Annotated in this window: 61 protein-coding genes and 1 pseudogene (1 of these 62 cut by a window edge); 27 read left to right on the forward strand and 35 right to left on the reverse strand. The window is 59.4% G+C overall.

Going from position 1 to position 54,821, the window contains the following annotated elements; all coding sequences use genetic code 11:
• The coding region (locus FHK92_RS27940; protein ID WP_375154631.1) for an OprD family outer membrane porin at positions 1-489 on the reverse strand (489 nt) is incomplete at its 3' end.
• Positions 490-1,024: 535 nt separating this feature from the next.
• Between FHK92_RS27940 and FHK92_RS24120 the strand changes: the two genes are divergently transcribed.
• Both FHK92_RS24120 and FHK92_RS24125 read left to right on the forward strand, forming a co-directional pair.
• A complete protein-coding gene (locus FHK92_RS24120) occupies positions 1,025-1,645 on the forward strand; it encodes a TetR/AcrR family transcriptional regulator (protein ID WP_181290326.1) in 621 nt (206 codons plus the stop codon).
• Between the two features lie 55 nt (positions 1,646-1,700).
• Positions 1,701-2,102, forward strand: a complete 402-nt coding sequence (locus FHK92_RS24125; RefSeq protein ID WP_181290327.1) for an ester cyclase — start codon at positions 1,701-1,703, stop codon at positions 2,100-2,102.
• Positions 2,103-2,348: 246 nt separating this feature from the next.
• Here the strand turns inward: FHK92_RS24125 and FHK92_RS24130 are convergent, their stop codons facing one another.
• From FHK92_RS24130 to FHK92_RS24150, 5 genes are all read right to left on the reverse strand, one after another.
• On the reverse strand, positions 2,349-3,302 hold the full coding sequence (locus tag FHK92_RS24130) for an alpha/beta fold hydrolase (protein ID WP_181290328.1): 954 nt from the start codon (positions 3,300-3,302) through the stop codon (positions 2,349-2,351).
• A 242-nt stretch (positions 3,303-3,544) separates the two neighbouring features.
• On the reverse strand, positions 3,545-3,706 hold the full coding sequence (locus tag FHK92_RS24135; protein WP_181290329.1) for a hypothetical protein: 162 nt from the start codon (positions 3,704-3,706) through the stop codon (positions 3,545-3,547).
• A gap of 129 nt (positions 3,707-3,835) precedes the next feature.
• Positions 3,836-4,636 carry a DUF6630 family protein gene (locus FHK92_RS24140; protein WP_181290330.1) on the reverse strand — a complete coding sequence of 267 codons (801 nt, stop codon included), beginning with the start codon at positions 4,634-4,636 and terminating at the stop codon, positions 3,836-3,838.
• A gap of 4 nt (positions 4,637-4,640) precedes the next feature.
• Positions 4,641-4,802: a DUF2986 domain-containing protein gene (locus FHK92_RS24145; RefSeq protein ID WP_181290331.1), complete on the reverse strand. Its 162-nt coding sequence runs from the start codon at positions 4,800-4,802 to the stop codon at positions 4,641-4,643.
• Positions 4,803-4,865: 63 nt separating this feature from the next.
• Entirely contained in the window at positions 4,866-5,321 is a 456-nt protein-coding gene (locus tag FHK92_RS24150) for a thiol-disulfide oxidoreductase DCC family protein (RefSeq protein WP_181290332.1), read from the reverse strand.
• A 543-nt stretch (positions 5,322-5,864) separates the two neighbouring features.
• Between FHK92_RS24150 and FHK92_RS24155 the strand changes: the two genes are divergently transcribed.
• Both FHK92_RS24155 and FHK92_RS24160 read left to right on the forward strand, forming a co-directional pair.
• Complete coding sequence (locus tag FHK92_RS24155) at positions 5,865-6,539, forward strand: isochorismatase family cysteine hydrolase (RefSeq protein WP_181290333.1); 675 nt, start codon at positions 5,865-5,867, stop codon at positions 6,537-6,539.
• A 15-nt stretch (positions 6,540-6,554) separates the two neighbouring features.
• Entirely contained in the window at positions 6,555-7,916 is a 1,362-nt protein-coding gene (locus FHK92_RS24160) for a purine-cytosine permease family protein (RefSeq protein ID WP_181290334.1), read from the forward strand.
• Positions 7,917-7,968: 52 nt separating this feature from the next.
• On the opposite strand, the gene FHK92_RS24165 is transcribed toward FHK92_RS24160, so the two are convergent.
• On the reverse strand, positions 7,969-9,735 hold the full coding sequence (locus FHK92_RS24165; protein WP_181290335.1) for a S8/S53 family peptidase: 1,767 nt from the start codon (positions 9,733-9,735) through the stop codon (positions 7,969-7,971).
• Between the two features lie 145 nt (positions 9,736-9,880).
• Between FHK92_RS24165 and FHK92_RS24170 the strand changes: the two genes are divergently transcribed.
• Positions 9,881-10,633, forward strand: coding sequence for a gamma-glutamyl-gamma-aminobutyrate hydrolase family protein (locus FHK92_RS24170; protein WP_181290336.1), 753 nt, complete (start codon positions 9,881-9,883; stop codon positions 10,631-10,633).
• A gap of 77 nt (positions 10,634-10,710) precedes the next feature.
• Positions 10,711-11,202 carry an HIT family protein gene (locus FHK92_RS24175; protein ID WP_181290337.1) on the forward strand — a complete coding sequence of 164 codons (492 nt, stop codon included), beginning with the start codon at positions 10,711-10,713 and terminating at the stop codon, positions 11,200-11,202.
• Between the two features lie 49 nt (positions 11,203-11,251).
• Here FHK92_RS24175 and FHK92_RS24180 read toward each other — a convergent pair whose 3' ends face one another.
• Positions 11,252-12,316: a hypothetical protein gene (locus tag FHK92_RS24180; protein WP_258232736.1), complete on the reverse strand. Its 1,065-nt coding sequence runs from the start codon at positions 12,314-12,316 to the stop codon at positions 11,252-11,254.
• Positions 12,317-12,384: 68 nt separating this feature from the next.
• Here FHK92_RS24180 and FHK92_RS24185 point away from each other — a divergent pair, with 68 nt between their 5' ends.
• The 4 genes from FHK92_RS24185 to FHK92_RS24200 are packed head-to-tail and all read left to right on the forward strand — an operon-like array spanning position 12,385 to position 14,420.
• The gene (locus tag FHK92_RS24185; protein WP_181290338.1) at positions 12,385-13,608 is read left to right on the forward strand and encodes an S-type pyocin domain-containing protein; all 1,224 of its coding nucleotides are present in this window, start codon (positions 12,385-12,387) and stop codon (positions 13,606-13,608) included.
• A 7-nt stretch (positions 13,609-13,615) separates the two neighbouring features.
• Complete coding sequence (locus FHK92_RS24190) at positions 13,616-13,870, forward strand: colicin E3-like toxin immunity protein (RefSeq protein WP_181290339.1); 255 nt, start codon at positions 13,616-13,618, stop codon at positions 13,868-13,870.
• A 21-nt stretch (positions 13,871-13,891) separates the two neighbouring features.
• Entirely contained in the window at positions 13,892-14,143 is a 252-nt protein-coding gene (locus tag FHK92_RS24195) for a pyocin S6 family toxin immunity protein (RefSeq protein WP_181290340.1), read from the forward strand.
• On the forward strand, positions 14,136-14,420 hold the full coding sequence (locus FHK92_RS24200; protein ID WP_375154628.1) for a colicin E3-like toxin immunity protein: 285 nt from the start codon (positions 14,136-14,138) through the stop codon (positions 14,418-14,420). The genes FHK92_RS24195 and FHK92_RS24200 overlap by 8 nt, the downstream gene beginning before the upstream one ends.
• A gap of 131 nt (positions 14,421-14,551) precedes the next feature.
• Here FHK92_RS24200 and FHK92_RS24205 read toward each other — a convergent pair whose 3' ends face one another.
• Positions 14,552-16,729, reverse strand: coding sequence for a TonB-dependent siderophore receptor (locus FHK92_RS24205; protein WP_181290341.1), 2,178 nt, complete (start codon positions 16,727-16,729; stop codon positions 14,552-14,554).
• Positions 16,730-16,915: 186 nt separating this feature from the next.
• On the opposite strand from FHK92_RS24205, the gene gcvA reads away from it, so the two are divergent.
• The 3 genes from gcvA (at position 16,916) to FHK92_RS24220 (ending at position 19,497) form a co-directional block, all read left to right on the forward strand.
• Positions 16,916-17,821 carry a transcriptional regulator GcvA gene (gene gcvA, locus FHK92_RS24210; protein ID WP_181290342.1) on the forward strand — a complete coding sequence of 302 codons (906 nt, stop codon included), beginning with the start codon at positions 16,916-16,918 and terminating at the stop codon, positions 17,819-17,821.
• Between the two features lie 76 nt (positions 17,822-17,897).
• Positions 17,898-18,725: a DMT family transporter gene (locus FHK92_RS24215; RefSeq protein WP_181290343.1), complete on the forward strand. Its 828-nt coding sequence runs from the start codon at positions 17,898-17,900 to the stop codon at positions 18,723-18,725.
• A 10-nt stretch (positions 18,726-18,735) separates the two neighbouring features.
• The gene (locus FHK92_RS24220; RefSeq protein ID WP_181290344.1) at positions 18,736-19,497 is read left to right on the forward strand and encodes an SDR family oxidoreductase; all 762 of its coding nucleotides are present in this window, start codon (positions 18,736-18,738) and stop codon (positions 19,495-19,497) included.
• A gap of 57 nt (positions 19,498-19,554) precedes the next feature.
• Here FHK92_RS24220 and FHK92_RS24225 read toward each other — a convergent pair whose 3' ends face one another.
• Together FHK92_RS24225 and FHK92_RS24230 are read right to left on the reverse strand one after the other, a co-directional pair.
• Positions 19,555-20,727: a zinc-dependent alcohol dehydrogenase gene (locus FHK92_RS24225; RefSeq protein WP_181290345.1), complete on the reverse strand. Its 1,173-nt coding sequence runs from the start codon at positions 20,725-20,727 to the stop codon at positions 19,555-19,557.
• A gap of 200 nt (positions 20,728-20,927) precedes the next feature.
• Positions 20,928-21,833 carry a LysR family transcriptional regulator gene (locus FHK92_RS24230; protein WP_181290346.1) on the reverse strand — a complete coding sequence of 302 codons (906 nt, stop codon included), beginning with the start codon at positions 21,831-21,833 and terminating at the stop codon, positions 20,928-20,930.
• An 87-nt stretch (positions 21,834-21,920) separates the two neighbouring features.
• Here FHK92_RS24230 and FHK92_RS24235 point away from each other — a divergent pair, with 87 nt between their 5' ends.
• The 4 genes from FHK92_RS24235 (at position 21,921) to FHK92_RS24250 (ending at position 25,697) form a co-directional block, all read left to right on the forward strand.
• A complete protein-coding gene (locus FHK92_RS24235; RefSeq protein ID WP_181290347.1) occupies positions 21,921-23,051 on the forward strand; it encodes an alanine racemase in 1,131 nt (376 codons plus the stop codon).
• A gap of 47 nt (positions 23,052-23,098) precedes the next feature.
• Positions 23,099-23,470 (forward strand): RidA family protein, encoded by a 372-nt coding sequence (locus FHK92_RS24240; protein ID WP_181290348.1) that lies wholly within the window; start codon positions 23,099-23,101, stop codon positions 23,468-23,470.
• Between the two features lie 24 nt (positions 23,471-23,494).
• Positions 23,495-24,157 (forward strand): HAD family hydrolase, encoded by a 663-nt coding sequence (locus FHK92_RS24245; RefSeq protein WP_181290349.1) that lies wholly within the window; start codon positions 23,495-23,497, stop codon positions 24,155-24,157.
• Positions 24,158-24,383: 226 nt separating this feature from the next.
• Positions 24,384-25,697 (forward strand): dicarboxylate/amino acid:cation symporter, encoded by a 1,314-nt coding sequence (locus FHK92_RS24250; protein WP_181290350.1) that lies wholly within the window; start codon positions 24,384-24,386, stop codon positions 25,695-25,697.
• 159 nt (positions 25,698-25,856) lie between these two features.
• Here FHK92_RS24250 and FHK92_RS24255 read toward each other — a convergent pair whose 3' ends face one another.
• Positions 25,857-26,315 (reverse strand): winged helix-turn-helix transcriptional regulator, encoded by a 459-nt coding sequence (locus FHK92_RS24255; RefSeq protein ID WP_181290351.1) that lies wholly within the window; start codon positions 26,313-26,315, stop codon positions 25,857-25,859.
• 96 nt (positions 26,316-26,411) lie between these two features.
• Between FHK92_RS24255 and FHK92_RS24260 the strand changes: the two genes are divergently transcribed.
• Positions 26,412-27,341, forward strand: a complete 930-nt coding sequence (locus FHK92_RS24260; RefSeq protein ID WP_181290352.1) for an aromatic alcohol reductase — start codon at positions 26,412-26,414, stop codon at positions 27,339-27,341.
• 341 nt (positions 27,342-27,682) lie between these two features.
• Positions 27,683-28,204 carry a GNAT family N-acetyltransferase gene (locus tag FHK92_RS24265; protein ID WP_181290353.1) on the forward strand — a complete coding sequence of 174 codons (522 nt, stop codon included), beginning with the start codon at positions 27,683-27,685 and terminating at the stop codon, positions 28,202-28,204.
• A 5-nt stretch (positions 28,205-28,209) separates the two neighbouring features.
• On the opposite strand, the pseudogene FHK92_RS24270 reads toward FHK92_RS24265, so the two are convergent.
• Positions 28,210-28,407, reverse strand: a pseudogene (locus tag FHK92_RS24270) (transposase domain-containing protein); the annotation flags it as partial.
• Positions 28,408-28,657: 250 nt separating this feature from the next.
• On the opposite strand from FHK92_RS24270, the gene FHK92_RS24275 reads away from it, so the two are divergent.
• The gene (locus FHK92_RS24275) at positions 28,658-29,458 is read left to right on the forward strand and encodes a GNAT family N-acetyltransferase (RefSeq protein ID WP_181290354.1); all 801 of its coding nucleotides are present in this window, start codon (positions 28,658-28,660) and stop codon (positions 29,456-29,458) included.
• A gap of 47 nt (positions 29,459-29,505) precedes the next feature.
• On the opposite strand, the gene FHK92_RS24280 is transcribed toward FHK92_RS24275, so the two are convergent.
• Entirely contained in the window at positions 29,506-29,952 is a 447-nt protein-coding gene (locus tag FHK92_RS24280) for a GNAT family N-acetyltransferase (protein ID WP_181290355.1), read from the reverse strand.
• Between the two features lie 288 nt (positions 29,953-30,240).
• On the opposite strand from FHK92_RS24280, the gene FHK92_RS24285 reads away from it, so the two are divergent.
• Positions 30,241-30,825 carry a DUF805 domain-containing protein gene (locus tag FHK92_RS24285; protein WP_181290356.1) on the forward strand — a complete coding sequence of 195 codons (585 nt, stop codon included), beginning with the start codon at positions 30,241-30,243 and terminating at the stop codon, positions 30,823-30,825.
• Positions 30,826-31,108: 283 nt separating this feature from the next.
• Here the strand turns inward: FHK92_RS24285 and FHK92_RS24290 are convergent, their stop codons facing one another.
• From FHK92_RS24290 to FHK92_RS24310, 5 genes are all read right to left on the reverse strand, one after another.
• Positions 31,109-31,381, reverse strand: a complete 273-nt coding sequence (locus tag FHK92_RS24290; RefSeq protein WP_181290357.1) for a hypothetical protein — start codon at positions 31,379-31,381, stop codon at positions 31,109-31,111.
• A 147-nt stretch (positions 31,382-31,528) separates the two neighbouring features.
• Positions 31,529-32,269, reverse strand: coding sequence for an HvfC family RiPP maturation protein (locus FHK92_RS24295; protein ID WP_181290358.1), 741 nt, complete (start codon positions 32,267-32,269; stop codon positions 31,529-31,531).
• A complete protein-coding gene (locus tag FHK92_RS24300) occupies positions 32,262-33,113 on the reverse strand; it encodes an HvfB family MNIO-type RiPP peptide maturase (protein WP_181290359.1) in 852 nt (283 codons plus the stop codon). The genes FHK92_RS24295 and FHK92_RS24300 overlap by 8 nt, the downstream gene beginning before the upstream one ends.
• A 66-nt stretch (positions 33,114-33,179) precedes the next feature.
• Entirely contained in the window at positions 33,180-33,644 is a 465-nt protein-coding gene (locus FHK92_RS24305) for an HvfA family oxazolone/thioamide-modified RiPP metallophore (protein WP_181290360.1), read from the reverse strand.
• 226 nt (positions 33,645-33,870) lie between these two features.
• Entirely contained in the window at positions 33,871-34,479 is a 609-nt protein-coding gene (locus FHK92_RS24310) for a DUF1349 domain-containing protein (protein ID WP_181290361.1), read from the reverse strand.
• Positions 34,480-34,853: 374 nt separating this feature from the next.
• Between FHK92_RS24310 and FHK92_RS24315 the strand changes: the two genes are divergently transcribed.
• Together FHK92_RS24315 and FHK92_RS24320 are read left to right on the forward strand one after the other, a co-directional pair.
• Complete coding sequence (locus FHK92_RS24315) at positions 34,854-35,363, forward strand: antitoxin Xre/MbcA/ParS toxin-binding domain-containing protein (protein WP_181290362.1); 510 nt, start codon at positions 34,854-34,856, stop codon at positions 35,361-35,363.
• The gene (locus tag FHK92_RS24320) at positions 35,360-35,848 is read left to right on the forward strand and encodes an RES family NAD+ phosphorylase (protein WP_181290363.1); all 489 of its coding nucleotides are present in this window, start codon (positions 35,360-35,362) and stop codon (positions 35,846-35,848) included. Before FHK92_RS24315 ends, FHK92_RS24320 begins: the two co-directional genes overlap by 4 nt.
• A gap of 36 nt (positions 35,849-35,884) precedes the next feature.
• Here FHK92_RS24320 and FHK92_RS24325 read toward each other — a convergent pair whose 3' ends face one another.
• The 10 genes from FHK92_RS24325 to FHK92_RS24370 all read right to left on the reverse strand — a co-directional run bounded on the left by FHK92_RS24325 (position 35,885) and on the right by FHK92_RS24370 (position 45,561).
• A complete protein-coding gene (locus tag FHK92_RS24325; protein WP_181290364.1) occupies positions 35,885-36,424 on the reverse strand; it encodes a hypothetical protein in 540 nt (179 codons plus the stop codon).
• A gap of 429 nt (positions 36,425-36,853) precedes the next feature.
• Positions 36,854-37,933, reverse strand: a complete 1,080-nt coding sequence (locus FHK92_RS24330) for a protein-glutamate methylesterase/protein-glutamine glutaminase (protein ID WP_181290365.1) — start codon at positions 37,931-37,933, stop codon at positions 36,854-36,856.
• A 2-nt stretch (positions 37,934-37,935) separates the two neighbouring features.
• On the reverse strand, positions 37,936-38,433 hold the full coding sequence (cheD, locus tag FHK92_RS24335; protein ID WP_181290366.1) for a chemoreceptor glutamine deamidase CheD: 498 nt from the start codon (positions 38,431-38,433) through the stop codon (positions 37,936-37,938).
• Complete coding sequence (locus tag FHK92_RS24340; RefSeq protein ID WP_181290367.1) at positions 38,430-39,266, reverse strand: CheR family methyltransferase; 837 nt, start codon at positions 39,264-39,266, stop codon at positions 38,430-38,432. The genes cheD and FHK92_RS24340 overlap by 4 nt, the downstream gene beginning before the upstream one ends.
• Positions 39,263-39,799 (reverse strand): chemotaxis protein CheW, encoded by a 537-nt coding sequence (locus FHK92_RS24345; protein WP_181290368.1) that lies wholly within the window; start codon positions 39,797-39,799, stop codon positions 39,263-39,265. Before FHK92_RS24345 ends, FHK92_RS24340 begins: the two co-directional genes overlap by 4 nt.
• Before the next feature lie 39 nt (positions 39,800-39,838).
• On the reverse strand, positions 39,839-41,497 hold the full coding sequence (locus FHK92_RS24350; RefSeq protein WP_181290369.1) for a methyl-accepting chemotaxis protein: 1,659 nt from the start codon (positions 41,495-41,497) through the stop codon (positions 39,839-39,841).
• Between the two features lie 32 nt (positions 41,498-41,529).
• Complete coding sequence (locus FHK92_RS24355) at positions 41,530-43,629, reverse strand: chemotaxis protein CheA (RefSeq protein WP_181290370.1); 2,100 nt, start codon at positions 43,627-43,629, stop codon at positions 41,530-41,532.
• A gap of 39 nt (positions 43,630-43,668) precedes the next feature.
• Positions 43,669-43,953, reverse strand: a complete 285-nt coding sequence (locus FHK92_RS24360; RefSeq protein ID WP_181290371.1) for an STAS domain-containing protein — start codon at positions 43,951-43,953, stop codon at positions 43,669-43,671.
• Positions 43,954-43,968: 15 nt separating this feature from the next.
• Positions 43,969-44,337: a response regulator gene (locus FHK92_RS24365; protein ID WP_003203044.1), complete on the reverse strand. Its 369-nt coding sequence runs from the start codon at positions 44,335-44,337 to the stop codon at positions 43,969-43,971.
• Between the two features lie 9 nt (positions 44,338-44,346).
• Positions 44,347-45,561 (reverse strand): methyl-accepting chemotaxis protein, encoded by a 1,215-nt coding sequence (locus FHK92_RS24370; protein ID WP_181290372.1) that lies wholly within the window; start codon positions 45,559-45,561, stop codon positions 44,347-44,349.
• 406 nt (positions 45,562-45,967) lie between these two features.
• On the opposite strand from FHK92_RS24370, the gene FHK92_RS24375 reads away from it, so the two are divergent.
• Entirely contained in the window at positions 45,968-47,314 is a 1,347-nt protein-coding gene (locus FHK92_RS24375) for an MATE family efflux transporter (protein WP_181290373.1), read from the forward strand.
• Between the two features lie 148 nt (positions 47,315-47,462).
• On the forward strand, positions 47,463-48,125 hold the full coding sequence (locus FHK92_RS24380; protein WP_181290374.1) for an HAD family hydrolase: 663 nt from the start codon (positions 47,463-47,465) through the stop codon (positions 48,123-48,125).
• A gap of 120 nt (positions 48,126-48,245) precedes the next feature.
• Here FHK92_RS24380 and ppnN read toward each other — a convergent pair whose 3' ends face one another.
• Positions 48,246-49,619 (reverse strand): nucleotide 5'-monophosphate nucleosidase PpnN, encoded by a 1,374-nt coding sequence (gene ppnN / locus FHK92_RS24385; protein ID WP_030142239.1) that lies wholly within the window; start codon positions 49,617-49,619, stop codon positions 48,246-48,248.
• Between the two features lie 217 nt (positions 49,620-49,836).
• On the opposite strand from ppnN, the gene FHK92_RS24390 reads away from it, so the two are divergent.
• Positions 49,837-50,373: a DUF3087 family protein gene (locus FHK92_RS24390; RefSeq protein WP_181290375.1), complete on the forward strand. Its 537-nt coding sequence runs from the start codon at positions 49,837-49,839 to the stop codon at positions 50,371-50,373.
• Positions 50,374-50,461: 88 nt separating this feature from the next.
• Entirely contained in the window at positions 50,462-51,214 is a 753-nt protein-coding gene (locus FHK92_RS24395) for an OBAP family protein (protein ID WP_181290376.1), read from the forward strand.
• A gap of 189 nt (positions 51,215-51,403) precedes the next feature.
• On the opposite strand, the gene FHK92_RS24400 is transcribed toward FHK92_RS24395, so the two are convergent.
• The 5 genes from FHK92_RS24400 to modC all read right to left on the reverse strand — a co-directional run.
• Positions 51,404-51,628 (reverse strand): hypothetical protein, encoded by a 225-nt coding sequence (locus tag FHK92_RS24400; protein WP_181290377.1) that lies wholly within the window; start codon positions 51,626-51,628, stop codon positions 51,404-51,406.
• A 62-nt stretch (positions 51,629-51,690) separates the two neighbouring features.
• Positions 51,691-51,870, reverse strand: a complete 180-nt coding sequence (locus FHK92_RS24405) for a con-10 family general stress protein (protein WP_003182983.1) — start codon at positions 51,868-51,870, stop codon at positions 51,691-51,693.
• A gap of 229 nt (positions 51,871-52,099) precedes the next feature.
• The gene (locus FHK92_RS24410; RefSeq protein WP_030142235.1) at positions 52,100-52,663 is read right to left on the reverse strand and encodes an ATP-dependent Clp protease proteolytic subunit; all 564 of its coding nucleotides are present in this window, start codon (positions 52,661-52,663) and stop codon (positions 52,100-52,102) included.
• A 135-nt stretch (positions 52,664-52,798) separates the two neighbouring features.
• Entirely contained in the window at positions 52,799-53,836 is a 1,038-nt protein-coding gene (locus FHK92_RS24415) for a DNA topoisomerase IB (RefSeq protein WP_181290378.1), read from the reverse strand.
• A 211-nt stretch (positions 53,837-54,047) separates the two neighbouring features.
• On the reverse strand, positions 54,048-54,821 hold the 3' portion of the coding sequence (modC, locus tag FHK92_RS24420) for a molybdenum ABC transporter ATP-binding protein (RefSeq protein ID WP_181290379.1). The gene runs 306 nt beyond the window's last position; only the last 774 of its 1,080 coding nucleotides appear in the window; its start codon lies off the right edge, out of view; the stop codon is at positions 54,048-54,050.

Here is a 54,821-nt window from a genome sequence, read left to right on the forward strand (position 1 = left end):
GCGCGGGCTGTTGGCGCGGAACTGGCCGCCATACAGCGTCAGGCCGTTGATCTCGGTGGAGGTTACCTGGCCACCACGGAAGGTTTGCGGCAGGGAACGGCCGTCGTCGGAGCGGAGGATCGGCAGCACCGGCATCCATTCGCCGACTTTCAGTTCAGTCTTGGAAACCTTGGCTTTCAAGGCCACACCTAAACGACCGAAGTCGTCGGCCGGGCGGCCGTCGTCGTGCACCGGCAGCAATTGGGTGCCCGCCGTGCCGCGACCGCCGTCGAGCTTGATCGAGTAGGTCCCCAGCACGTCCACGCCGAAACCGACCACGCCCTGGGTGAAACCGGACTTGGCATCGAGGATGAAACTCTGGGTCCATTCTTCGGCTTTGCCTTGGGTGGCTCTGTCGTTGACGAAGTTGCGGTTGAAGTAGGCGTTGCGCAGGTTCAGCGTGGCCTTGGCATCATCGACAAAACCTTCGGCACTGGCCGTCAACGGCATGAATGCCGCCAGGCTGGTGCAGCCGAGCAGGGTCAATACAGGTGTGGAACGGAGAAGGGTACGGCGGCTGGAACGGGTATTGGACGGAAAACGGGCACGTGTGCTCACTCTGGCGCTCCTACTTTTTGTTGTTTTTATTTGTCATACGTCGTCGTACAACATGGCGCAGATTATTTGGTGGTCGCTGTCCGTTGTCAACTGGCCATTATCGGAAATATCCAAGCCGGGGGTGCTTCAAAATGAGGTGTATCAATGGTTGACGGTGGACGGAATCCAGATTGAGGCCCGTTGCGCCGCGAAATTCGCATGTTGGCAAGGGCAAGGGTTCGGTCCAGGTTGTGCGATGACTGGTCTAAGACATTAGTCGAATGGATGGGGTGGAAAGTCCGAGCCGTCATTCTGTGGCGAGGGGATAAATCCCCTCGCCACGACCGTGCCTGCTTCTTAGGTTGCAGGAATAAGGGGCAGGGCTCGTTGGTGTTATCGACAGTAGGTGAATGCTAGTCTTGGCCAACGCTGTCGTCAGGGAGCCCTCATGGGCAATCACAAGATCGAGATTCGTCGCAGTAACGTCGAAAAAATTCTGTTGGCCGCCGAGAAGGTCTTCGCCGAAAAGGGCTTCGGCAGTACCACCATGGCCGACATCGCCGCTGAAGCACAACTGCCGCGTTCCAATCTGCACTATTACTTCAGTACCAAAAATGAGTTGTACAGCGCCGTGTTGTTCGACCTGTTGGACGTCTGGAAGCAGGACGCCTTGTGCTTCGAGATGTTCGACGACCCACGCGTCGTGCTCAGCAGTTATATCCGCGCCAAGATGAACCACTCCCGCAGCCGGCCCCATGGCTCGAAGATCTGGGCCAACGAAGTGATCCACGGTGCGCCGACCCTGGGGCAAGCGCTGGATGCGAGCCTCTACGACTGGGCCAAGATGAAGGAAGCGAAGATCCGCCAGTGGGTGGAAGACAAACGCATCCTGCCGGTGGAGCCGTCCAGCCTGCTCTACATGATCTGGGCTTCGACACAGCACTACGCCGACTTCGACCATCAGATCAACATCCTCAACGATCACCAGCCGCTGTCCGACATGCAATTCGAACGGGCGGTGCAGACGGTCACCAGCGTGATCTTGCGGGGGATAGGGTTGCAGCCTTGAGGTCTTTGCCGTTGACTGTGATGCAGGGTCAACCTCAACCACGGAGGCTCTCGAAATGGACCTGGCCGAGCAATACCGCAACTACATCGCCTGCCTGAACGCACGTTGCTGGCAGGACCTGGGCAACTTCGTCGACGACAACGTGCAGTACAACGGCAAATCGGTGGGGCTGGCAGGCTACCGGGCGATGCTGGAAAACGATGTGAGCACCATCGCCGACTTGCGTTTCAATATCGACCTGCTGGTCGTCGAACCGCCGAATGTGGCGAGTCGGTTGCTGTTCGATTGCTCGCCGCGTGGACGATTCCTGGAACTGGAAACCCACGGCCGGCGGATTCGATTTTCCGAGAACGTGTTTTATACCTTCGAAGGCGGAAAAATCGTTCGGGTGTGGTCGGTGATCGACAAGGCTGCGGTGGAGGCTGCGCTGCAACGCGAAGGCCCTTGCGAGGAGTAACGCGGTTCACTTGGGGTCGCCTAAACACCTGTGGCGAGGGAGCTTGCTCCCGCTCGGCTGCGAAGCGGCCGTAAAACCGATGAATGCGGTGTATCTGAAGCTCCGCATCCGGCAGTTTTGGGGGCGCTTCGCGACCCAGCGGGAGCAAGCTCCCTCGCCACGGGGTATCGTTTTTCCTAAGTGAACAGCATTTATTCCGAAGAAGGGCCTTGAGCTTCTACAGCGATAACGTCCGCTATCGAGCTCTTATTCCTTGAGGAACGTCAGCAGGTCCTGGTTAAGGCGATCCTTGTGCGTCTCGGTCAGGCCGTGCGGCGCGCCAGGGTAGACGATCAGTCGAGCACCCTTGATCAGGGCTGCCGAGGCCCGGCCCGCGGCGTCAATGGGCACGATCTGGTCGTCGTCGCCGTGAATCACCAGCGTCGGCACGTCGAACTTCTTCAAGTCGCCGCGGAAGTCTGTCGCCGAGAACGCCGCGATCGAGTCATAGGTGTTCTTGGCGCCGCCTTGCATGCCTTGCGCCCAGAACGACTGGATCGAACCTTGGGACGGCTTGGCGCCCTTGCGGTTGTAGCCGTAGAACGGGCCGGAGGCGATGTCCAGGTACAGTTGCGAACGGTTCTCCTGGGAGGCTTTGCGCAATCCGTCGAACACCGCGATCGGCAAGCCGCCAGGGTTGGTGTCGGTCTTGAGCATCAGTGGCGGGACCGAGGACACCAGCACGGCTTTCTTGACGCGGCTGGTGCCGTGGCGACCGATATAGCGAGCCACTTCGCCGCCTCCGGTCGAGAAGCCGACCAAGGTCACGTCCTTCAGGTCCAGCGCCTCGATCACCGCTGCCAGGTCGTCGGCGTAGTGATCCATGTCGTTGCCTTCCCACGGCTGGCTGGAACGGCCATGACCGCGACGGTCGTGGGCGATGACGCGATAGCCCTTGGAGGCGAGGAACATCATTTGCCCTTCCCAGCTATCGGAGTCCAGCGGCCAGCCGTGGCTGAAGGTGACGACCTGGCCGTTGCGCGGGCCCCAATCCTTGTAATAGAGCTGCACGCCATCCTTCGTGGTGATGTAGCTGGCGGACTGCACAACGCTGCCGACCGCGGAGGCGCTGGCGCCGGCCTGGACGGGGGTGGCCGCTTCTGCGCCGAGGGTGGCCAAGGCCAGGGTGGCGATAGCGAGGGTGCGGTTGAATGTGTTCATCGTTTCTCTCTCCATAAGGGACGGTTTGATCTGCCGGGATCGTCGTCGATCGCGTTGGTGGGCAGATTAGAGAGGGCGAAGCGCAACGAGAACGGCGCTGGCATCGATAGCAACTATAGGGATATCAGATACCTGCGTTTTTGATCGTGGCGAGGGAGCTTGCCCGGTCGGCCCTGTAGGCGCTGGCGAAGCCTCGGGCCGCGTTCGGACGATCTTTTGATGTTGATCTTTCGCTTGAGCAATCAACCAAACGAAGGCATCGGCCCCAGCGAGTGGAGAATCCAAGTGACTGCGGCGATGGCGATGAGCACCGCCGCCAGCAAGCCGATAAACAGCCATTTGACGACTTTCAGCCACTTCGATGGCCCGGCGCTCGGGGCGAAGGTTTCGATCGCGTGACTCATGGCCTCGGCGCAAAATGTGCACTCGCCGTTGTCAGCCAGAATAAGGGTTCCGCAGTGATCACAATTCTTCATGTTATGCCTAGGCCGGAAGACGCTTGTTCGACGGCGAACCGTCGCCGCACCTGATGCTCAGTATTTATAGACGATGCCCAGCCTGCCCATGATTTCCATGGCATTGACCAGGCCCAAGCCGTTCATGGGCAGACAGGCAAACGCCTGGTACTCATCGAAGTGGGTGCCGATGGCCAGCAACTTCAAATCGTGGGCTTCCAATCGTGCGTTGAAATACTGCAGCAACGCCCGTTCCCAATCGTTGGCGCGGTTGACCGCAGCGACGGTTTTGCTGTCAGGGGTGGGGATTTCGATGCCCAGTTCCCGGAGCGGGGCGAGGGCGTTGATGGCGTGGACGCCTGACAGCGACCACTCCTTCCACTCGAACTCAGCCAAGCGATGGGCCTCGGCCAGTGCCGATCGCAGTTGCGTCCACGCCCAGTCCCACTGGCCATTGGCGGCGGGCATGTTGTCGATCAGCGCTTGGGCATGCGTCTCGTCGAACAGGCAATCGAACAGGTCCGCCAGCGTGTCGGCCGGATCCGGTCCAGGCCCTTGCTCCAGGGAGCCCAAGTCATGGCTCAAACGCTGCCAAAGACTGGCCAGTTCCGTCCAGTCGTCTTCATCCATGTCGGCATCGATCACCTGCGCCTTATGGCCGCGGTGGTAATTGTCCAGCCGCGTCTTGTGAACCAGGACAGCTCCCTCGACGACGCTGACTCCATAGCTGCTGTGGTCCAGGTAGTTGGTCTGGAAAACGATGCGGTCAGCAAAGATGTCATGCACGAGGCTTTCCTCGGCATCGAAATAAGCCGCGCCCTCGAGCGTGCCGTGAGCAGTGGTGATGCGTTGCAGCGACAGGGGATCGATGGGGATCAAGGAATCAACTCTCGGAGGAAGCGACCACGTCAGGGTTGGCTTCAGCCGCCAGTTTCAAACGGTCGGCTTTGCTGATGTACCTGTCCTTGCTCTTGGGCGCCAGTTTGGCGCTGGCCTTCTTTGCGTTGGCCTTGAGCAGCTGGTTTATCTTTTTACGGCGATTCATGTTTTTACCCGAATGAAGAGTGACGGCTGTCTGTTTTGAAAGGCACCGTGATCAATCTGTATTCTAAACATTATGGCTCTTCAGGAAACGCTGTTCATGATCCGCATTCGGCAGCAGGCACGTGTCGTATTTGCCGAAAAGCCGATAACGATTCAGCGCGATGCGGTCGTAGGCCCAGTCCCGCAGCGGACGAGGGACGAGGCGCAGCCAAGTCAACGGCTGCCAGCGAGCGGGCAACTGTGACACGACCTCGAAGAAGGCATCCGAGCGTTCCCAATAATGCCGGTCGCGAATCACCGCCATTGTGTCGAATTGATCCACCGGCAAACCCGCCCACGCCAGCAGGGCCTGGCCTTCAGGCGACTGCACCGCCGCCAGTCGAACCCGTCGCTGCCGATCATGGCGTATCAGGAACTTCGCCCAGCCATTGCAGAGCTTGCAGACGCCGTCGAACAAAACCACCGTTTCGCCTGGCTTGAGCAGCGGCGCGGGGGAAGGTCGGGTTTTTGAGGCTGGCATGCGGGTGGTCCTGGGATTTGGATAGGTTGGGATCATACCGACTGGAACCAGGTACTGCTGTGTTACGTTCTGTATCATTGTCTGATGGTATTCGGCATACCTGAATGTCGCGCCGTTTCCCCGCATCGCTCTAAGCTGCCGCTTCCAATCCATTCAATCCATTTGGCCGATTTATTGCAGTCTTCAAAATAGCGATTCCCTTGAGACTCACCCCAATGATCCGGCCCTCGTCACGATTTGATAACGCCCCTGGTCGCCACCTGTTCAGTGCAGGTGGTTCGGCTCGCGCGTTGCCGAGTGGCGCCATGAAGGTCTTTCTTCGTCGGTCCGTTTCACCATCTCCCGTTGTCCTCCAACGACTCCCGGCCTGCGTTGCCGCCAAGCAGAACGGTTTCTGGCAGATAGTCAGCTAACCCTTTTCCGAGCGTTTGACGCGTCCTGCGCCATGCCTGCTCCAGCAGGCGTGCCGCCTGTCTTTATCCGCTGAGCCGTTGGCAAGCCGTTGTTGCGCTTGCCGGGGAAGCTGCACCCGGAAGAACGTTGATGAACACTGAAACTGCAATTTTGCTGGTCGATCTGCAAAAAGAAGATCAATTTGCGCTCGCGCGATTCGAGCAAGTGATCAAGAACGCCGCATCGGTCATCGATGCCGCTCGTAGCCTGAACATTCCGTTGTTCTACACGCGACATATCAATGATGCCCATGGCTGCGACTTGATGTTGGGTGAGCCGGTCGATGGATTGGGCCGGCCTACCACTTATCTGGCCGGGACCGCTGCTGTCGAGATTCTCGATGAGCTTGCGCCCCGGGCCGGCGATGTCGTGATCGACAAGCATCGCTACAGCGCTTTCCACGGCACTCGGCTGGCCCAGATGCTGGGCCGCAGGGGCATCAAGCGTTTGGTGGTGATGGGCGTGCTGACCGATGTGTGCGTCATGACCAGCGTGTTCGATGCGTATCAGCGCGATTTTCAAGTCACCGTCGTGGCCGACGCCTGCACCGCGACCACCACGGCCGCGCACTACTCGGCATTGATGATTCTTTCCAACTGGATCTACGGGCTGGAGATTTTCTCTGCGCAGCAGTTGCTGCGACGTTGGTGGAACCAGCCAGCGGTCTCGCTCCACACCGCGACGCCCGACCATCTCGCCTTCCTGCCAGAAGCGTTCGTAGAGGCCATCGAGCATCTCGAAAGCCGTCTCGTCAACGAACGCTAATCGGAGAGAACAATCATGAAAGTTGAAAACAGAAGCATTGATTTCATCCCCGAAGACGAACGTTATGGCGAGCCTCGCTCATTGTTCTTCGTCTGGTTTGGCGCCAACGCCAACATCACCACGGTGGCCGCCGGCGTATTGCCGATCAGCCTGGGCCTCAACCTGTTCTGGAGCGTGCTCTCAATCCTTGTCGGCTCCATGATCGGCGCGATCTTCATGGCTTCGCATTCCGCCCAAGGGCCGCGACTGGGCATCCCGCAGATGATTCAGAGTCGGGCGCAATTCGGGGTGTTTGGCGCCATTGTCCCGCTGCTGTTCGTGATGCTGATCTACCTGGGCTTTTTCGTCAGCAACACGCTGTTGGCGGCCCAGGCCGTCGCGACGGCAAGCCCATTCAGCAACGAAGTGAACATCGTCCTGCTCGGCGTGGTGTGCTTCCTGGTGGCCTTGGTCGGCTACCGGTTCATCCATCGCTTCCAGAAGATCCTTTCGCTGGTGTCCATCGCGGTCTTCGGTTTCGCCACTGTTCTGTCCCTTGCGTTGCCCATCGAACCCGGACAGTGGACACCGCAAGGGTTCAGCCTGGTGAGTTTCCTGGCCTCAGTGAGCATTTCGGTGACTTGGCAATTGTCCTACGCGCCGTACGTTGCCGATTACTCGCGTTATCTACCGACCCGCACGTCCACTCGCCAGGTGTTCTGGTACAGCTACTTGGGGACGGTTATCGGCGGCAGTTGGATGATGGTGCTGGGCGCGATGCTGGCCAAGGGCGTGGCCGGGTTCTCGGATAACGTTGGCTTGAACCTGGTCGGGCTCGTGGGCGGAGGGACGCTGTTGATGTTCGGTTTCGTGCTGTACGGGCAGGTTGCGATCAACGTGTTCAACCTGTACGGCGCGTTCATGTCCACCGTGACGGTGGTCGAGCCCTATGCGCAACTCAAGGTCACGCCGCTTGTACGCGCGGGGTTCATGTTGATCATCTGCGCCGCCGCGACCGGTTTGTGCACCCTGGCCCAGAATGACTTTTTGCAGTTCTTCCTGAACTTCATCTTCTTCATGAGCTACTTCCTGATTCCCTGGACGGCTATCAACCTGGTGGACTACTACGCCTTGCGAAAAGGTGTCTATCGGATCGCGGATATCTTCGACGCGGACGGTATTTATGGTCGAGTGAACTGGATCGCGGTCAGTGTATTCCTGATCACCATCGTGCTTGAAATCCCGTTCATGAGTACTTCGTTGTACACCGGTCCCGTTGCCAGTGCCTTGCAAGGAATCGATCTTGCCTGGGTCGTCGGCTTGCTGATTCCAGCCGGTGCCTATTACGGGTTGATGAGCCGCTATAGAGGTTCCATGACGGCGGCCGTCGAGAGTTGACGGCGAGCGATGATGCCTTGGGTTTTCAACGCAGTGATTGCCCAAGGCAGCATCAACGCACGCGACTGCGGCTCTGCACCGACAAATCCAAGGCTTTCTGCATGTCCAACCGTGCCGAGCGGCCCACGTCCTTGTCGTTGAGCTGGTAGTTGCGCTCCGATGGCAGGATGGGCGCGGTGAGGTCTTCGCCGTCCATGCGTTCGAAATCGTGATTGTCGCCGATGGTCATGGCGCTGCGCCGCAGGAGCATGCGCAGCTGCTCGGGTTGAAGTTGCGGATTGATCGACAGCATCGCCGCCAGCAGGCCCGTGACCATCGGCGTGGCGTAGGACGTGCCGCAATGCACCGCACCGTCCTCGTCGGTGTTGACCGTCGAGGCGTGGGTGCACGCGGCGGCGGTGATGTCGACGCGCATGTCGATGTTCGAGGAGCTGCGCTTGACCGCGTAGCCGGGGTCGTCGACGGCGATCCCGGCGCGTTCGTTGCGCTGGTGCCCGCCGACCACCAGCAGTTGCTCGGTGATGAACGAGGAGGGCAGGCGGTATTCATCGGTGCCCGAAAAGGACGAGCCGTTGCCGGCGGAGTTCACCACGATCACGTCGGGATGTTCCTTGCGCAGCCACAGGAAAAATTCCTCTAGCAATTCTTCGTAGCCGCCCATGGCGATGCCCGAGCGCAGCAGCGAATCCACCTCATCGCCTTTCACATCCTTCGCCCCCACGCGGTGAATGCCCCAGCTCCAGTTGAGCACGCGCACGCCGTCCTCGACGAGGTTCACCGAAGCGGCGATGTTGGCGGTGATCCCGGCATCGGAGTTGCGTTCGACGATCACCTCGAAGCCACCGCTGGCCTTCTCCAGCCCCCGGAGAAAACCGCTGTTGCCGCCATCGTTCCAGCGCGCCGCGAGGATCCCGGCCACTGTCGTGCCGTGGTTGTCCGGCTTGTCCGCATCGCGGGCGTACACGCAGGTGCGCGGCACCGAGCAGGGACCCAGGTAATCGGCGAAATCCGCCGTGTCGAAATCCACATCGCGCTCGATCAGGCCGATGCGTACCGGTTGCGGTCGGATCGGCACCTGCTGTCCGGGGATGCGCCGCTGGTAGTAATGCACCGCGTCGAGAAAGCGATTCGCCGCCCACTCATCGGAGTCCTGGGCCGGTTTTTTCGGCTCGTCAGGCTGGACTGGCGCTTGCTCGGCTTCTTCGGCCCCGGATTCCTCGATCACCACCGCATCGACGCTGGTCTCGCTGCCCAAGCGCAGCACCAACGCGTCGCGCTGGACCAGATCCTTGGCCGGCAGGCGCAGTTGGTAGACGTTCAGCGGCGCAATGCTGCCGACCACCTTCGCGCCATACTTGCCGGCAAGCCGCTCGGCCTCCTGGCGGCCGTCGTGACTTTCCTCGATCAGCACGCTGACCAGATCCACATAGGTGGTCAGGCCGTCCATGTTCTTTGCCACCTCATTCGGCCCGGCGGCGAGCACGTGGCTGTTGCCCATGGTCAGCCAAACGGCATTGCTCATGCGGGGGCCGTCGGCCAGCCAGAGCGGACCGCTGTGGTAATCGGCGCTGTCCAGGCGCAGGCGCAGCTTCTGTCCCTCACGCTGAATGCTGTCCGCAGGAATCGTCTTTTCACCGAGTTTCAGTTGCGGCGTTGCGTCACCCAGCCCACGCGCGGTCAGGCACCATTCCTGCTGCCGACTTTCCAGCAGGTCGCCGCAGCGCTTCAGGCCTTCCAGGCGCAACGCTTCTTGCGCCGAGGCGGTTGTGCTGGCTGCGCAGCTCAAGAATGTGGCGAGGGCGACGGATCGTAAGCGCATGGGTGGGGTTCTTTGCCGGGGTTTGCTGTTCCGACCGCTGCGTCGATGGCTTCGTTCAGGCGTGCCTGTCGAGGGTCATCGAAATGGAACAACCGAACCCGCGCCGCAATCCCATTCATAAGCTTTTGAGGAACAGGGGAGTCCCATGTCTCGTCCACCCATGATCGGAATCATCGCCTGCTCAGGCAAGATCGGCCCGCACACCGTCCAGCTCAGCAACGACAAGTATGCCCAGGCCGTCGCCACCGCGGCTGAAGCGCTGCCGGTCATCCTGCCGGTGTTCCCGAGCCTGATCGATCCTGCCCACGTCATTGCCGGCCTGGACGGGCTGCTGTTCACTGGATCACCGTCCAATATCGATCCGCATCACTACGGCGGCCCACCCAGCCCGCCGGGCACCGAGCACGACCCGGCCCGGGACAACCTGGCGCTGCCGCTCTGGCGCGCCGCCGTCGAAGCGGGCCTGCCGGTGCTCGGTATCTGCCGTGGCTTCCAGGAAATGAACGTCGCCTTCGGCGGCTCGCTCCATCAACAACTCGACGGCCCAGGCGCCGAACACGAGCCGCCGAGCAACGAGCCCGTCCAGGAACAATACGCCCGCAACCATGCCCTGACGGTGCGCCCGGGCGGGGTGTTGGCGCGGCTGGGGCTCAAGGTCGTCATCGAAGTCAACTCCGTCCACGGCCAGGGCATCGCGCGGGTGGGGCAGGGCTTGCGCGTCGAGGCCGTGGCGGAGGATGGATTGGTGGAGGGCCTTTCGGTGGAAGGTAGCCGGGCCTTTGCGTTGGGGGTGCAATGGCATCCGGAGTGGGAAGTGATGGAGAACGCGGATTATCGGGCGATTTTTCGGGCGTTTGGGCAGGCGTGTCGGGAGCGGGCGGGTTACGCCGGATTGTGACAATAGCCCGCAACTGTAATCCTGGCGGAGACGGAGGTTGTCTTGATGCTTCGCATCCGTCTTCACTAGGAACCCTCATGAACATATCGCCTCGCTTCGTCGTGCATGAATCCGAGCATTGGATCATCAATCACCGCATGGACAGTGCGCTGCCCGGATACCTGATGCTCAGCGCAAAAATGATGACGAACTCCCTCGCATCGTTACCTGCCGAGGCGCTGGCTGAGTTGGGTGTGCTGCAGGCGCGAATCCAGCAAACCATTGAAACGCGCCTGCAACCCAAGCGACTCTACATCGGCCGTTTCGGCCATGACGCGGGTCACTCCATCCACTTCCACTTCATCCCGATCTATCACTGGGTTGAAGCGCTGTTCTGGCGCGACGACAGGTACAGGTTGCTGCAAACCTTCGGCACGATCGAAAGCGATTCGCCGCAGACCGATGGCGCAGAGCTGACGCTTTTTGTATGGCGGGAGTTTTGTGAGCGCCCTGATCCGCCGACGGTACAGGGGCCATCTGTTGATTGGGTGATTGCGGTGTTGCGGGACGAGTGGGGTTGCACGCTGTAGGCTTGGCTCGGGTTTCATGACTCAGATGCTGAGCACAGAATCGCCACTCTCAAGGATCGGATTTCAACCGTCCTTCGATCGCCACGCGCAAACACCCCCAGGCGATGACACCAATCACCAGCAACTCGACGACACCGATAAGCATGTGGAATGAAAAGCTCATCGGCTGCTCCGCCCAATAAAAGGTGGTCGGGCGGGAAATGCCAATGCGCAGCCGTCCGGTAAACAGCGAGGGCACCAACGTGAGGATGCGGGTCAGTTCGAACACAGCCAGGAACGCGCCAATCAGGGCGAGCAGGGCGCGTGCGGGATTGCCTAGCTGCTCAGTCGTCTCAGCCGAAGGCGTCGGCGCCGTTGCTTTGCGCTGCCTGGCAATCTTCGCCGGGGTCGGAGCAGGCCGGTAGGCGGCCTTCGCAACGGGTGCTGGACCGACCGTTACCTCGGTGGGCATTGGTATTTGCAGGTAGTCGCTTATCTCACGCAGCCACAGGTCGGTGCGTTTACTTCCCGGTACGACCGGAACGTTGCTGCTCGTCAGGCGATGGGTGGTGCCGTCGCGCATCACCAGCCACAGTTGGGTGCTGGCTGGCTTCGCCTCCGGGTGGCGGCGAAGTTCGAAGTGTTTGACGGCGTCGATCCTGAACACCGAATGCACCCGCTCACGGCGTCCGAAAAAGTTCTGGGTGCGGCGCTTGCCTTCACCGTCGAGGCGCGACAACAGCAAGGTCTCTCGGGTGCCGGTGTAAACCAGCAGCGCCAGACCCAGGGCAGGCATCAGCAGCAGCCCGAGCACCATCAGGAGTAAGGTCAGTGGGTCCATGCCCGCTGGCGACGAGTCTGCATCGGCAATCGCTAGCACGGCGGCCACGGGAAAGATCAACGCCATCGCACTGGTCAGCAGCACGACTACGCTCTGCACTCGGTTGATCGAGTGGATGTGCAAGTCACCCCGTGCGGTGCGCTCGAATCGATATCCAATCAAATGCAGACTCCTGATAAAGCGGCGATGGAGGTTTAACGGTGTGGACCAACCGCTGATTAGAGCCAATCGGCTGGATGATTCTTTCGGCCCTACATCGCTCGATGAAAGCGGAGCGATCATTTCAAGAAACATCCTACATCGCCACTCAAATCCCCTGCGTTAGCGTCCGTCCTGGATTTTCAGGATGAGATTCGCGACTCGTGACCACACGCCCAAAAGACCTGCCCAAGGTTCGTAACCCACGTTCCGGCGAAGGGCACAACATCTCCTATCGAGACATGACCTCCAGCGAGCTGGCGGACTACGAAGCCCTCCAGCGCGGCCATGAAGCCATGCTCGCCCGACAGGCTGCCTATGAACACGAACGTTGGGCCACGGGGGAGAAAAAGCCTCTAGTCATTACCGGCTCCGTGTTCGCCAAAAGCTGCACATTACCCAACGGAATCATCGATTACAGCAACCCCAACGGCTTCGTACCGCCGGACATGCTCAAGCAGTACGGCGACGTAACGTGGCTGGGAGGCCGAAGCTCCGACGCGTCGGGCAGCGTTCCCCTCAAGCAAATCGGCTCAAGCGCAATACCCGTCACCTTCGGCAGACTCGCACTGGGAGGCTCGGCCGTGTCGACGGCGGGAGCAGCGGCCAGTGGCACGGTCGGCGCGGCACTGTTGACCGGCATCGTCGCCTTGCTCTGGCCCTCCAGCCTGGGCGACAGCGCCCTTTACAGCGAAGAGCAGCTACGCCAGCTCAAACAGGCCCGCACCCGCATGCGCCTGAGCATCGAGCAGCAGGCCGACGGCAGTATCAAGGGTTACGGCTTCTACACCGGGCAGAACCGCGGCTGGGAAATGGTCGACGTCGTCCACCTCACTCCTCGCGGCGACCAATACATCGCCGACCTGGGCGACGGCATCGAGCTGATCTGGACCCCAGCCACCAACCCCTCCGATACCCTCGGCATCCCAGCATTGGAAGCCGCGCCCCAAACCCCGCACATCTGGATCTACCCACCGACGCCGGTGGCGGACAGCATCATCGTCAACCCGATCTATCCGCCGGAGTACAAGGATTTCATTTTGGTGTTTCCGGCGGATTCGGGGGTTCGGCCGGTTTATGTGGTTGCCTCCGTCAGAAGGCAGCTCAATCCCGATCTTGATTATTATCCAGCACCAGACACTGAAGAAATTACCGGTTTTCGAGACCTGAAATCGGCGAAGAAGAAAACCCCGAAACAGGGAGGGGCTGGACTTAGAGAACGCTGGGTTGATCCTAAAGGGAGAACTATTTATGAGTGGGACTCTAGGCATGGAGAGTTGGAGTTGTATCGTGCAAGCGATGGAAGCCACTTAGGTGCATTCAGCCATGAGACAGGGCTTAAAGTAGGGCCGATCCGAAAAAATCGTAACATCAAAAAATATCTGTGAGGGTTCGATGGGTTTGAAAATCAGATTGGATTGGTATGACAAGAGAACCGAGTTGGGTGAAGGAAAGGAGTATTCGAGGGATATGGGAGACGATATGTCATCAATTACCGCGCTGGGGTTGGGAAGCGAGCCAAGGATATACGACGGAGGTTTTGATGTGCTCGAAGAATGGATCCCGCTTCTTCAACCCCTCTTCAAACACTCAATCGCTCCTGAGCAGTTTGATTACCAGATCTCATTTCGTTACCGAGCAACTTGGTAGCAGCGGGGCAATGGAAGTGGAATGCCTTATTTCTCAATAACGGGCTTTTATCCCGACGACAAAAATGACGACTCATTGCAGTTTGAAATGTACATAAAAAATGCTGAGCAGAATGAGGTGCTCGCCCAGATAACTGAAGGCAAGTCCTTTGGCGAAGTCAGCCCAGGAGAGCTGGAAATAACAAGCGAGAAGCTAAGGGAAGTAGGTCGGGTGCTGGGTATGGCGTTCCCGGCGGGGCTGGAGTACTACATCGGAACTTGTGTCGATGCCTGAGAAAAAGCCAGAAAGGAATCGTATGGGCCTCAAATTGCGACTCGAGTGGTATAGCAAACGAACAGAATCTTTCGAGGGGGAGGAGTATTCAGAGGATCTGGGTGACGACGGCGCTGTTGTCGAGGCTTTAGGTCTTCCCTTCGAGAATAATATTAATAACGGAGGCTTTAATGTCGTCTTGGAATGGGTGGCGATCTTGCAACCCCATTTTCAACACTCAATTGATTGGGGCGGCTATGACTATCAGATAGCATTCGATTATCGAGACAGCTGGTGACCACTGGGCGAGGTTTTTCAAGGGCGCTTCCAGGCAATAGGCGCTTAAATAATTCTCGCCAGCCCACCGCAAAAAGCGCGGTCCTGAAACAGGTCCGAACTGTTTCAGGACCGGACAAAATCCGCCCTTAATTAAAAACTGTACTTCGCCGTCAACATCATATTCCGCGGATTACCATACGCATCCCCCCCATAACTCGCAGAGTTGGCGATAGTCGAATAATAACGACGGTCAAAGATGTTGTTGGCGTTGACCTGCAAGTCCAGGTTCTGGTTGACCCTGTACCCGGCCATCAGATCCGTAACGGCATAGCTGCCCTGTTCGAGGCGGTACTTGCTGCCGTTGGCCAGCGGAATGTCGTTGTACATCCGGCTCTGCCAGGAGACGTTGCCGCCGACACGCAGTTTTTCCAGCGGGCCCTGGAAATGATAGTTGGTGGTCAGCTTGAAGAGATGCTCCGGCGTGTCAGTGTCGAACTGCTTGTTTACGTTCTGTGGGTTGGCGGCGTCCTTGATGGTGTGGGTTCGTGCGTAGGTATAACCACCGCCGACCTGCCAGTTTTCGGTCAATGCGCCTTGCAATTCAAAGTCGATCCCCTGGCTGCGAATCTCGCCGGAGGCCTCGTTGCAGGTTGCCTGCGGGCAGTTGGGCACGACCACCGCCACGGCGCGGTTTTCCTGGTCGATCCGGAACAGCGCAACGCTCGCATTCAGCGCGCCATCAAAGTACTCGCCCTTGATTCCGACTTCATAATTCTTGCCTACGATCGGCTTGACCGGGGACCCAGACGTATCCTTTTCCACCTGTGGCGTGAAGATATCGCTGTAGCTGACGTAGACGGAATGATGGTCGTCCAGATCGTAGATCAAGCCGGCGTAACGGGTGAGGTTACGGGTGACTTTGTAATCGCCTTCGCCATCACGGTTATCGTAGTCGTACCAGTCCAGGCGTCCGCCGAGGATCAACTTCAACGGGTCGGCCAGGCTCAGGCGCGTGGTGAGGTAGACACCGTCCTGGGTGGTCACGTCGCGCTGGTTGTTCGTATGGACGAAGTTCGGTTTCCCTGCGTTGATCGGCCAGTTGGTGTCGTATGGGTTGTAGCTGTGGGTGGTGTCGTCGTAGATGCGCTTGCTCGCGCCCACAACCAGTTCATGGGTGCGTCCAAATACCTCGAAGGGGCCGCTGGCAAAGGCGTCAACGCCGGCCTGGTTTTCGTCATGAGCAGCCTGGTAAACCGTGCGGGCCAGCGTGTTGTTGACCCAGCGCGATTGGTAAGAGCCGGAGAAAAGGGCGTTCTGTTCTGAGTAGTTTGCGTTGAGTTGGAGGTTCCAGTCATTGGCCAAGCGATGACGCACTTCGGCGAACACCGTGTTGATCTCCTGGTCTTTGTTCTCCCAATCCGTTCCCGGGTTGTAAGAGCGTGGCAGGTCCAGGTGATGCCCATCCTGGCCGATCATCGAGGAACCCCAGAAGTAATTGGTCTTGTCCTTCTGATGGGAAAAACCCAGGGTCAAGGTGGTGTCCTCGCTCAGGTCTGCTTCGGTGACTGCATAGAACAGGCCGTGGTTTTCTTCGACATCATTGATGAAGCTGTTGGCGTCGCGATAAGAGGTCACGACCCGACCGCGCAGCGTGCCACTGTCATTCAATGGGCTGGACGCATCGAGCTCGCCACCGTAGTTATCCCAGCTGCCGGCGGTACCGGTCAGGGTGACTTTCTGTTCAGCCAGTGGGCGCTTGCGGACCATGTTGATCGCGGCTGACGGGTTGCCTGCACCGGTCACCAGACCTGTGGCACCGCGCACGATCTCGACCCGATCAAACATCGCCAGGTTGGGCTGGGCGCCGACCGAAACACCGTTGTAGCCAGTGGGAATGCCGTCATACATCAGGTTATCGATTTCGAACCCGCGCGCCTTGTATGTCTGCCGGCCAGGCCCGCTGGAAAAGTCCAGGAACAACCCGGGCGTTGCCTTGACCACGTCGTTGATGCTGGTCATCGCCTGGTCATCCATGCGCTGGCGCGTGATGACCGTAACGGCTTGTGGGGTTTCACGCATCGTCAGCGGCAGCTTGGTCGCCGTCGACATCGTGCCGGTTGTGTAGGATTCGGTGCCTTCTGTTGTGCTCCATAGTTGGTTGGTCGTGACTTCGGTCGCGCCCAGTTCCAGCGTGGCCGGTGGGGTGTTCTGGGCGGCGGCGCTGTTGTCGTCGGCGTAGGCGGGGGCTAGCGAGGCCATGCAGATCGCCATGGCCAGAAGGTCACGGGCAGGGTTGAAATAACGCGGGGTGGTGGTGCAAGTCGACATGAGTCGGTCCTGAGATGCTAATGATTGTGATAACGATTAGCGTTTAAGTGTCTCAGGATTTTTCTGAACGATAAAGCCTACATTGGCTGGAATTGCCGACGTAGAGCGGTACACGCTGCGAGTGCTCTATCATGAGCAGACGTTCATGCTCCGTATTTTTCAACCAACTCCCCCGGAACCGTATACATGAGAGATCTGCCGCCAACCGCCACGTTGCGGGCCTTTGAAGTCGCCACCCGGCACCCGACGTTCACGGCGGCTGCGGATGAATTGCACGTCACGCAAAGCGCGGTCAGTCACCAGCTCAAACATCTCGAGGCGCTGTGGGGGTTGCAGTTGTTCGAGCGTGGCAAGTCATTGAGCCTGACGGCGGCGGGGGCTGCGCTGGCGCCCATCGTGCGGGAGTTTTTCATGAGCCTGGAGGCGACCTTGAGCGATTTGCGCGAGCAGAAAGGCCGGGTCCGACTCAGCGTCAGCACCACGTATTCCTTCGCGCTGAAGTGGCTGCTGCCACGCTTGCCACTGCTCTCTCGCCAACATCCCGAGTTGTTGGTCTCGCTGGACACCACGGACAAGGTCATCCACTTCTCCAACGGCCAGGCCGACGTCGCGATCCGGCTCGGCAAGGGCATCTATCCTGGCCTGTATTCGGAGTTCCTGTTTGGCGAGCAGGTGTTTCCCGTAGCCAGTCCTGATCTTTTGCAGCGCTTCGGCACGCCGCGTAGCCCGGCCGATTTGTTGCATTTCCCGTTACTGACCCGGGATGGCGCCGAGCTGGTGCCAAAGTGGGAGGCCTGGTTCCAACAGGTCGGGCTGGCGTTTTTGCCGCTCAAGGAAAGCGTGCGGTTTGGCGACACCAACATGACGGTAGAAGCCGCGCTGCTCGGCCAAGGCGTCGCGTTGGTGCGCAGCGGGCATGTTGAAAACGAAATCAGCGATGGCCGTCTGGTGCGGCTGTTCGATGTGCCGTTCCCATCGCCGCTTGCTTACTATTTCGTGTGCCCCAAGGGCATTGAATCGCAGCCGCATATCGTCAGCTTTCGCCAATGGCTGACCAGCGAAGCGCTGGAAGTCCAACGAACCTACGGATAGGGCATGAAGATCTATTCATGGCGCGATGAGGAGACTTCGCTGTAGTCCAGGCGATGGGCTCCCTAGAATGGCGACCATGCCTATCCATATCGTCTTCCTGGTTCTTTTCGCCGCGCTCCTGCATGCCAGTTGGAATGCATTGCTGCGTGGCGGTGCCGATCGTCTATGGTCGATGACGGTGATGTGCATCGCCATCGCCGTCACCTGCGTCATCGCCGCAGTGTTCATGGTGCCGCCAGCGGTTGAAAGTTGGGGCTATGCGCTGCTTTCGGCGTTGCTGCATGTCGGCTACAACCTGTTCCTGGTGCGCAGCTACCGGGTCGGCGACCTGGGGCAGATCTACCCGATTTCCCGTGGATCGTCTCCGGCGCTGATCACCCTGGGGGCCGCTATTTTTGCAGGCGAGACAATCACCCCCGGCGAGATGCTGGGGATTGCCCTGGTATCAGGCGGAATAATCTCGCTGGCCTTCAGGGGCCGCAGCCTGTCAGTCCCCAGCTTGCCCTACGCGCTGGGAACCGGCTGCTTCATCGCGGCCTACAGCGTCGTCGACGGCATCGGTGCCCGGCTCTCCGGCGCTCCGCTTTCCTACACGGTCTGGATGTGCGCCTTGTGGGGCGCGCTGATGCCGGCGGTGTACATCGGCCTGCGCGACGCCCGCAGCTTGTTTTCGCTGCGCCCCGGAACATTGTCCGCGCTGGTCGGCGGACTGGTCTCGCTGCTGGCCTATGGAATCGTCATTTACGCCATGAGCGAAGCGCCACTGGGCGCGGTATCGGCACTGCGGGAAACCAGCGTGCTGTTCGCATTGCTGATTGGCTACGCATTCCTTGGCGAGACACTCACCGCCCGCCGGATCCTGGCGTGCGCAGTGATCGCCAGCGGCACCTTCATCATTGGCTAGGAGGTATTTCATGGATAACGTCTCGTCGGCACCGCTGATCCTGATAACCGGTGGAAGTCGCGGGGTGGGCGCCGCCACCGCCCGGCTCGCCGCCGCAAAAGGTTACGACGTCGCGATCAGCTACGTCGCCAATGAGCCTGCGGCGCTGGCCGTGGTGGCGGATGTGCAGGCGATGGGACGCCAGGCGTTGGCCGTGCGGGCCGACAGCGCGGACCCCAGGCAGGTCGATGAACTGTTCAAGGCCATCGACCGGGCGTTCGGGCGGATCGATGTGCTGGTCAACAATGCCGGGGTGCTGTCCACCCAGTCACGCCTGGAGGACCTCGGCTTCGAACGCATGCAGCGCATCTTCGCGGTCAACTCCATCGGTCCGATCCTCTGCGCCCAGCAAGCGGTGAGGCGCATGGCCTACCGGCACAACGGCCAGGGCGGCGTGGTGATCAACATCTCTTCTGCATCGGCACGCCTGGGCAGCCCCCATGAATACGTCGACTACGCCGCGTCGAAAGGCGCCCTGGAGACGTTCACCATCGGGTTCGCCAAAGAGGTCGCCCGCGAAGGCATCCGCGTCAACTGCATTCGCCCCGGGCACATCTACACCGACATGCACGCCAGCGGCGGCGAGCCGGGGCGGGTCGATCGGGTCAAGGACTCGATCCCCATGGGCCGGGGCGGCCAGCCGGAGGAGGTGGCGCGGGCCATTCTGTGGCTGGCGAGCGCGGAGGCGTCGTTCGTGACCGGGACCTTTCTCGATGTGACCGGGGGGAAATGAGCCGCCGCTCCGCGATCGCGGGCGAACCCGCAATCCGAGGAGCGGCATTACCGGGGGTTAGGGCTTGAGCACCACCTTCACGCAGCCGTCCTTCTTGTCCCGGAAGGTGTTGTACATATCCGGTCCGTCTTCAAGGCTCACGGTGTGGGTGATGACAAAGCTTGGGTCGATCTGCCCTTCCTGGATGCGTCGGAGCAAGTCATCCGTCCAGCGGTTCACGTGGGTCTGCCCCATCTTGAAAGTCAGGCCCTTGTTCATCGCAGCGCCGAACGGAATCTTGTCGATCAAGCCGCCATACACTCCGGGAATGGACAGGGTCCCGGCGGGACGGCACACGTACATCATTTCCCGCAGCACGTGGGGGCGGTCGGATTCCAGCATCACCGCTTGCTTGACCCGATCGTAGATGGAGTCGAACGAACGGGTCGCGTGGGACTCCATGCCCACCGCGTCGATGCACTTCTCAGGCCCCTTGCCAGCCGTCAACTCGGCCAGGCGGTCCAGCACGCTTTCCTCATCAAAGTTGATGGTAATGGCGCCGCCGGCCTTCGCCATCGCCAGGCGCTCGGGCACGTTGTCGATGCACACCACTTGCCGGGCCCCGAGGATCACCGCGCTGCGCACCGTGAACTGGCCGACCGGGCCGGCGCCCCAGATGGCCACGGTGTCGGTGGGCTGGATATCGCATTGCACGGCGGCCTGCCAGCCAGTAGGGAAGATGTCCCCAAGAAACAACACTTGCTCATCGGTAAGCCCCTCGGGAATCACCACCGGCGTGAAGTCCGCATAAGGCACGCGCACGTACTCCGCTTGCCCGCCGGGATAGCCGCCGGTGAGATGGGTATACCCAAACAAACCCGCCGTCGTGTGGCCGAAGGCCTTGTCGGCCAGATCCTTGTTGCGGTTGCTGCGCTCGCAAACAGAAAAGTTACCCCGGCGGCATTGATCGCATTCACCACAACAAATCGTAAAGGGCACCACGACGCGATCGCCGATCTTCAACTTCTTGTTGGCCGAGCCCACTTCCACGACTTCACCCATGAACTCATGGCCCATGATGTCGCCATGCTTCATGCCAGGCATGAAGCCGTCATACAGGTGCAGGTCCGAGCCGCAAATGGCGCACGAAGTGACCTTGATAATCGCGTCTCGCGGGTCTTCTATCGTGGGGTCGGGGAGATGGTCATCGCAGCGGATGTCTTTCTTTCCATGCCAGCGTAGCGCTTTCACTTGGGTATACCTCCTAGGTGGGGACGGTACGGTCGCTACGATCAGGCTCGTTGCGGACCTACTGACATTTTCGGTTGGAGGAGGGGGCGAGTAGTTCAAAGTGATGGCGGGGGGAGTGGGGGGAGGCGATGGACGGTTGGGGGGAGTTATCGCCATTGCTGCCCAATACGTTGCCGGCCGGGCAGCGGCATTCCCAAAAACTATTGCCGCCAGAGCGGTTGCGGCCGGAATTGATCCTGGAGGAAGCGCAAAAACTTGAGCGTTCTCGCGGGCAACCCTTCGCGTTGGTGGGTTAGCGCAACAATATTGGCCTCTGGCAGTTTCCAACCAGGCAGTAGTCGTATCAACGTCCCCTCCGCCAGAGCGTCGGCAACATCCCATTCAGAGCGCAGGATGATGCCGTTCCCTTCGCAAGCCCATTGCCGAATAACACTTCCATCGTTACAGCTCAACGCTGGGCGGATTCGCACATTGTGTGTTTTACCCGCACGGGTGAAATGCCAGAGCGTGACGTCTTCGTTGTTTTCCCGCAATGCAATGCACGGCAGGGTAGCCAACTGGTCGGGGTGTTCCGGCAGGCCGTGCTGTTCAATAAAGTCGGGTGACGCGCATACGTAGCGACGATTGGGTGCAATGGAATGGCCTACCAAGTTGGAGGTGCGCAGTTCCCCAATATGGATAACGACATCAAATCGGTCTGTCGCTTCAACCATAGGCTGTTCGGACAGACTCAATTGAATCTCTACGTCTGGATGCAGGTGCTGGAAAGCTGCCACCGCGGGGGCCACGTGCAGTCGTCCAAACCCGAACGGTGCATTGATTTTCAACTTGCCGACGAAGCCGCTGCGCCGCTCTTGCAAATCAGCCAACAGGGAATCGAACTGCTCGACCAGCTCAGCCCCACGCTGGCATAGGAACTCGCCCTCATCGGTAAAGCGCAGTTGCCGGGCTGACCGATCCAGCAATCGAATCGACAGTTTTTTCTCCATTTGCTGGAGGCGTTGGGTCACCGCCGAAGGCGTCAGGCCCAGCTTGCGTGACGCAGCCAACAAACTCTCGCTTTCCCGGATGACCAAGAGAAAACGGATATCAAATGTCTCGTTCATTAAGAATCACTGAATATTAGAATTAGAATTATTAAATTTTAATCTGAAACTGGAGGCTTAGAATAGCGCCATTCCAGGAGACCACACATGTCAGCATTCACTCATATCGAAACCCCCGCTTTATTGCTGGACCGCGATCGACTCGATGCCAACATCCAACGGATGCGCAATAAGCTGGCCGCATTCAACGTGGTATTGCGGCCACATGTGAAGACCAACAAATCGTTGGAAGTCACCGAGCGATTGTTCGCAGGCGGGCGCGGGCCTATCACTGTTTCAACCTTGAGGGAGGCAGATTTCTTTTTCGAGGCCGGGTTTACCGACATCTTGTATGGCGTTGGCATTGCGCCTAATAAGTTCGCTCATGCCGCTTCATTGATCGGCAAAGGCGCACAGCTCAAGTTGGTACTCGACAATCTGGACACCGCCAGGTTACTGGCCGAATTCGCCAAAACGTCGGGTCATGTCTTTGAAGTTCTGCTGGAAATCGATTGCGACGGTCACCGTTCCGGCCTCGACCCGCAGTCACCGATGCTGGTGGAAATTGCACAGTTGTTGAGCGCCAATGGCGTCAGGGTCAGCGGCCTGATGACACACGCCGGCAAGTCCTACGACAGCCAGTCGATTACTGAAATCGAAGCGAGCGCCCGGCGGGAACGCACGGCGATTATCGAGGCCAGCCAAATGCTGTCGAGTGCTGGCTTCAATCTGTCGATCATCAGCGTCGGCTCGACACCCACGGCACTTTTTACTGAGGATTTATCCGGGGTGACAGAAGTACGTGCGGGTGTGTTCGCCTTCTTCGATCTGGTCATGGCGGGCTTGGGCGTTTGTCAGTTGCAAGATATTGCCGTCTCGGTTCTGACCACTGTCATCGGTCATCAAATCGAGAAAGGCTGGATCATTATGGATGCGGGATGGATGGCGCTTTCTCGTGATCGTGGTACCGCTAAACAAGCGGTCGATCAGGGCTATGGCATCGTGTGTGACGCCGCGGGCCTGCCCATTGGCGATCTGATCGTCAGCGCCACCAATCAGGAGCACGGAATCATTTCATCGCGGGCCGGGAAGCTTGAAGCCTCGAACTTGCTGCCCTTGGGCACGCTGCTGCGGATCCTGCCGAATCACGCCTGTGCCACCTCGGCGCAGCACGCGGGTTATCACGTCCTCAGCGAGGGGCGCAGTGTGGGTTATTGGCCACGCATCGCGGGATGGTAATCAACTCATTCAACAGAACACAAACTTTGATCGATCAAGGGGGGCAAATGAAATTGGTCACTGCAGAGCAACTGCCTGTACCCGGTGGACATTACTCACACGGTGTCATGGCAGGAAAACTTCTATTTATTTCCGGCCAGTTGCCGTTTCCGCCTGATGCACAAGAATTCCCCGATGGAATAGAAGCCCAGGTTATTCAGGCAATGGCAAATGTAGAAGCGGTGCTTCAGGCAGCGGGTGCTTCGCTTAGTCATTTGGTCAGCGTGCAGATATACATTGTTGATGTTGCTGACTGGTCGGTCGTGAATCTCGCGTATTCAACGCTAATGGGGTCGCACCGTCCCGCAAGAGTGATCATTCCATGTGGGCCACTCCATTACGGGGCTTTGGTCGAAATTTCAGCAGTGGCTGAACTTTAAATACTTTCAAGAAGGACAGTCGTCATGAATTCGATTGAAAACAATCTTCAGCAAACTCCTGTGAAACTCGTCCTGTTCGATTTGCTTACCGCTCTGCTGGACTCGTGGACGCTATGGAATTCCGTGGCAGGCTCCGATGAAATGGGGCGCACTTGGCGTATGGCTTATTTGAAGGCGACCTACGGCTGTGGTGCTTACCGGCCTTATGAAACGTTGGTCGAGGAGGCTGCGATCAGTGTGGGACTGGGCAAGGAAGCCGCGCAAAATCTGGAGGCGCGCTGGATGCAGTTGCAAGCTTGGCCTGAGGCCAAACGCGTGCTCACCGAGTTGGCGCCGCACTACAAACTCGGGGTAGTGACCAACTGTTCGGAGCGGTTGGGGCATATCGCAGCGGATCTTCTAGGCGTGCCATTTGACGTCATTGTCACTTCTGAACAGGCCGGCTTCTACAAGCCCGATGCGCAACCCTACAGGCTTGCCCTGCAAATAGCGGGCGTTGAGCCCGCTCACGCCATATTCGTAGCGGGCTCAGCTTACGATCTGTTTGGCACGCAGAAAGTCGGCTTGCCAACTTTCTGGCATAACAGGATAGGGCTCGATGCGCCCGCAGGTGCGCCTGATCCATTAATCATGCGTCCGACACTCGATAGCCTGGTTGAGGATATTAAAAACCTGAGCGGTAAATAAACGGGGTGTTGCTTATTACCGTCATTCTTTAAATCAGTCCCGGTAGAGGCGGTGCCTACAATGGCGCCTCTGCTGGACAGCACTCTAAACATGCCGCGAACCAGCGGCCCGTAGCTTCAATTATTCCTGTCTCTCACTTCAAAACAAATTCTTCCATCAAAGGAAGGTGTATGTAACGGGTGCTGTGGTCCGAGGACCTCGCACGCCTCCCAAACGAGGTTCCGTCATGTCAGCTGAAACCCAGATCCGCAAACCGTTCTACAAGATTCTGTATATTCAGGTCCTGTTCGCGATCGCCATCGGCATCCTGATTGGCCACTTCTATCCGGAAACCGCTACCACGTTAAAACCGCTCGGCGATGGTTTTATCAAGCTAATCAAAATGGTCATTGCCCCCATCATCTTTTGTACTGTGGTCACCGGCATCGCAGGCATGCAAAACATGAAGGCGGTCGGAAAAACCGGAGGCTATGCGCTTCTATACTTCGAGATTGTTTCGACAATTGCCCTGTTGATCGGGCTGGCTGTGGTCAACGTCGTGCAGCCGGGCGCTGGTATGCATATCGATCCGTCCACGCTCGATGCGTCGGGGATTGCTGCGTATGCCGCCGCAGGAAAAGAACAGAGCACCATCCAGTTCCTCCTGCACATTATCCCCAACACGATTGTTGGCGCGTTTGCCGAGGGTGAGATCCTGCAGGTGCTGCTCTTCTCTGTACTGTTTGGCTACGCGCTGCATCGTATCGGTGATTATGGCCGTCGGGTGTTCGAGTTCATCGAGAGTATCTCCCAGGTGCTGTTCAGCATCATGGGCGTGGTCATGAAAGTCGCACCCATCGGTGCGCTGGGTGCGATGGCCTTCACTATCGGTAAGTACGGTGTGGGTTCTCTAGTCCAGTTGGGCTATCTGATGCTGTGTTTTTACTTCACCTGCGTGGTCTTCGTACTGGGAGTACTGGGCACGATTGCGCGCCTGCACGGGTTCAGCATCTTCAAGTTCATCAAGTACATCCGCGAGGAGCTTCTGATCGTCCTCGGTACTTCGTCGTCCGAGACCGCGTTGCCACTCATGATCGTCAAGATGCAGAAGCTCGGTGCGCATAAGTCCGTCGTGGGCCTGGTTATCCCTACCGGTTACTCCTTCAACCTCGATGGCACTTCCATCTACCTCACCATGGCGGCGATTTTCCTTGCCCAAGCCACCGATACGCCCATGGACATTACGCACCAGATTACGTTGTTGCTGGTCTTGCTGATCACATCGAAGGGCGCGGCGGGTGTAACGGGTAGTGGCTTCATTGTCTTGGCGGCCACGTTGTCGTCGGTAGGGCATGTGCCGGTTGCAGCGCTGGCCTTGATTTTGGGGATAGACCGTTTCATGTCCGAAGCGCGGGCGCTGACCAATCTGATCGGTAATGGCGTGGCGACAATCGTGGTCGCCAGGTGGTGTGGGCAGTTGGACGAAAAGGTACTTCAAAAGACGCTGGAAGAGGGCCCTGGAGTGGCGGCTATCGCTTCGCCGGCAACGCGAGTTTCCTGAAGTACCTGTGAGTACTGGATCCGGCCATGTAAGGCAGGCCTGTTCTTGCGAAGGTATTGATATATGTCGTAAAGCCCTTGCGGGAGCTTGGCTGGCTGATGCCAGTCAAGCCGGGCTTGATGGGCCGCCGGGGTGAGCTGGGGCTTGCAATACCAACGATTACCCAGGCACTTCTGGATCTGCCGGAGTCGAAGTGGGAATTTGCCATGAAGGTTTCTTGCCATCCCGGCTATCGAACGTGCGCCGCGCCTTGCGAAAGTCGTCGACGTTTTCGACTACCCAAGTCCAAACAGGGGACATACGGATCAACAGTTCCATGCCCAGCGGTGTCAGCTCATATTCAACGCGGGGTGGAATTTCACCGAACTCCCGCCGAATCAGCAGACCATCACGCTCCAAGGCGCGTAGCGTCTTCGTCAACATCCGTTGAGTAACACCGGTCATCTGCCTTTTCAGCTCGGCGTGGCGCATCTTTCCGTACACACCCAAGGCATGCAGGATGCCCAGTGACCAGCGGCTGCCTGCGTGAGCGAGGACTTCGCGCCTGACGCCATCATCGTCTCTCCTAAGCGTCTGGCAGATAACTTCTGCCTGACTAAGCGTTTCATGATTGGTCATCTCTTCCTCTGGTATCACACGTGTGCCTTCTTACGAGCGCTGCCGAATCGTGCAAGCATTTGCTCATCTTACAGGCAGCAGGTTTCAGGAGAAGTCATGACAGATACCCCCCAATCGATTCTCGTTCTAGGCGCCGGTGAACTTGGCCTTCCGGTTTTGTGCAACCTCGCGCGGGTGGCTAAGAGCAAGCCCGGTTCCAGAATCAGCGTCTTGCTCAGAGATTCGACCATCAACAGCCAGGTGCCTGAGAAGAAGGCTGAAATCGATGAGCTGCGGAGTCTGGGCATTCAGATGGTCGCCGCAGACTTGGTGAACGATTCAATCGATCAGCTTGCTGAAGTGTTCGCACGGTTCGATACCGTCATAGGCTGCGCAGGCATGGTCGCGGGCCGAGAAACCCCGATGAAGTTGGCGACGGCAGCGCTGAAGTCCGGCGTGAAGCGCTATTTCCCATGGCAGTTTGGCGTCGATTTCGAGGTGATCGGTCGGGGCAGTCCTCAAGATCTGTTCGATGCTCAACTCGACGTGCGCGAGTTACTGCGCGCCCAACATAAAACCGAATGGGTGATCATCTCGACGGGTATGTTCACCAGCTTCCTTTTCGAGCCCGTGTTTGAAGTGGTGGATTTCGAAACCGACACCGTGAACGCCCTGGGCAGTCTTGATAACAGCGTGACACTCACGACACCGGACGACATTGGGACGCTGACAGCGGAGATTGTTTTCTTCGAACCGCGCTTGCGCAATCAGATCGTCTATCTGTCTGGCGACACCGTGGCATATGGGGAGGTGGCGAGCATCCTTGAACGTGTTCTGGGGCGTCCATTCAAACGTAACGTTTGGAGTGTTCCGTACCTGTTCCAGGAATTGGAAAAAGACCCCACTCATCACATCAAGAAGTACCGCGCTGTGTTCGCACAAGGCAAAGGCGTGGCGTGGCCGAAAGCTGCGACGTTCAACGAACAGCAGTCGATTCAGGTCACCACTGCCGAGCAGTGGGCTCGGGAAAACCTTGCGGACAGTTGAACGCAGAAGCAGAAGCTGAATGCTCCCGTGCCAGTAGCGTTGCTTTGTAAGCGTCTGGTGACGTCCTCTGGACAAAGCAAATGGTCTCAATACGATCAGATTTCCCGAAAGAGCAACTCGCTAGTTCGCTTTTTCGTTTCTTGACACAGTGCTCAAATCTCCAGATTATCGATCAATGACTCCTACAAATCTCGTTAGTATGATGCGCCCCTTGATGACTGCCTTTGGCGGGCCATAGGGCGATGCGCGCTTAGAACAGAAGCATTGACCAGAAGCCCCGCCAGAAATGGATGGGGCTTTTTCATTCCCCTTCCAACTCATTGATGACAAGGAGAGTGAAGATGCTGTTGATTCGCCCAGCCAAACGTACTGACGCCGAGGCCGCGTTTGATATACGCCTCCAGGCGATCCGGCATCAATGCATTGCCGTCTATACCGCTGAGCAAGTAATGGCGTGGACTGATGTGCCGCTCACAGACCGATATCGGGCTTCGGTGGAAAAGGAGTACCACGTTGCCTGGTTGGGCGAGATACCGGTCGCAACAGGTCTGATTGATTTCCAGTCTGGAGAGATAGGCGCTATTTTCGTATTGCCTGCATTCATGGGACAGGGGATTGGCAAGACAATGCTCCTGTACCTTGAGCGACTGGCCTTTAAAGCTGGGATCGTTGACATCCATTTAGATGCTACCCCTAACGCAACCGCGTTCTACCGTCGGTGTGGCTATCACGGAGATATTCAAGCTATCTATACGTCGCCCTCCGGTCTTGAGCTGGCTTGTACACCGATGCGGAAAAAGTTGGCCAGTGAAGAGCTACTGAACGTAACGCGGGCGACAAGCAGGCTGCCGAACTCAAGTTGATTAAGTCAGTCCGGCATCCAGTGATGCGGCAGCAGTTGTCCTATTTCACTCGCTCGCTGCGTCGGCAGGTGCTTGAGAACATCCTTCAAATAACCGTATGGGTCATGACGATTCAGCCGCGCCGACGGAATCAGACTCATGATCGCCGCCGCCGCCGCCCGCTTTCCGCTGCGCAACGATCCTGCGAAGAGCCAGTTCTTGCGTCAAAGAACAAGGGGACAGACTTATTTCCAGTAAATAAATCTGTCCCCTTTTCCCGTTGGAGGAGGGGGTGAGTAGTTCAAAGTGATGGTTGGGGAGAGCGGGGGGAGGCGATGGACGGTTGGGGGGCAGGTGGCACCGAAACACCAGAAGCGGCTTACCGGATTTCGCGCGTATTCATCCGCCGCCTACACTCCACCTGTTTGACTGACCGCTACCTTCCTTGGAAATCGCGCAATAAGGATTACGCACATGGATGTTGGATTGGCTCATGCAATCGAGGCCGCTGAAGGCGAGTATTTGTGTTCCCGCGTTGAGAGCTTGTTACGGATAAGTGGAAATCCTTTCGGTGCCCGCGTGTTTTTCAACGAAGCTTTTCCCTGCTTTCAAGTGCAAGCATCAGCCAGCCCGATGTTCAATCGCATCTACGGCAACAGTACCGGCAGCCCCCAACCACTGTTGAACTTGCTCAAGGAATCAGCGGAATATTCGACCGTAACGCCTCTTATCGGGAAGACCTCGACGTTGAAGCAGTACGTTTTTGTGGGGGAGAGGCGATTAGAACGCCTGAAGGGTTGGACGCACCTGCAACTCGCGTGCGCCATCAAGGACGTGGTCTTGAGTCCCCACTCGTTTGAGGTCGAAGAGGCCACTTTACGCACGCTTCCTGAGTTCGCAGCTGTGCATGCGAGCGGATTTCATACCAAGCCAGAGCATCGTCAGTTGAGCCAAGCCTCTTTTGCGGGGCTACTGTCAAATGATCGGCTGAAAATCTACGTCCTTAAAGCTGATGGAGAGGTAGTTGCAGGAGCGTTGATGTACCTGGCCGGCAATGGGATTGCCTACCTCGGGACGGCTGCCACCCGAAAAGATGCACGAGGCTTGGGCTACCATGGAGCCCTGATATCTCACCGGATAGAGCAAGCAAAGAAGCACGGGAGTTTGATGATCGCCGCAACGGCTCTTCCCAGCTCGCAAAGTCGCCGTAACTTGGAGCGCACGGGGTTAGCGATATCTCACGTTCAAGCCCTTTATCGCTTGATGGATAGTTGAAGTGTGCCAGTGTAGGACCGTCTGCTATTGGCTCGAAAGCAGCCTATTCAGGCGTTGACAAGCACCATGATATGAGTGGCATGGACATCTTCTATTCGCATGAAGCCGCAGTGCAGGTAAAACGCGTCGCCTCCAGAAGTATCGGTGAAAAGACGCACCTTGTGAAAATGAAGGGAGGCCTGTGCAACCAGCGCTTTTACCAACGCCTGACCGACGCGTTGATTCCTGGCTGCAGGTGTCACGTACACACGCCGTAGCCTTGCGGTATCGGACTTACTATAGGGGTCAACTGATAGTCCTCCGATGCCTATCAGCTGCTGGTTCGAATACGCTGCCATGAGACATTCACCGGGCGCATTGAAGCGATTCGTTCCAGAGTGCCACTCCGAAATCAGGCGCGTAAGAAACCTGAAACCTTCCGCAACTGCCTCTTTCTCCAAGGTGAGAACTTCCGCCGGCAGGTGCGTAATTTGGTGAATCTTGATCGGTTTCATTCATTTCCCTATGCATCGGGTACATGCATCTTAGCGATGCAAGTGGCAGCTATTGGCCAGAAGCAGTCGTTCAGAGTAGGGACATGCCCCGCCTGCTTACTAGCGGCAAAACACTTCATAAGGTGAACTGCGCGCACCATGCGACAGACCCACACATGCTGTGGTGCACGCAGCCCCCCTTATACGGTAGCGCCTTTTCTCTTGAGTTTGATGCCGGCCTTCGATTAGATATGAGGCATAAACGTTGTGACGTAAATAGCACCATCAAACACAAGGGAATAGCACTAAATGGCCAGGATAGAACCCGTTTTCGGCAGCATCAGCAGCGAAATCGAAAACCCATACCAACCGGGCGACGCCCAACTGATTGACGACGAGGTTGTCACGTTTTCAAACCCCAAGATTTTGGGTTTTTCCGGGCGTATTTCTCTGGCGCGCTTCTGGCTGATTCATGTGCCCTTGGTGCTGGTTCTTCCGTGCATTTTGCTGTTGTTCTTTATGGTGGGGTTGCGCCATCAACTGGTGGTTTTGCTGATAGTCGGTGTCACCGTTGTCGTTCCTGCCATCCTGCTCAACGTGTCTCTACTGATACGCAGGGCACGTGATCTAGGCTGGAGTCCGATATGGGGAATTCTCTTCGTATTCCCTGTTATCGGCTTTGTGATAACGCTTCCGCTCATGATGCTTCCGGGGCGTAAAGCGATTAATAAATACGGCCCGCCCAATCCACCTCTTTCGACGTTGGTAAAGCTACTTACAGCGCTGTTGGTGGTGCTGACGCTTGTAACTTCAACCGTGCTAGTTGCGTATTTTCCCCAATACCAGCCTCAGGCACTCTACGAGTGGTTCTTTAATGCATTGGTTCAGGCATAACGTTAGCGTACGCGAAGTCCATGCTTCGCCTCATTGCGCGGCGCCAAGTGCTCAGGTGCCGTTGTAGAGAGCGCTGCGCGCACCACGCGATAGCCCTGCGTACGCCGCGGTGATGTCCATTGGGAAAAAAGAACAGATTTATTTCTCTGCTCTAAACGACTGCTCTTGGCCGCTTTCTGCCCTTGATACTCCTGAGATGCAAAACGCAGAAAACGTCCAGAGAATCCATCCCAGCCGGTCATTTGGGCCAAAAAAACGGGCGCCTCCAACGCCCGTTCCCTCATCAACCCTCTGCCTTCTCCTGAAGCCGCCGCCCGATCACCTCCAACAAATCACACCCATCCCGCAACGGGATCACCAACAACTGCGCAAAATCCGACAGCACAACCGTATCGCTACCAAGCTCAGCTCGAAACGCTATGTTCTCCAGCACTTGCGTAACAACGCGAATACGGTAATCAGCCGTAGCGTGCAGAACATCAAGCGGTGCCTGACTATCAATCAGCAGCGAAGCCGGGGTGCAGTCGATGCCGGTGATGGGGATGTATCTTTCCATGGGATTGCTCCGATCAGATTAATGGACTGATCCGATACTTAGGTCGCCAAACCTGACCGCCCTTCAAGGCGACGCAACGACTATAGTTTTCAGCTCGAAACTCGAACAGGTATCTGATTCCGAGAATTGCGTAGGAATCGTCATCACTCACCCCCAACGAACCCCCAAAACAATCCCCTGCGCCTTGAACCCTTCAAGCGCCGCCACGCCCATCGGCATGATCGCCTGCACCGTCACCCCAGCCACTTCAGCCAACGCAACCAGATGCTCCCGCCCACTGCGCCGATGTTCCATCAGCGATACCAACAACCCATAAGCCAGCGGCGCAAGGCGTGAAAATGTCACCTGCCCAGCGCGGCGCTGTAGCAGGACCAAGGTCGGAGCCGAAGGTTTTTCAGTCGGCTGATGATCCGGTCCGATGTCGCACACCGGCCATTCATAGGCATGCGCCTGCACAAGTCCGGACACCACGGGCGTGCCCTCGATCAGGTCGCCGAAGGGGTTGTGGGACGGTTCCACCGCATCGCTTAGCAGCAGGGCGCTTTCGCTCCATTCGTGTTGGGCGAGTTCGGGCAGCCAGGGCGGGAGGTTGTCCAGGTCGGTGTGTTGTTCCAGATAGGTGACGAACTCGCCGGCCAGTTTTGTGAACAGTGGCGTTTGGCTGCGGTAGTTGGCGTAGAAGTCGTGGACCAGCCATCGCCAGTCGGCAGGCGGCAGGGTTTGCTGGATGACCGGGAAGCTGGCGGCCAGCAGTGATTCGATGCTGCCGATGAACAGTTGGCGGTAGATCGCCAGGCGGCGGGCTTCGAGTCCGGGCGGGGGCGTCTGGAGGGGGTTGCGCACGTAGCCGGCCATGCAGTTGAGTTGTTCGAGTAGTTGTTCAGGCATGGCGGGCCTCCGGTGTTGCCAGGCAAGCGAGTTGTTGGAGGTGTTTGATCTGCCCGACTTCAGCGAGCAGTTCCGACAAGGGCGGGAAGTTGAAGTCGCGCTCCAGCAGGGTCGGTACCGGTCCGAATCGTTGGTAGGTCTGGTGCAGCAGCGTCCACACTTCTGGTTTGACGGCGGCGCCGTGGGTGTCGATTTTCAGGTCGTCGGCTTCGTCGTAATGGCCGGCAACGTGCAGGTAGGTGACGCGTTGCGCGGGGAGGGCTGCCAGGAACTTCTCGGCGTCGTAACGGTGATTGATGGCATTGACGTAGAGGTTGTTGACGTCCAGCAGCAGGTCGCAGTCGGCTTCCACGAGCACGGCGTTGATGAAGTCAATTTCGCTCATGGCCTGGAAAGGCGCGGCGTAGTAGGAGATGTTTTCCACGGCGATGCGTTGACCCAGCTCGTTCTGGGCCTGGCGTATGCGGGCGGCGACGTGGTGGACGGCTTCTTCGGTGAAGGGGATCGGCAAGAGGTCGTAGAGATGACCGCTGTCGGAGCAGTAGCTCAGGTGTTCGCTGTAGATCGCCACGGCGTAGCGATCGAGGAAGCGGCGTGTGCCCCGCAGCAGGTCGAGGTCGAGGGGTTGGGGGCCGCCGAGGGACAGCGACAGCCCATGGCAGGTGATGGGATGCCGTGCGGCCAGTTGGTCCAGTTGTTCGGCGTAGGCGCCACCGACGCCGATCCAGTTGTCCGGGGCGCATTCGAGGAAATCCACGGCGCCCGGGGCCATTTCCAGCAGGTCGCCAAGCAGGGCGCGGCGCAGACCGAGCCCGGCGCCGCTGGGGGAAGTGAAGGTACTCATCGCGGTTCTCCAGGGATGACCAAACCCTCCCGGCGTGAATGTCCGGGAGGGTCGGAGCGAAGGCGGTTATTCCTTGGCTTGGCTCATGCGGGTGAACAGCTCGGTTGGCACTTTCTTGCCGTTGGCCGTGTATTGGCCGGTGCGGTATTTGTAGGTTTCGGCCTCGGACAGGTAGCCGTCGTGGTTGCTGTCCATCTTTTCGAACTCGGCTTGCTGGGTCGGCGCCACGCTGAGGAATTCCTTCAGCGAGACGCGATCGTCATCGTCGGTGTCGGTGCGGGCAAAAGACGCGTCGCCACATTTACCTTCACCGCATTTGCCTTCGGCCTGGGTGACTTTTTTTCCCGATTCAGCGGCGCCGCATTTGCCTTCGCCGCACTTTCCTTCGGAGGTCTTTTCAGCCGAAGCCAACTGGTAACCCTGGGGCAGGGCTTCGACGGCGAAAGCGGACTGGGCCAGGCTCAAGCCACCGGACAGGGCGAGGGCGGCGAGGGCGAGGCGAGCGGCGTTGGAATTTTTTGTACGGGTCATGAAATTTCTCCAGATAAGAGCTTGTATGGCCCCGGCAACGGTGCGCGGGGTATGCCGTGGCGGTGTCACGCTGCTGCCCGGTGCTGAGCGCGTCGGGTCGAAGCAGGGCGGTACTGCCTGTTCGGACGGGGCCATTTGGCGCTTGCCGTGTATCTGGGATATGTCATTTGGCGGTACGTTTGTATGGCTGTGTGTCTTGGATACAGAGCGTTGTAAAAGGCTGATCTCAGGACAAATCGTGCAAGTCCTTGCCCAGCGCGGGGCCGAGCGCCCAGTCTGAAAACGTCACTTTCAATCCGCCTCGCTTGGGGCTACAGGCCATCGGGCCCACTAGGTAATGAGGTGCAACGGGAAAGGGACACAACCGCACCAACGGCCAACGACGTCCATCGCTGGACACTTGCAAGCGCAGTACGCCATCGGCCACGGTGGCGCGCATCCAGAAATCGCTGGGGTCTGCGGTGTAGGGGCTGGTCGCCCAGTCGGATTGTCCATCGGTGAGCACGCTGCCGAGCATGGCCTGGCCGTCGCTCAGTTCGATGCCGGCCTTGACCCACTGGCGCTCGTTGATGCGGATCATGAGGCCGGCTTGGTCATACAGGGCTTCGAAGGTGCTGCGGATGCGCAATTGGCAGGTGAAGCTGGGTGGGGTTTCGACGCCGAGGAAGTGACCGCTGTCGTGGGTGAAACCGTAGTGGGTTTCGCGCCAGAAGTCGGTGGCGTTGTCGGTTTCAAGCTCCAGGGTTTGTGTGGTGGGGGCGCTGTGGAGCTTGGGTTCGTTCAGCCAGGCGCCATGTGAAAGGCCGGGCGGGTGTGGGGTGTGTTTATCGGGCATCGTCAGGTCACCTGGTTTCGGGCGTACTGAGTCGACCGATGAAGCGAGAGGTGGTTCAGAAGGGCGAGGGCTGCTGCGCAACCCAGCGGGAGCAAGCTCCCTCGCCACGGGATTGATGTGTGTCTGACAGCCAAAGGTCGCGTTTTGGGTAAGTGGATGAATTCTCTTACGACATTTTAGGGTTGGCCTTCGGAAGCGCCGTCCTTAGCATCTTGGCCTAGCCCAATGCTGCGCGAGGCATGTCCAGTCTCGTTTTATATTGAGAGGAAAAGTCGATGCCAGGAAGCCAGGAGGTCAAGGCTGATAAATTCACTTGTCATGCGTATGACATTTGGCGCTATGATTGCGACAAATGTCGCAAGGAGGTCAGCCTAATGACCGTAGTAGCCAAGCAAGCAGAGAGGCCCACAGCCAAATCCACAGCTAAAGCGGCGAAGACGAGCCCAAAGAAGACTGTCGAAAAGCCGACCCAAATACTATTGCAGGGGCGCAAAGGGGACGAACGCTTATTGATCCTCCGATACACGCAAGAAGGTTTCAGTTTGGACGATGTCAGGAAGATGCTTTCCACGTCCGCCTTGTATATGGAACACGGTTTGCTTGAGCGCATTACCGGCAAGTCTGTGAGGACCGTGCAGCGATTAGCGAAAGATGCCCAACCGATACGGTTGAACCGGCAACAGAGTACTGTCGCGTTTCAATATGCCCAAACGCTGGAGCACGCTACAGAGGTGTTCGGCAGCCAGTCGTTGGCGGAAGACTGGCTCAAGAAGCCCTGCAAGTATCTGGATGGTCATGTGCCCTTGGAGTTGATCGACAATTCGCTGGGCTTCCAAGTGGTGGAAGATTATCTGAGCCGTATCGAGCATGGGGTTTATCAATGAGCCCCTTGCCTTGGGAGGGGCAGTGGCACGCTTGGCGTCTTGATCGAGAGGTTTACAAAGAGACCTGGGATAGCGGGATCGGCGCTCAACGCTCAGGCGGACGTTGGAATCCCCCTGGCCGTCGTGTGATTTATGCTTCGGCCGATCCCTCCACCGCCATCTTGGAAGTCGCGGCTCATCTTGGTTTCGACGCGCTGGATAAGGTGCCCTACCTGCTGACCTGCTTTGAGGTACTGGATCCGGCACTGATAAAGGTGGTTCATGCCGAAGAGGTGCCGAATCCAAACTGGCTCACCCCGGCTCAACCTTCGCCCAATCAGCAGTGGTTTGCCGATGAGTTATTGGCGCAGTTTCCCTTTGTGCTGATTCCTTCAGCGGTGACCCGGCATTCCTGGAATTTGCTGGTGAGCTGCGATTTGGCGAAGGGCCAATTCAAGCTTATTTCTCAAGAGCGCTTTGGCTTGGACACTCGACTGGTCAGGTAATCCTGAGTGTCCTGAGTAGGCAGTCACTGATGAAAGCTACTTCTTGACCGAATAATCCGCACCCCACATCCGCACAGCACTGACCGCCTCGTTCATGCCTTCGAAAACAAATTTCTGCCGCACGGCGATTTTCGGTGGGATGGTGACTTCGTCGGGGTTGTCCAGGCCGGTGAGTCGGTTGGCGTAGCCTGCCTGGTCGATGGCGAGCAGGGCGCCTGTCTGTCCGAGGTTGATCAGCCGCAGTTGGGTGTCGGTGCTGTTCTTGAAACCGAGGGTGATGGTGACGCTTTCTTCGCTGGGTTCCAGCTTCAGCACTTCTACGGTGACGCGGTCTTTCATTTGATCGCCGGAGGAGATGATCGCTGCGCCGTCGGTGCCCTGGACCGACTCACGGCCATCGAGCACGCCTTCGCTCACGCCGCCCAACAGGTTCTTGCCGGCGGTGATGAAGGTCGAGACGGCGGATTTGGTCGAGTCCTTGATGACGCTCTCCGCCGGCTCGCCCTCGGCCAGGCACAGTGAGCTGATCAGGAGGCTGGAGGCGAAGAGGGTGGCGCGTGACGGCAGAAGGGTCATACCTGGGTCCTTGAAGGTTGGCTGCAGCATGCCCGTCAAATGGGCGTGGGGCATGATAGCTGGGATCACGGCTTACTTGTTCATTCCCGCCTGGTGGGATGCTGGCTTTATGCGCTGATCCGCATTTTTTTAGGGCAGGTGCGTCTGTAATGGTCTCAGTTCTCGCTCCACAATCCCGCCGTGCCGCAATAACTCTATTGGGAGAATGCTCATGGCAAAGATGGCGATTTTTCTGGGTGGTTTCCTGGCGCTGACGTTGCTGATCGGTGTGCTGGCAACGATTTCGCCTGTTTAAGAGTTTTTCTGTGGCGAGGGGATTTATCCCCGCTGGGCTGCGAAGCGGCCCCAAGAATTTTCAGGGCCGCTTCTCGCCCCAGCGGGGATAAATCCCCTCGCCACAACAGCGTTCACTCCAAACAGATGTGTCGATCACCGATGCAAGATCACCTGCGCAATCTCCAGCAGCGGCATCACCCGTTGCGCAGCGTTGAGTTTGATCGCTTCCTTGGGCATGCCGAACACCACGCAACTGGCCTCGTCCTGGGCGACGGTGGCGCTGCCGGCGTCGAGCATTTCCTTCAGGCCGCGGGCGCCGTCGTCGCCCATGCCGGTCATGATGATGCCCGTGGCGTTACGGCCGGCGAACTTGGCCACCGAGCGGAACAGCACATCCACCGAAGGGCGATGGCGATTGACCAGCGGGCCGTCCACCACTTGCACGTGATAGAACGCGCCGCTGCGGGTGACCATCATGTGCTTGCCGCCAGGGGCGATAAGCGCGAGGCCCGGATGGATGCGGTCGTTGTTCTTCGCTTCGCGCACTTCGATCTGGCACAGGCTGTTGAGCCGGGCGGCAAAGGACGCGGTGAATTTTTCCGGCATGTGCTGGACGATGACGATGCCTGGACACACCCGTGGCAGCGCAGTCAGGACGGCTTCCAGCGCCTGGGTGCCGCCGGTGGAGGTGCCCATGGCGACGATACGTTCGGTGGTCTGGGCCATGGCGTGGCCATTGGCGGCGGGCAGCATGGCGTCGGCGGTGAGTTTGGTCGCGGGCGTCAGCGGGGCCGCCGGGGCGGCACGTTTGCCCAGGTTGCGGACGTTGACCTGGGCGGCGGCGCGAATGGCCGAGACCAGTTCCGGTGCCGAATCCAACAGGAAGTTTTTCAGGCCGCTGGTGGGCTTGGTGATGATTTCCACCGCGCCGGCGGCCATGGCTTGCAGGGTGGTTTCAGCGCCCTTGGGCGTCAGCGACGAGCAGATCACCACCGGCGTCGGCCGTTCGCTCATGATTTTCTTCAGGAAGGTGATGCCGTCCATGCGCGGCATTTCCACGTCCAGCACGATCACGTCGGGCCACTCCTTCGCCAGTTTGTCCATGGCAAAAATCGGGTCGGAGGCCGCGCCGATAACGTTTATGTCCGGCGTGTCACTCAGGATCGCCAGCAACACTTGGCGGACCACGGCGGAGTCGTCCACCAGCAACACATTGATTTTTCTGCCTGGCATGGTTAATTCAACGTCCTTATCGGTTGGTGCCTGACCCAGACATCGCCATTGCACAGGTCAAAAACGATACTGCGGTAGCCGGTGCTGCCCATGTCCTGGGCGATCAGGTCCAGGCGATAGAGTGCGGCCATTTCCAGCGCGGCGTTGACGTTCAGCCGCGCCACGTCGCCGAACGCCACATGGCGTTGCAGCTCGGGAAACATTTCTCCGCCACCGAACAGCTTGAGTTGGTATTCCTCGGGCTCGGTGCGATGGGCCCGCGCCTGGCGGACGAACAGTTCGAGGGCTTCATCGGCGTACATCCCGTTCAGCGAGGTGGAACAACGCACCCGACTGGGCAACATGAAGTGGCACATACCGCCAATCTTGCGTTTTGGGTGCCAAAGCGTGATCGCCACACAAGAGCCAAGGATCGTGCGCAGCCGAGTCGGGCAGGTCGCAAAACGAAACTCGCCAGGTCCCAGATAGACTTCGGCCACTTCCCTGATCGCGGCGCTCATGGCTTGCGGTAGATCGAAGGGGCCACCAGTTTCAACGCGTCGGACACGCCGTTGAGGCTTTCCGAATGGCTGACGATGAAATACCCACCACGCTTGAGCCGAGGGATGAGCCGGGCAACCACCTTGCTTTTGGTGGGCTGGTCGAAATAGATCATCACGTTGCGCAGGAAAATCACATCGAATTCCCCCAGCTCCGGGAGGGTGTCGTTGAGGTTGACCTGGATGAAGTTGACCCGGTTGCGCAATGCCCGGTCGATCAACAAGGTGCCTTGCTGGCTGCCGGTGCCCTTGAGGCAATATTTCACCAGCAGCGAATGGGGCAGGTTACGGGCGCGCTCCATCGGGTAATGCCCCGAACGGGCTTTCGCCAACACTTGCGTGCTGATGTCCGAACCGATGACTTCCCAGGGCGTGGTGCCCAGGCTTTCGGCCAGGGTCATGGCGAGGCTGTAGGGTTCCTCGCCGGAGGAGCTGGCCGCGCTCCACAAGCGAAAGGTCTTGCCCGGCGTCGCATGCGGCAGCACGTGGTCGCGAAGGAAGTCGAAGTGCTTGGGTTCGCGGAAGAAATAGGTCTCGTTGGTCGTGAGCAGGTCCAGCGCCACCTGCAATTCGTCACTGCGCTGGCCGCTCATGATCAGCTTGAAATATTCGCCGTAGCTGTCCAGCTCATAGTGCTTGAGGCGCTTGAACAGGCGTCCGGCCACCAAGGCTTTCTTGGCCGGCGACAGATTGATGCCGGCCGCCTGGTACAGCCAGGATTGGAACTGGCCGAACTCCCGGTCAGTGAGCGCCATCGAATTCACCGTGCGTTCCTTGCAAGTGTCTGTGCTCATGACTCTGGCGCTTCCAACGCGGCGGGGCTGGCCTGGGCGAGTTCGGACATTTCGTCGATGGACAGCACCCGGTCCACCTCCAGCACGATGACGAATTTGCCATCGACCTTGGCCATGCCGCTGATGAAATCGGCGCGGATCTTCGCGCCAAAACTCGGTGGCGGCTCGATCTGCGAAGCCGGGATTTCCAGCACCGCCGACACCGTGTCTACCAGCAGGCCAATGTCCTGGGCCAGCCCATCGGCACTCGCGGCCTCGATGATCACCACGCAACTGCGACGGCTGATGGTGGAGTTCGGCCGGCCGAAACGGGCCGACAGATCCACCACCGGCACGACCGCGCCACGCAGGTTGATCACCCCGCGGACGAAGGCCGGCATCATCGGCACGACGGTCAGGTTGCCGTACTCGATGATTTCCTTGATGCACAGGATGCCGATGGCGAACATCTCCGTGCCGAGCATGAACGTCAGGTACTGCGCTTCTTCCTCGACCGCGCTGGCGGTCTGACGTGTGGTCGCGATGGCGCCCATTGCCTTTTCTCCTTTAAGCAAGCCTGTGGAACCGGGCCATCAGAACCGGGTGAATTCCGATTCGTCCGGCGCGCTGGCCATGTTGTAGGCAAACGCCTTGGGCATCACCGGTGCCGGTGCCCGGGCCGGTTTACGGCTGGCCGGGCCGGGCGTGTTGTCGACCCGGGCGACCTGGACGGCGGACTTGGGCGGCGTGTCCAAGGTGAAGAAGCTCATGGCCTGTTGCAGTTGTTCGGCCTGGCTGCTCATCTCTTCGGCGGTGGCGGCCAGTTCTTCGCTGCTGGAGGCGTTCTGCTGGGTCACTTGGTTGAGCTGGGTCATGGCGGTGTTGATCTGCGCCACGCCGGCGGCCTGTTCTTCGGACGCGGCGCTGATTTCCTGCACCAGGTCCGAGGTCTTGTTGATGGACGGGACCATCTCGTTGAGCAGGTTCCCAGCCTTCTCGGCCATGTCGACGCTGCTGGACGACAGCTCGCCGATTTCCTGTGCCGCGACCTGGCTACGCTCGGCCAGTTTGCGAACTTCGGCTGCCACTACCGCGAAGCCTTTGCCGTGTTCGCCGGCGCGGGCCGCTTCGATCGCGGCGTTGAGCGCCAGCAGATTGGTCTGGTAGGCGATGTCGTCGATGATGCTGATGCGCTGGGCGATTTTCTTCATTGCCACCACGGTCTGCTGCACCGATTCGCCACCGTCGGTGGCTTCCTTGGCGGCCTTGCTGGCCATGCCATCGGTGACTTTGGCGTTCTCGGTGTTCTGGTTGATGCTGGCGCTCATCTGTTCGATGGACGCGCTGGTTTCCTCGACGCTGGCCGCCTGTTCGCTGGTGGCCTGGCTCATCGACTGGGCAGTGGCGCTGACTTCTTCGGAAGCGCTGGCGAGGTTGTCCGCCGCGTTGCGCACTTCACCGATGATGTGCGACAGCTTGCCGACCATGTTCTGCATGGCGTTGAGCACCATGCCGGTTTCGTCTTTCGAACCACCGTCGATTTTTGCGTTCAGGTTGCCTTCGGCCAGTTGTTCGGCGACGGCGGCGGCCTGTTTCAGCGGGCGGGAAATGATGCGCGAGATGAACAGCGCCAGACCCAGGCCCACCAGCAAAGCAACTGCCAGCACGACGATGATCGACAGGCGCGCGTTCTCATACAGCTTGGTGCCGTGCGCACTGGCCACGTCAGCACCGGCCGCGTTGAGCTCGACAAGCTTTTGCAAGTCGCCGGTCACCAGGTCGAACTGACGCTTGGACTCGCCCTTGAGCAGCGCCATGGCTTGCTCTGTCTGGTTTTGCCGCGACAGTGCGAACAGGTCTTTGCTGGTGACCAGATAAGTAGCCCAATCATTGCGAGTGGTTTCGAACAGCTGGCGGTCCTCGGCGCTGGAGAGCAATTTCTCATAAGTACCAAGACGGGTTTCGAAAGCCTTCTTGGCTTCTTCGGCTTCCTGTTCCAGTCCGGCGCGCTCTTGATCAGAGTCGGCGGCAATGTGGCGGTTTTCCTTGAGGCGATAGCTCGCCGCAAAGAAGCGCATGCCCGAGGCCGCGCGCATGGACGGCATCCAGTTTTCACGAATGTCCAGAGCGGTGCCGTTCACCTGGCCCAACTGGATGATCGAGAACACGCCCATGACGGCGGTCAGCGCCAACACCACAAGGAAGGAAGTGATCAGTTTGGTGGCGATTCTAAGGTCGTAGAACCATTTCATTGGGGAATACCTCTCCATGGAGTGTTGAAGCGTCAGCGAGCGTTGGCTTGTTGTAATGGGGTCGAGTTGTAGCGGTTTTCTAGCTGTGCGATCTGGGTGAGCAGGGCCGGGACGTCGAGGATCAACGCGACGGCGCCGCTGCCCAGGATGGTCGAGCCGCTGATGCCGCGCAGTGCGCCGAACAGCTTGCCCAAGGGTTTGATCACGGTCTGGAATTCACCCAGCAGGTCATCCACCACCAGCCCGGCCTTGAGTTCGGCGTAGCGCACCACCACCACGTTCTGCCGGCGCGAGGCCGGGCCTTCGTGATGGAAGTGGTCGCGCAGGTACACCAGCGGCAGCACCTCGCCCCGCAGGTCGAGGTAGCCTTGTTCGCGACTGGCGATGCCATCGTCTTCGCTCAACTCGATGCATTCCTGGACCATGTCCAGGGGTATGACATAAGTGGACTGGCCGATGCCGACCAGGAAGCCATTGATGATCGCCAGGGTCAGCGGCAAGCGGATGCGCACCACGGTGCCCTTGCCTGGCTGGCTGTCCAGGTCGACGGTGCCGCGCAGCAGCGTGATGTTGCGCTTGACCACGTCCATGCCGACGCCACGCCCGGAGAGGTTGGTGACGGCCTGGGCGGTGGAGAAGCCCGGTTCGAAAATCAGGTTGTAGATTTCCTGGTCGGTCAGGTTCGCACCCTGGGCGATCAGGCCACGTTCGTGGGCTTTTTCCAGGATGCGGTCGCGGTTCAGGCCGGCGCCGTCGTCGGCGATTTCCAGCACGATGCTGCCCGAGTCGTGGTAGGCGTTGAGGTGCAGGTGCCCCTTGGCCGGCTTGCCGGTCGCCAGCCGCGCCTCGGCGGTTTCGATGCCGTGGTCCATGGCGTTGCGCAGCAGATGCATCAGCGGGTCGCCGATCTTTTCCACCACGGTCTTGTCCAGCTCGGTTTCCGCGCCGCTGATGATCAGGTCGATGTCTTTGCCCAGTTCCTGGCTGACATCGCGCACCACCCGGCGAAAGCGGTTGAAGGTCTCGCCGATGGGGATCATGCGCAGGCGCAAGGCGCCGTCGAGAATCTCTTCCACCAGGCCGGACACCGACGAAGTGGCTTCCTGCAACGGGTCGTTCTGGCAGGTGCGGGCCAGCAGGCTGGCACCGGCGCTGGCGATCACCAGCTCACCGACGAGGTTGATCAGTTCGTCGAGTTTGTCGGCGTTGACCCGGACGTAGGCGCCATCCTTGGCTTTGTTTTCACTGGTGACGGGCTGTCTGTCGGGCGCGACCTGGGCGGGCATGCGCGGGGTCTTGCGCTGGTCCGGCATCAGCTCGCCCGTGGCGACCATGGCGGTGCTTTCGTCGCTCGGCGCCTTGGATGTTGCGACCAGGCCGGTGTTCGTCAGGGCTTCGATGTCCTGTGCGGCGACGATTTCGATCACGCAGTCTTCCCGGACGAAATCGAAGACTTCGTTGATCGCGGCGTATCCGGCGGCGGAGCGAAACGCGATATCGAAGCCCAGGTAGCAGGACTCGGCATCCCAGGCTTCAATGGCCGGTAGCGCCTCGGTCAACGTGGTGAGGTCGACGATTTCACCCAGGGTCTGCAAATAGCGCAGGAACGACAAAGGGTCCATGCCGTTGCGGAACACGTCCTGGCCGAAGCGCAGGGAAATGTTCCAGAGGCTCGCTTCGGATGAGTCGCTCGTTTCGGTTTTTGCCGCCCGGGCCGGTTCGGCTGCGGTCGGAGGCGCCTGGTATTCCTGCAGGATCTGGCACAGTTCCATTTCCCGCGCCAGGGCAGGGGGCTGCAACGTCGAGCCTTGGTTGGCGACCACGTCGATCAGCTCGAGCATATGGTCGCCGGACTTGAGCAGCACCGCGATCAAGCCCGGGTCCACCTCGACGCTGCCCTCGCGCAAGCGATCGAGCACGTCTTCGACGATGTGGGTAAAACTGACGATCGGCTCCAGGCCGAACAGTCCGGCCGAGCCCTTGATCGTGTGGGCCGCCCGGAAAATCGCGCCGATGGCGTCATCGTCGCCGGGGTCGTTTTCCAACTGCAGCAACGATTCTTCCATCGCCTGCAGTTGTTCCCGCGCCTCGACGATGAAGGTTTGTTGTGCCTGATCGAGATTGATGCTCACGCTCATTTCCTTTGTCGTGTTCGACGTGTTGCGGTGGCGCTAGGCAACCAGGTTGCACAGGGCCAGTGTCTCCGTGACGGCTTTGCTTTGGCCGGTCACCGTCAGTTGGGTGCCGGCCTTGGGTGCCTCGCGCTGAACCATCAGCAGCAGTTGCAGGCCGGCGCCATCCATCTCGGTGATTTGCGACAGGTCCAGCGCCATCGCGGGCGTGGCCCCCAGTCGCGGTAGCAATTGCGCGGCCAGGTCGGCGGCGGTGTAGATCGTCAGCTCGCCATCGATCTGCACCGTCGCGGTGTCATCTTCTATTTCGTACAGCAGCGGCATTGAAGCCTCCGGCCATCAAGGAAGAATCAGCTTGGACACCGCCGCCAACATCTGGGCCGGCTGGAATGGCTTGACCACCCAGGCCTTGGCGCCCGCGGCCTGGCCTTCTTGCTTCTTCGATTCCTGGGATTCGGTGGTGAGCATGATGATCGGCGTGAACTTGTAGCTCGCGAGCTTCTTGACCTCCTTGACGAAGGTGATGCCGTCCATGTTCGGCATGTTCACGTCGCTGATGATCAAGTGCACCTTCTGGCCGTTGAGCTTGCCCAGTGCGTCCTTGCCATCGCTGGCCTCGATCACGTCGTAGCCGGCACTTTTCAGCGCGATGCCGACCACCTGCCGAACGCTCGCGGAGTCGTCGACAACCAATACACTTTTCGCCATGGGGGGCTCCTAGAAGAAGGTTATTTCCTGTGAAGTCTGTTGCGCCGCCGAGTCGCCGTGGTGATTGCGGCGCTGCTCGTCGGTGGCATAGGTGGTTTCCATGCGCGCGAGCCATTGGCGGGCGTCGATGGAAGCGGCCTGTTCGGGCGACTGGCTGGCCTGCTGCATGTGCACATGCAGGTCCTCGATGTTGTCGCGCACGTGGCTGAGGATCTGGCTGACCCGATCTTGGAATTGCAGGCTGACCAGCACTTCGGTGAGCTCGTCGCGAATGCCGAAGCTCTCCCGTTGCAACATGTCGGCCGAATCGGCGAGGCGCCCGGTGACGCTCTGGAAGCGCTCGAGTACACGCTGGATGCTGCCTTCGGACACGGCCACGGATTGGCTGTCCTGGTCGGCACCGCTGGAGGCCGCATGGACCAATTGGGTGATGGCGGTGTTGATGACGTCGACCTTGGCCGACATCTGTTGACCGGTCTCGCTGGACTTGCTCGAGAGGGCGCGCACCGCGTCGGCCACCACCGCAAAGCCACGTCCGGCTTCGCCTGCGCGAGCGGCTTCGATGGCAGCGTTGAGGGCCAACAGGTTGGTCTGTGCGGCAATCGCCGCGACGTCGGCGGCCATGGTCCGCAACTCACCGGTATAGGCCGTCAGGTTGCGCACCTGGGCGAGGGTTTCATCACGGCTGGCCTGGGTGGCTTTCAGCGAATCGATGACCTTGACCAGTTCGCCTTCGCTCTGCGCCAGCACCTGGACGGCACCGCCGCTGCTGCTGCCGGCCAACTCGCCGGCGGCCAGTTGCGAGGCTTGCACGGTTTCTTCAAGGCGCGAGGAGATGCCGGTGAAACGGCTGGTCAACGAGACGATTGCGGTTTCAGTCTGCTGGCGCGAGCTTTCGACTTGCTTGGCCCAGATCGGCATTGCGCCGAGCATCACTTCGTTGAGTTGCGCAGATCCATCGTGGCTGGCGTGGCTTGCTTGCAATTCGTGATGGGCAGCGGCGGCTGCGATGGCCTGGTTGAATTGAACACGTTGCGACCGCGCGCCGAACAGGCCGGCGCCCACGCCGAGGATCAGCAGCGCGGCGCTCAGGCTGATGTTCTGCGCGTTCGCGCCATTCAATACCAGCACGCCGACGCAGGCGGCAACGGCCACGATTATGGCGGGCCAGAGCACGCGAGGCTGGGATTTGGCGAAGGATTGGTCGTGGGAATACGACGTCATGGTTCGGTCCTTGAACAGTGTTGCGGACAGGTGTTTGCGAATAACTGGTTATCTGCAAAACCGACTTGGCCTTGAGGACCAGTCGTCCGGTTTTGCTAAAAAGATGGCACATTGATATCTCAGAATAGACGAGATTCCAAAAATGTCGAGGTGGCCTGACCTGTGGAAAGAGGCTCGGTGAACCTGTGGCGAGGGGATTTATCCCCGCTGGGTTGCGAAGCAGCCCCAAGGTCCACAAGGGAAGTAAGCCTGAGCCCTAGGTAACCCACAGTCAGGGCCGCTTCGCGCCCCAGCGGGGATAAATCCCCTCGCCACAACAGTGTTCGTCAGATCATTCTCTGAAACACAACGAAAGGATTGAGCTAAATTACCCCGCATCAAATTTCGAACCTGCCATCGAGCCCTCATGCCCACCCAGCCTCTCTGGAAAACCTACCTGCTGTTCCTGGCCCCCATGGTCTTGTCCAATTTCCTGCAATCGATGTCCGGTACGCTCAACAGCATCTATATCGGCCAGATGCTCGGCACCCAGGCCTTGGCGGCGGTGTCGGGGATGTTTCCCATCGTGTTTTTCTTCATCGCGTTGGTGATTGGCCTGGGCGCCGGGGCAGGGGTGTTGATCGGGCAGGCGTATGGCGCCGGCGAGACCGGGACGGTGAAGGCGATTGCCGGTTCGACGCTGTTGTTGGGGGCGATCATCGGGTTGGTCGCGGCGGTGCTGGGCAGTGTCTTTGCCCGCGAAGGCCTGCAGGGACTCGGGACACCGGCCGATGTGCTGGACGATGCGGTCTCCTATGCGCGGGTGATGATGTGGATCTTGCCGATGCTGCTGGTGTTCGTGCTCTTCACCCAGCTGTTACGCGGCGTCAGCGACACCGTTTCGCCGCTGCTGGCGTTGCTCGTTTCCACCAGCGTCGGAATGATGCTGACGCCGGTGTTGATCCGTGGCTGGCTGGGGTTCCCGCAGATGGGCATCCAGAGCGCGGCACTGGCGGGCCTGGTGGGCACCGCGTCGGCGATGGCGATGCTGGCGTGGCGCCTGAACCGCCGGGCGCATGCCTTGGCGCCGGATCGGGCGTTGTTCGCGGCGATGCGCCTGGACCGGGACATCCTCGGCAAAGTCCTGCGCATCGGCCTGCCCACCGGTTTGCAAATGGTCGTGATCTCGCTGTCGGAGCTGGTCATCCTCGCCCTGGTCAATCGCCACGGTTCCCAGGCCACGGCGGCCTACGGCGCGGTAACGCAGATCGTCAATTACGTGCAGTTCCCGGCGCTGTCGATCGCCATCACCGCTTCGATCCTCGGTGCCCAGGCCATCGGCGCCGGGCGCCTGGAACGCCTGGGGCCGATCCTGCGCACCGGACTGCTGATCAATGTCTGGCTGACCGGTGGGCTGGTGCTGCTGGGTTACCTGTTGTCCCACTGGCTACTGGGGGTGTTTCTCACCGACCCGGCGGCGCGGGTCCAGGCCGAGCACTTGCTGCACATCATGCTCTGGAGCCTCCTGGTGTTCGGCTTCCAGGCGATCATCGGCGGGATCATGCGCGCCAGCGGCACGGTGCTGGTGCCGGTAGCGATTTCGATCTTCTGCATCATCGGCGTGCAAGTGCCGGTCGCCTACCTGTTCGACGCACACTTCGGCCTGCAAGGGGTGTGGATGGCGTTTCCAGTGGCTTACCTGAGCATGCTGTTGCTGCAGACGCTGTATTACAAACGGGTCTGGCAGCATCAGCGGATCGAGCGGTTGGTGTAGTTGGCTTATCACTGATCCCTGTGGGAGCGAGCTTGCTCGCGATAGCATTGGTACATTCAACATTGATATAGGCTGACACACCGCCATCGCGAGCAAGCTCGCTCCCACACGGGCGGTCACCTTCTTCCCGTCATCCACGAGGATTCCGATGTCCGTAGAACGCCCCTCCATCGCCTACCGCGCCTTCCTCTTCGACATGGACGGCACGCTGCTCAATTCCGTCGCCGCCACTGAGCGGATCTGGACCCGTTGGGCCATCCGCCATGGCCTGGACGTGGCGAAGTTCCTGCCGACCATCCACGGCGTGCGCGCCATCGACACCGTCGCCCGCCAGAACCTGCCCGGGGTGGACGCCCAGGCCGAGGCCGCGCAGTTGACCGTCGAAGAAATCGAAGACGTGGAAGGAGTGGTCGAGGTGCCCGGTGCGCTGGCGTTTCTCAAGAGCCTGCCGCCGACGCAATGGGCCATCGTTACGTCGGCGCCCATGGCCTTGGCTTTACGCCGGATGGAAGCCGCCGGGATCCCGCGTCCCGAGGTGATGGTGACCGCCGAAGACGTGAGCGCCGGCAAGCCGAATCCAACGTGCTATCTCGTGGCCGCGCAACGCTTGCAAGTGGCCCCGGAGGAATGCCTGGTGTTCGAAGACGCCGAAGCCGGGATCAAGGCGGGCGAGGCAGCGGGCATGGACGTGATGGTGGTGACAGCCACGCATACGCATCCGGTGGTGACGTTGCATGGGCAGATCGCGGATTACCGTGGGTTGAGCATTGCGGTGGACGACGGATTGATACGCCTATCAAGCCACCACTAAACCCCTGTGGGAGCGAGCTTGCTCGCGATAGCGTTCGTTCAGCCAGCACTGATGCTGGATGGACCACCGCCATCGCGAGCAAGCTCGCTCCCACATTGGATCCGCGGTGATTCGATCAGGTCAGGTCACTACGCGATAGCACGGCACATACGCCGCGCCGCCCGGCAGTTTCATCCGGTGCTGTGCGACGAAAGCCTGGAGCAAGCGATCGAGGGGCTCCATGATCGCGGCGTCGCCGTGGATTTCGTACGGGCCGTGTTCTTCGATCAGACGGATGCCCTTGTCCTTGACGTTCCCCGCCACGATGCCCGAGAACGCCCGGCGCAGGTTCGCGGCCAATTCGTGGGCTGGCAATTCGCGGCTCAGGCCCAGGCTGGCCATGTTGGCGTGGGTCGGGTCGAACGGACGCTGGAAACCTTCGTCGATTTTCAGCAGCCAGTTGAAGTGGAAGGCGTCGTTGCGCTCGCGGCGGAACTGCTTCACTTCCTTCAGCCCTTGAGTCATCTGACGGGCGACTTCGGCCGGGTCGTCGATGATGATCTGGTAGTGCTTCTGCGCGGCTTCGCCCAGGGTCGCGCCGACAAATGCGTGCAGTTGCTCGAAATACGGCGTGGCGCTTTTAGGCCCGGTGAGGATCACCGGGAAGGGCAGGTCCTGGTTGGCCGGGTGCATCAGGATGCCCAGCAGGTAGAGGAACTCTTCCGCCGTCCCGGCGCCGCCCGGGAAGATGATGATGCCGTGGCCGACGCGCACGAAGGCTTCCAGGCGCTTCTCGATGTCCGGCAGGATCACCAGCTCATTGACGATCGGGTTCGGCGCTTCGGCGGCGATGATGCCCGGCTCGGTCAGGCCCAGGTAGCGACCGCCGTGGATGCGCTGCTTGGCGTGGGCGATGGTGGCGCCTTTCATCGGGCCCTTCATCACGCCCGGGCCGCAGCCGGTGCAGATGTCCAGGCTGCGCAGGCCCAGTTCGTGGCCGACTTTCTTGGTGTATTTGTATTCTTCGGTGTTGATCGAGTGGCCGCCCCAGCACACGACGATTTTCGGCTCCACGCCCGGGCGCAGGGTGCGGGCGTTGCGCAGCAGGTGGAAGACGTAGTCGCTGATGCCCTGGGATGAGCTCAGGTCGATGCGCTGGCTGTCCAGTTCGTTCTCGGTGTAGACGATGTCGCGCAGGGCGCTGAACAACATCTCGCGGGTGCTGGCAATCATCTCTCCGTCGACGAATGCGTCGGCCGGGGCGTTCAGCAGCTCCAGGCGCACGCCTCGGTCCTGCTGGTGAATGCGGATCTCGAAGTCCTTGTAGGCTTCCAGGATGGTCTTGGCGTTATCGACATGGGCGCCGGTATTGAGAATGGCCAGGGCGCACTGGCGGAAAAGATCGTAGATGCTGCCGGAACCGGCTTCGCTCAGCTGTTGCACTTCGCGTTGGGACAGGGTTTCCAGGCTGCCCTTCGGGCTGACCGAAGCGTTGATTACATGTCTTTGAGTCATTCAGCTTTCCTTGAAAACGATGCCGCTCGCACGACGGCGGCATCTTGAAAAAAACATCCACGCAGGAAGATCGCACGATCCTTGCGGTATCGCCATGGACTTTGATCCGGGTCCTTCGGGTCGCTTGCCACTTAAAATGAGCCCCAGCATAGCTAAATCGACCGGGCAGGCGATAATGCGCGACTCTTTTCACGCCACACAAGGAAATTGCGACGCGATGTTCGAGATCAAACCGTGGGACGCCGCCGACTACCGGCGACAGACCCGTCGCAGCACGTTCATCCTGGCCGTGGTGTTTCTCGCGCTGGCGATGCTGTTGTCCAGTCTGGCGGTGATGGCGTTCGGTACGCCTGGAGGGGACAACTTTCGCTTCAATGTCGGTGGCGTATTTGCTGCCGTGTTGGTGATGGTCGGGCTGATGCGCGGGTATTTCTGGTCGCAGCCGTGGATGAGCGCTGCGGTGTACGGCTGGCAGCTCAAGCGCAGCCTGATGAGCATCACCAACGTCATGCACCAGGTGAAGGCCGGTGTGCAGGCCCGGGATCCGGCGGCGATGAAGCTGCTGCGTTTCTATCACCTTGGCCTGGCCCAGATGCACCTGCTGGACGCCAACTCCAGCGACCACGCCTCGCTGGTTCGCGAGGCCGACGAGCATCTGGAAAAACTCCAGGCGCAAGGCCTGGACCCTGATCAGTCACGCTTGGACCCGGCCTGGATCGACGCCGTGAAACAGGCCTACAACCCGCGGCCATAGCGGCCGCTCGTCGGTTGCCCAAGGGGAAAAATCAAACCCTGGTCCGCAGGCGCCTTTCTCATGAACAGTCATGGAAAGGAGAGTCGAGATGCCTGGAAAGATTGTTCATGGAACCTGGGCCATGTTCTGCGCGGCAACGATGGGCCTGGCGGGCTGCGCGGGCGGCAACAGCCATTCACCGGTGGATGCCCCGGGCGCCGCGAAAAGCCCGACCACCGCGACCTTGGAAGCGGGGGCCGGGATCATGCAGAACAAACCCCCGCTGCAAGCATTGGATACCTACCTCGATGGCTTTCATTTCTATAACGGACGAATGTCCGGGCAAATGGAAGCGCACCACTACTGCACGGCACTGAACGAAGAAGTCTTCCAGTGCGCCATCTTTGACGCCAATACCGCCAACGCCAAATTGATGGGCGTGGAGTACATCATCAGCAAGCGCTTGTTCGAAGGTTTGCCCGCCGCCGAGAAGCAGCTATGGCACAGCCATGTGCACGAGGTGAAGTCGGGTCAATTGGTGGCGCCAGGCATACCCGAAGTCGCGGAGACACGCTTGATGAAAAACCTGGTCAGCACCTACGGCAAGACATGGCACACCTGGCACACCGAGCAGGGCAATGCGCTGCCCTACGGTGTCCCGCAACTGATGATGGGCTTCACCGCCGACGGCCAGATCGATTCGCAACTGGTGCGCGAGCGCGACGGGCGGATGGGCATCGATAGCGAAGCGAAGAAACGCGCCCGCGAATCCATTGAGGCGCCGGCAATCGATCCTGGCGCGGACGCGTGGCAGAAAGGCAAGATTTGGCAGATCAAGGATCCGACGGGGCATGCTCATTGAAGCGTATTGCCGCGATGCTTTTGTGGCGAGGGAGCTTGCTCCCGCTGGGTTGCGAAGCAACCCCACAGGGCAATCAACTTGGAAATATAAGTTTTATTGACTATTAGTTAGGGCTGCTGCGCAGCCCAGCGGGAGCAAGCTCCCTCGCCACGGAGGGGCAGGGAGCGGAAATAAGGGGGGTAAAACGAATTACGGCTGTTTGAAATGCCCCGGAACATCATGTTCCGTTTCGTTTGGCTTGGTTCTTTTCTGAACTTGCACATCGCTGATCCGGGCACTTTTTAGTTCCGTAAACGTCACCCTCAAAAGCGCTTCGGCTTCTTCGGTGGTCAGCGTCTCGGTGTCCGTCGCAAGTACCCGGTTATCGGGCTGGCCGTCGGCGATGAAACTGACGATGAATCGATCCTGGCTCATTCATGACCTCGACAGATTAAGCGCCAGGACGCAGCAAAGCTGCGCCCCAGCGATTCTCCGGGTTACGACTTCCGGCCGCCGCCGTGGCTGCGTTCGCCACCTTTGCGGCCAGCTTCAGAAGCTTTTTCCCGGTCGTTTGCGAAATTGCCGCCGGAAGCATGTCCGCCTTTCTTGCCGGCTTCGGATGCTTTCTCACGGTCGTTTGCGAAGTTACCTGGGTTTTTGTTTCCGCTATTAGCCATTTCGAGAATCCTCATTTTGGTTAAGCGAGTAAAACGTGCCTCGCAGTACTGTGAAAGAAAACTGCGGAGGGAAGTTTAAAAAAACGTTTCGCTGGCGACGAACGGTATTTATTTAAAAAGAGTGCGTGAAAAAGTTATACAGCCGTTTCGCTTGAACTTATACAACATGGATTTTGTTAATAAGCATAACGGCGTCAAATCGAAATTACTCATTGCCAAGGCAACGGTATCAGTCCTCGCCGCCGCTCACTTTCCAATGCTTGGCCTCGGGTGGGAACACCACTTGTTCAACCCGGTGCGCGATGCCGAAGGCCAGGGAATTCTCCGCCGGGATCACTCGTTCCTCGGCGCAAAGGCATTTGAAAATATCCAGTTGCGTGGCAGCGCCAGCCGTTTCCTTGACATAGATTTCCACGTACCGCGCCACGTCGTTGTCCAGGCTGGACAGGTATTCCCGCAAACGCGAGTGGTCCACGGATTTCTGGCCGAAATACCAATTCATCGGGTGGATCAGGAAGCGTGAATGCGGGGTCGTGGTGCGGTCGCTGGCCGCCAGGTACATAACGATGCCCATTGACTCGATGTTGCCAGCATTCACGGCGCGCACCGGCACGGGCAGGGACTTGATGAACGTGTAGAGGGTGAACCCGAAGTTGGTGCTGCCGCCGACCGTAGAGAGGTTGAGCATCAGCGAGTCGGCGCCTTTTTCAATGGCTTCCAGGCAATTGTCGCGGAAGCGTTCGGTGGTTCCCTGATCGATCTGGCAATGGAAATGGACGATGTGTTCGGACATCTGAAACTCCTCTCGACGTCACGCGTTGACGAGTCTGCGGATCAGCGGCTCTGTACAGTTGGGAGTCCGCCGGCTGTCGGATGTTCCACTTCCGTAACACGCTTGTCGGGTCCGGCAACGAATCGATCGCTTCGGTCAGCAGGCTTCGACGGCGTGGGCCATGCGTTCCAGGAACATCGTCAGCGCCGCTTCTTGCGCGCTGAGACCCTTGCGCACCCGAGGTTTAGGCAGCTCATGCAGCACGCCGCCCATGAAGCCTTCCAGTACGGCGGGGTGGATATAGCATTTGCGACAGACGGCGGGTGTGTTGCCCAACTGCCGGGCGACCTGCCGGACCATCTCGGCCACGTGTCGCTTGGCCTCGGTTTCGGTTTCCCATTGCAACGTGCGCAGTCCGTCCAGGGCGGCCGCGCTGCCTGCCCAGGTGCGATAGTCCTTGGCGGTGAAATCGGCGCCGGTGAGCGTCTTGAGGTAAGCGTTGATATCCGAAGAGGTGATGGCGTGGCGCTCGCCGTTCTCGTCCAGGTACTGGAAGAGGTTCTGCCCGGGAATTTCCTGACAGCGCTTGACGATCCGCGCCAGGCGCCGGTCCTTCACGGTGATCTGGTGTTCGATGCCGCTCTTGCCACGGAACTGGAACGCGATGGCGCTGCCGTTGACCGCGACATGCTTGTTGCGCAGCGTGGTCAAGCCATAGGAACGATTGTCCCGGGCGTATTGAGTGTTGCCGACGCGGATCAATGTCACATCGAGCAAAGTGATGACCGTTGCCATGACTTTGTCGCGGCTGAAGCCCGGGGTGGCGAGAATGTCTTCCAGGCGCCTGCGCAAGCGGGGCAGGGTACGGCCGAACTCCAGCATGCGTGAATACTTGTCGGCATCGCGCACTTCACGCCAGCGCGGATGGTAACGGTACTGCTTGCGCCCACGGGCATCGCGGCCGGTGGCCTGGAGGTGGCCGCGTGGGTCGGTGCAGATCCAGACATCGGTGTAGGCCGGCGGAACGGCCAGGGCATTGATGCGCTGGATTTCGGCTGCGTCGGTGATGCGCTGGCCCGACGGATCGAAATAGCAGAACTTGCCCCGCAGTTTCCTGCGGGTGATGCCCGGCGCGGTGTCGTCGACGTAATGCAGGTCGGCCGGGAGCGCATCGGGCATTTGAGTGTCGGGCATGGTGGATCCTTGGCGATGAATTCGGATGGCCTGTGAATTCATTGACCGCTGGCCGTTGCGGTCGTGCCGAGATTCTCATGTCACCACCAATAACCTGTGGGAGCGAGCTTGCTCGCGATGACGTTGGAAGATTCACTATTTATGCAAGCTGATCCACCGCTATCGCGAGCAAGCTCGCTCCCACAAGGGGCTGCTCTTACGAGCGCGAAGGCTACGCCAACACCGCCACCGCCTTGATCTGCGCCCACAGCGCCTGTCCCGGGTGCAGCTTCAACTGATCGCGGGAGTACCGGGTGATCCGCGCCAGCAGCGGGGTGCCGGCGGCGTCCAGGCGGATCAGCACGTGGGCGGCGTTGTCACCGGCCAGTTCGCTGACTACCGTCACGGGCAGGCGATTGAGGATGCTGGTCTGCGCGTCGTTTGCCAGGCTCAGGCTGACGTCTCGGGCCTGGACCTTGATGCGCAGCGGCAAGCCGTCAGCCAGGTGCGTGTGAGTCACCCGCATGTGCAGTTGGCTGTCGGGCAGCGTCAGGGTGAGCAACTGATACTGCGGGTCATAACCGGCGACTTTGCCCTGGATCACCACGCCCGCGTCATCGCCCAAGGCCAGGGGCAAGTCGAGGCGGGCCAGGGTCTCGCCGATCGGCCCGCTGACCAAGGCCCGCCCGGCATCGAGCAGCACGATGTGATCGGCCAGGCGCGCCACTTCATCCTGTGAATGGCTGACGTACAGCACCGGGATGTCCAGCTCATCGTGAAGCCGTTGCAGGTAAGGCAGGATCTCGTTCTTGCGTCGCGTATCGAGCGCCGCCAGCGGCTCATCCATCAGCAGCAAGCGTGGGCTGGTCAGCAAGGCGCGAGCGATACCAACGCGCTGGCGTTCGCCGCCGGAGAGGTTGTGCGGCTGCCTGTCGAGCAGGTGGCCGATGCCCAGCAGTTCCGTCGCTTGAGTCATGTCCACACGCCGTTGCGCCATGGCAACGCG

This window comes from Pseudomonas brassicacearum subsp. neoaurantiaca, from assembly GCF_013608025.1.
Classification (GTDB): Bacteria; Pseudomonadota; Gammaproteobacteria; order Pseudomonadales; family Pseudomonadaceae; genus Aquipseudomonas.

Coding starts and splice junctions, on each gene's coding strand:
- FHK92_RS24195 (WP_181290340.1), top strand. CDS start 13,892: ATGCCTTATTTCTCAATAACGGGCTTTTATCCCGACGACAAAAATGAC.
- FHK92_RS24320 (WP_181290363.1), top strand. CDS start 35,360: ATGAGCCCCTTGCCTTGGGAGGGGCAGTGGCACGCTTGGCGTCTTGAT.
- FHK92_RS24330 (WP_181290365.1), bottom strand. CDS start 37,933: ATGCCAGGCAGAAAAATCAATGTGTTGCTGGTGGACGACTCCGCCGTG.
- FHK92_RS24390 (WP_181290375.1), top strand. CDS start 49,837: ATGTTCGAGATCAAACCGTGGGACGCCGCCGACTACCGGCGACAGACC.
- FHK92_RS24400 (WP_181290377.1), bottom strand. CDS start 51,628: ATGAGCCAGGATCGATTCATCGTCAGTTTCATCGCCGACGGCCAGCCC.
- FHK92_RS24345 (WP_181290368.1), bottom strand. CDS start 39,799: ATGGGCGCCATCGCGACCACACGTCAGACCGCCAGCGCGGTCGAGGAA.
- FHK92_RS24260 (WP_181290352.1), top strand. CDS start 26,412: ATGACAGATACCCCCCAATCGATTCTCGTTCTAGGCGCCGGTGAACTT.
- FHK92_RS24205 (WP_181290341.1), bottom strand. CDS start 16,729: ATGTCGACTTGCACCACCACCCCGCGTTATTTCAACCCTGCCCGTGAC.
- FHK92_RS24395 (WP_181290376.1), top strand. CDS start 50,462: ATGCCTGGAAAGATTGTTCATGGAACCTGGGCCATGTTCTGCGCGGCA.
- FHK92_RS24125 (WP_181290327.1), top strand. CDS start 1,701: ATGGACCTGGCCGAGCAATACCGCAACTACATCGCCTGCCTGAACGCA.
- FHK92_RS24240 (WP_181290348.1), top strand. CDS start 23,099: ATGAAATTGGTCACTGCAGAGCAACTGCCTGTACCCGGTGGACATTAC.
- FHK92_RS24340 (WP_181290367.1), bottom strand. CDS start 39,266: ATGAGCACAGACACTTGCAAGGAACGCACGGTGAATTCGATGGCGCTC.
- FHK92_RS24130 (WP_181290328.1), bottom strand. CDS start 3,302: ATGAACACATTCAACCGCACCCTCGCTATCGCCACCCTGGCCTTGGCC.
- FHK92_RS24285 (WP_181290356.1), top strand. CDS start 30,241: ATGGCCAGGATAGAACCCGTTTTCGGCAGCATCAGCAGCGAAATCGAA.
- FHK92_RS24245 (WP_181290349.1), top strand. CDS start 23,495: ATGAATTCGATTGAAAACAATCTTCAGCAAACTCCTGTGAAACTCGTC.
- FHK92_RS24310 (WP_181290361.1), bottom strand. CDS start 34,479: ATGCCCGATAAACACACCCCACACCCGCCCGGCCTTTCACATGGCGCC.
- FHK92_RS24380 (WP_181290374.1), top strand. CDS start 47,463: ATGTCCGTAGAACGCCCCTCCATCGCCTACCGCGCCTTCCTCTTCGAC.
- FHK92_RS24305 (WP_181290360.1), bottom strand. CDS start 33,644: ATGACCCGTACAAAAAATTCCAACGCCGCTCGCCTCGCCCTCGCCGCC.
- FHK92_RS24155 (WP_181290333.1), top strand. CDS start 5,865: ATGAACACTGAAACTGCAATTTTGCTGGTCGATCTGCAAAAAGAAGAT.
- FHK92_RS24265 (WP_181290353.1), top strand. CDS start 27,683: ATGCTGTTGATTCGCCCAGCCAAACGTACTGACGCCGAGGCCGCGTTT.
- FHK92_RS24325 (WP_181290364.1), bottom strand. CDS start 36,424: ATGACCCTTCTGCCGTCACGCGCCACCCTCTTCGCCTCCAGCCTCCTG.
- FHK92_RS24315 (WP_181290362.1), top strand. CDS start 34,854: ATGACCGTAGTAGCCAAGCAAGCAGAGAGGCCCACAGCCAAATCCACA.
- FHK92_RS24135 (WP_181290329.1), bottom strand. CDS start 3,706: ATGAGTCACGCGATCGAAACCTTCGCCCCGAGCGCCGGGCCATCGAAG.
- FHK92_RS24275 (WP_181290354.1), top strand. CDS start 28,658: ATGGATGTTGGATTGGCTCATGCAATCGAGGCCGCTGAAGGCGAGTAT.
- cheD (WP_181290366.1), bottom strand. CDS start 38,433: ATGAGCGCCGCGATCAGGGAAGTGGCCGAAGTCTATCTGGGACCTGGC.
- FHK92_RS24200 (WP_375154628.1), top strand. CDS start 14,136: ATGCCTGAGAAAAAGCCAGAAAGGAATCGTATGGGCCTCAAATTGCGA.
- FHK92_RS24350 (WP_181290369.1), bottom strand. CDS start 41,497: ATGAAATGGTTCTACGACCTTAGAATCGCCACCAAACTGATCACTTCC.
- FHK92_RS24250 (WP_181290350.1), top strand. CDS start 24,384: ATGTCAGCTGAAACCCAGATCCGCAAACCGTTCTACAAGATTCTGTAT.
- FHK92_RS24230 (WP_181290346.1), bottom strand. CDS start 21,833: ATGAACGAGACATTTGATATCCGTTTTCTCTTGGTCATCCGGGAAAGC.
- FHK92_RS24165 (WP_181290335.1), bottom strand. CDS start 9,735: ATGCGCTTACGATCCGTCGCCCTCGCCACATTCTTGAGCTGCGCAGCC.
- FHK92_RS24410 (WP_030142235.1), bottom strand. CDS start 52,663: ATGTCCGAACACATCGTCCATTTCCATTGCCAGATCGATCAGGGAACC.
- ppnN (WP_030142239.1), bottom strand. CDS start 49,619: ATGACTCAAAGACATGTAATCAACGCTTCGGTCAGCCCGAAGGGCAGC.
- FHK92_RS24150 (WP_181290332.1), bottom strand. CDS start 5,321: ATGCCAGCCTCAAAAACCCGACCTTCCCCCGCGCCGCTGCTCAAGCCA.
- FHK92_RS24175 (WP_181290337.1), top strand. CDS start 10,711: ATGAACATATCGCCTCGCTTCGTCGTGCATGAATCCGAGCATTGGATC.
- FHK92_RS24360 (WP_181290371.1), bottom strand. CDS start 43,953: ATGCCGCTGCTGTACGAAATAGAAGATGACACCGCGACGGTGCAGATC.
- FHK92_RS24280 (WP_181290355.1), bottom strand. CDS start 29,952: ATGAAACCGATCAAGATTCACCAAATTACGCACCTGCCGGCGGAAGTT.
- FHK92_RS24120 (WP_181290326.1), top strand. CDS start 1,025: ATGGGCAATCACAAGATCGAGATTCGTCGCAGTAACGTCGAAAAAATT.
- FHK92_RS24220 (WP_181290344.1), top strand. CDS start 18,736: ATGGATAACGTCTCGTCGGCACCGCTGATCCTGATAACCGGTGGAAGT.
- FHK92_RS24255 (WP_181290351.1), bottom strand. CDS start 26,315: ATGACCAATCATGAAACGCTTAGTCAGGCAGAAGTTATCTGCCAGACG.
- gcvA (WP_181290342.1), top strand. CDS start 16,916: ATGAGAGATCTGCCGCCAACCGCCACGTTGCGGGCCTTTGAAGTCGCC.
- FHK92_RS24365 (WP_003203044.1), bottom strand. CDS start 44,337: ATGGCGAAAAGTGTATTGGTTGTCGACGACTCCGCGAGCGTTCGGCAG.
- FHK92_RS24170 (WP_181290336.1), top strand. CDS start 9,881: ATGTCTCGTCCACCCATGATCGGAATCATCGCCTGCTCAGGCAAGATC.
- FHK92_RS24300 (WP_181290359.1), bottom strand. CDS start 33,113: ATGAGTACCTTCACTTCCCCCAGCGGCGCCGGGCTCGGTCTGCGCCGC.
- FHK92_RS24145 (WP_181290331.1), bottom strand. CDS start 4,802: ATGAATCGCCGTAAAAAGATAAACCAGCTGCTCAAGGCCAACGCAAAG.
- FHK92_RS24370 (WP_181290372.1), bottom strand. CDS start 45,561: ATGACGTCGTATTCCCACGACCAATCCTTCGCCAAATCCCAGCCTCGC.
- FHK92_RS24190 (WP_181290339.1), top strand. CDS start 13,616: ATGGGTTTGAAAATCAGATTGGATTGGTATGACAAGAGAACCGAGTTG.
- FHK92_RS24290 (WP_181290357.1), bottom strand. CDS start 31,381: ATGGAAAGATACATCCCCATCACCGGCATCGACTGCACCCCGGCTTCG.
- FHK92_RS24160 (WP_181290334.1), top strand. CDS start 6,555: ATGAAAGTTGAAAACAGAAGCATTGATTTCATCCCCGAAGACGAACGT.
- FHK92_RS24235 (WP_181290347.1), top strand. CDS start 21,921: ATGTCAGCATTCACTCATATCGAAACCCCCGCTTTATTGCTGGACCGC.
- FHK92_RS24375 (WP_181290373.1), top strand. CDS start 45,968: ATGCCCACCCAGCCTCTCTGGAAAACCTACCTGCTGTTCCTGGCCCCC.
- FHK92_RS24180 (WP_258232736.1), bottom strand. CDS start 12,316: ATGTTTCTTGAAATGATCGCTCCGCTTTCATCGAGCGATGTAGGGCCG.
- FHK92_RS24215 (WP_181290343.1), top strand. CDS start 17,898: ATGCCTATCCATATCGTCTTCCTGGTTCTTTTCGCCGCGCTCCTGCAT.
- FHK92_RS24405 (WP_003182983.1), bottom strand. CDS start 51,870: ATGGCTAATAGCGGAAACAAAAACCCAGGTAACTTCGCAAACGACCGT.
- FHK92_RS24415 (WP_181290378.1), bottom strand. CDS start 53,836: ATGCCCGACACTCAAATGCCCGATGCGCTCCCGGCCGACCTGCATTAC.
- FHK92_RS24295 (WP_181290358.1), bottom strand. CDS start 32,269: ATGCCTGAACAACTACTCGAACAACTCAACTGCATGGCCGGCTACGTG.